We start from the raw sequence: 57,671 nt of genomic DNA, 5'->3' as shown, positions 1-57,671 counted from the left end.
GGCGCCCCGTACGCGCGCATTCTCGGTGTCGGCGGCTACCGCCCGACCCGGGTCGTGCCCAACGAGGTGATCCTCGAGACGATCGACTCGTCCGACGAGTGGATCCGTTCGCGCTCCGGCATCGAGACGCGGCACTGGGCGAACGACGAGGAGACGGTCGCCGCGATGTCGATCGAGGCGTCCGGCAAGGCGATCGCCGACGCCGGGATCTCCGCCGAGCAGATCGGCGGCGTGATCGTCTCGACCGTCTCGCACTTCAAGCAGACGCCGGCCGTCGCCACCGAGATCGCCGACAAGCTCGGCACGAACAAGGCCGCCGCCTTCGACATCTCGGCCGGCTGCGCGGGCTTCGGCTACGGCCTGACCCTCGCCAAGGGCATGATCGTCGAGGGCTCCGCCGAGTACGTCCTCGTCATCGGCGTCGAGCGGCTGAGTGACCTCACCGACCTGGAGGACCGGGCGACGGCCTTCCTGTTCGGCGACGGCGCCGGCGCGGTCGTGGTCGGCCCCGCCCCCGAGCCGGGCATCGGCCCGACCGTCTGGGGCTCGGAGGGCGACAAGTCCGAGACCATCAAGCAGACCGTGCCGTGGACCGACTACCGCGACGGCGAGGTCGACAAGTTCCCTGCGATCACGCAGGAGGGCCAGGCGGTGTTCCGCTGGGCCGTGTTCGAGATGGCGAAGGTCGCCCAGCAGGCGCTGGACGCGGCCGGAATCACCCCGGACGACCTGGATGTCTTCATCCCTCACCAGGCCAACGAGCGGATCATCGACTCGATGGTGAAGACTCTCAAACTGCCGGAGCACGTCACGGTCGCCCGCGACGTGCGCACCACCGGCAACACCTCGGCCGCCTCGATTCCGCTCGCGATGGAGCGGCTCCTGGCGACCGGCGAGGCGAAGAGCGGCGACACCGCGCTCGTCATCGGTTTCGGGGCGGGTCTCGTTTACGCCGCCACGGTCGTTACTCTCCCCTAGGCACTCCGTGCCGGATCATGCGATCAGGCACGGGAACAGCACCACCTGCCGCTGCCGCGGCGGGCGCAAAAACCCTCTGTACAACCTGAACAACAACGAAGGAGCGCCAAGATGGCCGCCACTCAGGAAGAGATCGTCGCCGGTCTCGCCGACATCGTGAACGAGATCGCCGGCATCCCGGTTGAGGACGTCCAGCTGGACAAGTCCTTCACCGACGACCTGGACGTCGACTCGCTGTCCATGGTCGAGGTCGTCGTCGCCGCCGAAGAGCGCTTCGACGTCAAGATCCCGGACGAGGACGTCAAGAACCTCAAGACGGTCGGCGACGCGACCGGCTACATCCTCAAGCACCAGGGCTGATCCACCGATCAGGCCTTGGGCTGACTGCCCCGCCACCCGGCGGTGGCGCCGCTGAATCCCCATTCCGTTGGAGAAAGAATTCCCGTGAGCCCGACCAATCGCACCGTGGTCGTCACCGGTATCGGCGCAACCACACCGCTGGGTGGCGACGCAGCCTCTACCTGGGAGGGCCTGATCGCCGGACGTTCCGGCGTCAAGCCCCTGGAGCAGGACTGGGCCGCCGAGCAGGCGGTCCGTATCGCGGCGCCGGTCGCCGTGGAGCCGACCGAGGTCATCCCGCGGCCGCAGGCCCGCCGACTGGACCGCTCGGCGCAGTTCGCGCTGATCGCCGCCCAGGAGGCCTGGAAGGACGCCGGGTTCGAGGCGAGGGCCGGCGAGGACCCGACCGTCGACCCCGACCGTCTCGGTGCGGTCATCGCCTCCGGCATCGGTGGCGTGACGACGCTGCTCGATCAGTACGACGTGCTCAAGGAGAAGGGCGTTCGCCGCGTCTCCCCGCACACCGTCCCCATGCTGATGCCGAACGGCCCCTCCGCCAACGTGGGTCTGGCCGTGGGTGCCCGCGCGGGCGTGCACACGCCGGTCTCCGCGTGCGCGTCGGGTGCCGAGGCCATCGGCTACGCCATCGAGATGATCCGCACCGGCCGCGCCGACATCGTCGTGGCGGGTGGCACGGAGGCGGCGATCCATCCGCTGCCGATCGCCGCGTTCGGCAACATGATGGCGATGTCCAAGAACAATGACGACCCGCAGGGCGCGTCGCGTCCCTACGACGTCGCCCGTGACGGCTTCGTCCTCGGTGAGGGCGCGGGCGTGATCGTCCTGGAGTCCGCCGAGCACGCCGCGAAGCGCGGTGCCCGCGTGTACGCCGAGGCGGTCGGGCAGGGTATCTCCGCCGACGGCCACGACATCGTGCAGCCGGAGCCGGAGGGGCGGGGCATCTCGCACGCCCTGCAGAACCTGCTGGAGCGGACGGATCTGGATCCGGCGGAGATCGTGCACGTCAACGCGCACGCGACGTCCACGCCGGCCGGTGACATCGCCGAGCTGAAGGCGCTGCGGAAGGTGTTCGGTGACGATGCCGATCACATGGCTGTGTCCGCTACGAAGTCGATGACCGGGCATCTGCTGGGTGGTGCGGGTGGTGTGGAGACCGTGGCCACGGTGCTCGCGCTGTACCACCGGGTGGCTCCGCCGACCATCAATGTCGAGAACCTGGACCCGGAGGCCGAGGCGAATGCCGACGTGGTCCGTGGTGAGGCTCGGAAGCTGCCCGTCGAGGGCCGGATCGCCGCCCTCAACGACTCGTTCGGGTTCGGCGGGCACAACGTGGTGCTGGCGTTCCGGACCATCTGAGAAGCGTCCATACGTACGTGAAGGGCCCCCACCTCGAAAGGTGGGGGCCCTTCACGTGTTCAAGTCACCTGGTCGGGCCTCAGACCACCTGGTGCAACCAGCGCACCGGCGCTCCCTCGCCCGCATACCTGAAGGGCTCCAACTCGTCGTCCCACGGCTTGCCGAGCAGCTTGGCGATCTCTGCCTCCAGGTCCGTCTCTCCCCGCTGAGAGCGCGTCAGCGCCGCGCGCAGGCGGTCCTCGGGGATCAGGATGTCGCCGTGGATGCCGGTGACCGCATGGAAGATGCCCAGGTCGGGGGTGCAGCTGTAGCGCTCGCCCTCGGCGGTGGGGCAGGGCTCGGCCGTGACCTCGAAGCGGAGGAGGTGCCAGCCGCGCAGGGCCGACGCCAGTTTGGAGGCCGTGCCCACCTCGCCCTGCCAGGAGAACTCCGAGCGCCAGGTGCCGGGCGCGGCCGGCTGCCGGATCCAGTCGAGGTTGACGCGCGTGCCGAGCACCCCGGCGACGGCCCACTCGACGTGCGGGCACAGCGCGCGCGGCGCGGAGTGCACGTACAGAACTCCACGTGTCGTCACCGGGACCTCCGGGCAGAGCGGACATCTTGCGTACTGGCGGACGGCAGTGGCCGGGCGGCCACGTTGATGGCGAGGCTACCGTGCGGCGGCGCAAGGAGTGTGACGTACCGTCGGTCCCGGTGCCGCGAAACGCCCGCCATTCACCCGCCAGGACGCTTGTACGGGTGTGAGCCGTTGCATGAGACGGGCGGGAACCCTCGTGCGTTGTCATGGGTTGGAAACCATGACGGGGCCGAGCGAGGGAATGGACCAGGGCATGCGGAAGCGACGGCACGTGGCGCGCGCTGTGTTCGCCGCCGTGACCGCGGCGGTTCTGGGCGTCGCCGGCTGTGATGCCGTCGGCGGCAACTCCCCGGCACCGTCCGCCACCGAGGCGCAGAGCGCACGCCCGTCGCCCAGGCCGACCCCCGCCTGGGACCGCAGCCCCGCCTCGATCGCGGCCGTGGGCGACTCCATCACGACCGGTTTCGACGCCTGTACGGTCCTGTCGGACTGCCCCGAGGTCTCGTGGGCGACCGGCAGCAGTGCGCAGGTCGACAGTCTCGCCGTACGGCTGCTGGGGAAGGCGAAGGCGGACCGGCAGAGCTGGAACTACGCCGTGACCGGGGCGCGGATGGCGGACGTGGCCGGGCAGATGGCCCAGGCGGTGCGGCGTGAGCCGGAGCTGGTGACGGTGATGGCGGGGGCGAACGACGCCTGCCGGGACACGACCGACGCGATGACCTCGTTGGCCGACTTCCGGACGCAGTTCGAGGACGCCATGGCCACGCTGCGGGACGCCTCGCCGAAGGCCCAGGTGTTCGTCGCGAGCGTGCCGAACCTGATGCGGCTGTGGGAGCAGGGCCGTACGAACCCGCTGAGCAAGCAGGTGTGGGGGCTCGGTATCTGTCCGTCGATGCTGAGCGACCCTGACTCCCTGACTACGACGGCGAACCAGCGGCGCGCGACGGTGCAGGAGCGGGTCGAGGCGTACAACAAGGTGCTGGAGGAGGTCTGTGCGAAGGACCGCCGGTGCCGGTTCGACGACGGCGCGGTGTACGAGTTCCGCTTCGGCGCCGAGCAACTGAGCCAGTGGGACTGGTTCCACCCGAGTGTGGACGGTCAGGCGCGACTGGCCGAGATCGCCTACCGGACGGTCACGAACTAGTGTTTCGCTCATGAGCGAACACTTCGGCACACTTTCCGACGGCACCCCGGTCCACCGCTGGACCCTGGAGCGTGCGGGCGTACGGGTACGCGTCCTGTCGTACGGCGGCATCGTGCAGTCGCTGGAGGTGCCGGACCGCGACGGGCGTGCGGCGAACGTGGTGCTGGGGTTCGCCGACCTGGACGGTTATCTGGCCCACCCCGGGCCCTATTTGGGCGCTCTCATCGGGCGGTACGCCAACCGGATCGCGGGCGGCCGCTTCCCGCTGGACGGGCTGACGTACGCGCTCGATCCCAACAACGCGCCCAACTCCCTGCACGGCGGCGAGCGCGGTTTCGACAAGCGCGTGTGGGACGTGACGCCGGTCGAGCACGGTGTGCGGCTCAGCCGGGTCAGCCCGCATGGCGAGGAGGGCTTCCCGGGGCGGCTGAAGGTCTCGGCGACCTACACCCTTCAGGCCGACGGCGCGCTGCGGATCGCGTACGAGGCGGTGACGGACGCGTCGACCGTGGTGAACCTGACCAACCACAGCTACTTCAACCTCGCCGGGTCCGAGTCCGGCAACGCGGGCGGTCATGAACTGCGGCTGGCCGCTTCCCGGTTCACTCCGGTCGACGCGGATCTCATTCCGGCCGGCTCCCTGGACGAGGTCGCGGACACCCGCTTCGACTTCCGCGAGGCGCGGAAGGTGGGGGCGGGGTACGACCACAACTTCGTGCTCGACAAGGGGGTCACGGCGAGCGCGGAGGAGGTCGCCGAGCTCCACGACCCGTCGACCGGGCGGACGCTGACGGTGGCGACCACCGAGCCCGGCCTCCAGCTCTACACCGCCGACCACCTGAGCGAGCCCTTCGCCCCGGGCGACGGCATCGCGCTGGAGACCCAGCACTTCCCCGACTCCCCGAACCGGCCGGAGTTCCCGAGCACCGTGCTGCGGCCGGGCGAGGTGTTCCGCTCGGAGACGGTGTACGGCTTCTCGGCGCGCTGAGCCGCCCCCGGGGGGCAGGCGCTCTGCCCCCCCGTGACAAAACGAGCCCCGGTCCAGGTGTCAGGGTCCTGGACCGGGGCTGTTCCTGGGTACTTCTGGTACTTCTGGTACTTCTCCCGGATCAGACGTTAATGGTCGCCGCCACTCGGCGGTCGGAGATCGAGCGAGATGCCTGGATCTCGTACGAACCCTTCACAGAGGTCCACGAATTGGTCTTCTCGTCCCACGTCTCGAAGGCACGGCGCGGGAGTTCGACCACCGCCTCGACCGTCTCCCCCGGCCCCGCCTCCACACCCGCGAAACCGGCCAGCCGGCGCGCCGGACGGTCGGTGTCGGGCTCGGTCGGCGCGACGTAGACCTGCACGACCTCGCGCCCCGCGCGCTCGCCGGAGTTGCGGACGCGGACCCTGACCGTCGCGTCCTCGACGGTCCCCTCGACCTTGACGGACTCGTACGTCCAGTCGGTGTAGCCGAGGCCGTGCCCGAAGGGGTGCTAACTGCCGCCGAGGAGTGCGCATAACGTCGGTTTAGCTCGATCGTGTGATGGTCCGCTCGCAGGCTTACGTTGCCCTGGCCTGATCGGGTTAACGTGATCGTGCGATCTGGGACACCGGGTACGGCGCCAGCGTGCGGGGCCCCCGCTCCACCAGAGAGATGGTCCGGGGCCTCCCCGTCGCCACTGGTCGTACCCACTGGCCAGGTCGCACAGGGCGGTGTCCATCAGCGGCCTCCGGCCGCGGGGGCCTCCCGGGACCGGACCACGCACAGGATGCGTGTCGCCGACCCGGGGTTGAGTACGCCGGGGACCAGTGCGCCCAAGACCGTTCGGGGCGTGCGGCTGATCAGGCCCGCTTCTGCTCAGTCCAAAGGAACGGTACGACGGGGTCCTGCCAGCCTTCTCCCAGGCGCGGTAGCCGATGAAGACGCCCTCGGTGTACGGCATTCGCCACCCGAGGGGACCCCAATGGGCGAGCGTGAAGGCGATGACCTTCATCGGGATGCCCTCCGGGAACTCGACGACGTATGTCAGGGAGACCTCGACCGGTTCGCCGGCGGTGAGTTCGGGCTGGGCGCGGGAGACGGGGGCGCCGAAGAAGGTGATGAAGGGGTCGTCCTTCTCGGGGCGCTGGACGTCGTCGTAGTACGTCGTGCCGTCGATGGTGAGCTTGAAGGCGCCGACGCCCTTGATGCCGAAGGTGTGCGGGCCGCTGTCGCGCGGGGTGAAGGTGCCGGTCAGCTCGACGGTGTGCAGGGTGATGGGGGTCCCCCCGCTCGAGCGAAGCCGAGAGTGGGGGAGTGTGACACCCTCGGGGAGGTCCGAACCCACCCACTGGATCTGGCCGTTGGGGGCGGAACCGGTGCCGAGGACGTTCCCTTCCGCGTCCCGGCACACGGCGCGCAGCTCGAAGCCCTTGTCGGCGACGGCGAGTTCGGTGTTGGGGTCGGCGCCGACGGCGTAGGTGAGGGTGCTCTCGGGGAGGGCGGCGGTGAGGCCGTCGAGCGGGGAGACGATCCGGGCGGGGAAGACGGTGGCGGAGCCGCCGCCGAGGACGCGGGCGTCGCGGGCGGCGGCGCCGATGAGCGCGACCGTGCCGTTCGGCCTGAGCGGGAGGGCGCCGCCCTGCTTGCGGACCAGGACGAAGGAGCGGCGGGCGATCTCGCGGGCCAGCGCGCTGCCGTCGACGGCCTCGGGGTGCTCGGTGACGACGGGCTCGGCACCCTCCAGGATGCCGACGCGGGCGGCGAGCCGCAGGACCTTGCGGACGGCCTCGTCGACCTTGGCCTCGGCCACGTCCCCGTCCCGTACGGCCTGGGCGAGGGGCTCGCCGTAGACGGTCTGCGGGCCGGGCATGGCGACGTCGAGGCCGCCCTCGATGGCGCCCTTCGTCGACCGGGCGGCCAGCCAGTCGGAGACGTTGTAGCCGTCGAACCCCCATTCGCCGCGCAGGACCTCGTTCACGAGGTGGTGGTGCTCGGTCATCGTCGTGCCGTTGACCGTGTTGTAGGCGGTCATGATGCCCCAGGGGCGGGCCTTCTCGACGATGATCTCGAAGGGCGCCAGGTACAGCTCGCGCAGGGCGCGTTCGCTCATGGTGTTGTTCACCGTGAAGCGGTCGGTCTCGGCGTCGTTGGCGACGAAGTGCTTGACGGTGGTGCCGACGCCGCCGGACTGGACGCCGTCGACATAACCGGCGCCGATCGTGCCCGTGAGGTACGGGTCCTCGCTGTAGGCCTCGAAGTGGCGGCCGCCGAGCGGGGAGCGATGGAGATTGACGGTGGGGGCGAGCAGCACGTGCACGCCCTTGCGGCGGGCCTCCTGCGCGAGCAGCACCCCTGCCCTGCGGGCGAGTTCGGGGTCCCAGGCGGCGGCGAGGGCGGTGGGCGAGGGCAGCGCGACGGACGGGTCGTCGGCGGTCCAGCGCACGCCCCGGACGCCGATCGGGCCGTCCGACATGACGAGGGACTACAGGCCGATCTCGGGCAGCGCGGGCAGCGTCCACATGTCCTGGCCGGAGAGCAGCCGTGCCTTCGCGTCGAGGTCGAGTGCGGCGAGGGCGGCCTCGACGACCGCCTCGCGTGCCTGGTCAGCTGCGCTGGGCTTGGGTGCGACGGTTCCCGCCATCGGGTGCCTCCTCGTTGAAGTCCACGGCCGTCTCCATCCTGCCTCGGCCGCCTGCGAGGCACTCGGGACCGCAACCATCAATTGAGGAACCCCTACGGCGAGCAACCACGTCCGCGAGAGCGGCGGCGGTTCAGCCGCTGACGGCGGCTACGACCTCGACCTCGACGCGGGCCTCCGGCCGGAAGAGCCTCGGCACCTCGAAGGTCATGCTGGTGGGCGGGGTGCCGGTGAGGAACTGTCGCCGTACGGTGCCGTATTCCTCCAGCGTGCCGATGTCGGTGAGGCAGGTGCGGATGTTGATGACGTCCGCCAGGGTCGCGCCGTGGGCCTTGAGCAGGGCCGCGATCGTCTCGAAGATGCCGCGGGTCTGCTCGGCGACCGTGGCGCCCTCCGCTATCTGTCCGGAGAGGAACAACAGGGCGCTGCCGTCGGCGTGTTCGACTCGGGCGACCTGGGAGTAGTACGGGCTGAGGGGCTGGGGTGCGGAAGGCGGGTTGTCGAGGGTGATCTGCATGCCGTCGACGCTAGGTTCGCACTTGAGATGCGACAAGCGAATGTCCAGCATGGCTGCCATGCCAAATCAGCATGAGTTCCCCGAGGTGTCCACCGTGTGGCTGAGGGCGTTCCTGGAAGTCGCCCGGCACGGCTCGTTCACGGTGGCCGCGCGGACGCTGGGGTGGACCCAGTCGGCGGTGTCGCGCCAGATCGCCTCGCTGGAGGGGGCGTTGGGCGGCGCACCGCTCTTCGACCGGCTGCCGCGTGGCGTACGGCTCACCGAGGCCGGGCGGACTCTCGTGCCGTATGCCGAGGCGGTCGCCGAGTCGCTGCACGGGGCCGTGCGTGAGCTGGTCGCGCTGCGCGAAGTCGTCGGCGGGCGGCTGCGGTTCGGGGCCTTCGCCACGGCGGACGCGGCGCTGGTGCCGCTCGCCCTCGGCGCCTTCCGCGCCCGGCACCCGGAGGTCCTGGTCAGCCGCGAGGAGGGTTTCACACCAGGCCTCCTGGACCGGCTCGGTGCGGGCCATCTCGATCTGGCGGTGGTCTCGACGACGGGCCGGGCACCCCTGGAGACGTTCGAGCTCCACCACCTCCTCGACGAGTGCCTGTACGTCGCCGTCCCCTCCGGCGATCCGCTGGCCGGGCGCGGCCCCGTCCGGCTCGGCCAACTCGCCGACGCCGACTGGATCTCCGGCAGCGCCCGCCCCGAGGGCACGCTCCTCGACGCGGCCCTGCGGCAGGGCTTTCGGCCGCGTGTGGCGCACGTCGTCGGTGAGTGGACCGCCAAGCAGGGGTACGTCGCCGCCGGTCTCGGCGTGGCTCTGGTCCCGGCGCTGGCCGCCGCGTCCGTGCGGCCGGACGTGGCACTGGTGCCGGTGCTGGACGAAGGGGCCCCGGCGCGGGCGGTGTACGCGGCGACCGTACGGGGGCAGTCCCTGACTCCGGCTGCGGCGGCGTTCGTGGGGGCGCTGCGGGAGGCGGCGGCGAGGATTCCCCACACCACGACGTAGACACACCATGGCGTAGACCACTCCCGTCACGCGATACTTCCGGCGTCCCGCACGACGCACGCTCTGCCTCACCCCCACCGTGACGGAAGGACCGGAACTCCCTTGAATTCCATACGCGTTCGCATCGGCGTCCTCGGACTGGCCCTGCTGGCCGGCCTCTCGGCTCCCACGACCGGGGCTGCCGCCGCCGAGGCGGCGCCCGCGCCGACCGTCGAGGAACAGCGTCTCGACAAGGCGGTCCCCCAGGAGATCCTGCGCCGCTCCGGATTCGACGCCCTGACCACGCAGTTCGCCGACGACCTTGCCGCCGCCCGCTCCTATGCGCAGGCCCACCGCATCGTCGTACGCGAGGGATCCGCACTGTGGCGCAGGGCCGTCGACCGGGCGCAGGGGCGCGGTCCGGCGGGCGGGGATCTGAGCCGGGACGACGATCGGCCGCTGTACTGGGCGCGGTTGTCGATGACGCGGGACGTGCGCACGTGGGAGCCGGAGTTCGGGTTGAGCACGGGCCAACGGTCCGCGCTGCTCGACGCGTTGGAGCGGGGATCGCGCGGCCAGACGGACATCCGATACCCGCACGGCAGCCACGGCAGCCACGGCATCAGGCAGATCCTGGTCACCGGGTTCGATCCGTTCACCCTCGACCGGGACATCCGTATCTCCAACCCGTCCGGGGCCACCGCGCTCGCCCTGGACGGCACGGTGATCGAGACGGCGGAGGGTCCGGCGCGGGTGGAGACCGCCGTGTTCCCGGTGCGCTGGCAGGACTTCGCCGACGGCACGGTGGAGCGGACGCTGCGGCCGTATCTGAAGCAGGTCGATCTGTTCACGACCGTGAGCCAGGGGCGCGTCGGGCGGTTCGACGTCGAGCGGACCAACGGGGCCTGGCGGGGCGGCTTCGGGGACAACGAGAACGTCTCCCGCACCGAGACCATCCCCGTCGCCGACCCGGCCTCGCAGCCGCAGTGGACGACGACCACCCTGCCGTACAAGGAGATCGTCGCCGCGAACACCGGGCGCTTCCCCGTGTACGACAACACGAGCGTGACCGAGATCCCGGCGGGCGGCACGCAGTCCGTCGTACGGCCGGACGGGCCGACGCCCGGCTCCACCGCGCGGGCCGGGGGCGGCGGGGACTACCTGTCCAACGAGATCGCCTACCGGGCGACGCTGCTCCGGGACCGGCTGGGGCTGCACGACGTGCTGCCGGGCGGGCATGTGCACACGCCGGTGCTGCAGTTCGGGACCGGCAACACCGACCCGGCGACGGGGTCGGTGACCGACCCCGAGTTCGTACGGAACCGGCTGGACATCATCGCCCAGGTGCGGACGATCCTGAAGGTGGCGGCGGGCAGCCCGGTCACCAGCTGACGGTCTCCGTGTCGGGCGCGGGCGCCGCTTCCTCCTGGGTCTCCTCGCCCAGCAGCTCCCGCGTCATGAGGGTGGCGCCCGCGACCGCGCCCGGCATCAGGAACACCGCGACGAACGGCACCAGGAAGGCCGCGGCGAGGGGCGCACCGAAGCCCCACACCAGGGTCTTGCGGGAGCGGAGCATGGTCAGGCGGTCGCGGAGTTCGACCCGGCGGCGCTGGAGGGCGACCGCCGTGAGCTCCTCGGTGAGGAAGAAGCCGGTGACGACGACGCCGATCACCGGTACGACCGTCTGGCCGACGACCGGGATGAAACCGAGGGCGAAGAGCAGCACGCCCCAGACGGCGGCGCGCAGCACGATCCGCAGGCTGTCGCGGCCCGAGATCCACAGCTCGCGCCAGAGCGGCAGGCCGGACTCGGGTGCCGTGCCGTCGGGGGAGACGTCCCGGTCGACCTTCTCGGAGAGGTTCTCGTAGAAGGGCTGGCCGATCAGGAGCGTGACCGCGGTGAAGGTGACCACGGAGAGGAGGAGGCCGAGGGCGAACAGGACGGCGGTGAGGAAGCCGCGGAAGAGGCGCTGCCACGGGCTGGGCCAGTCGTCGGCGAAAGGTGTCGACCAGGACACGAAGCTCTCGCCCCAGATCGCGAGGGCGACGAGCGCCGCCGCGTACAGGACCAGGGTGATCAGGCCCGGGATCAGCCCGAACTCGTACTGCTTGCCGTGTTGGGCCACCCACCGCTGGCCCTTGAGGAGATACCTGAACCCGGTCCCGAGATCGCGCATGCAGCGAACTCTAGTCGGGGCTTGTCACACCCGAGTCACGGTCACTTCGGCGCCGGGTCACCGCGCGCCCGGTCACCGCGGCCCTCACACCGGCGTCACCGCCACCACGACGCCCTGCTCGGCCGCCGGGCTCACCGCCGCCGACACCCGTACCGCCACCGCCCGGGCCACCCGCCCCGCGTGCGACGCCCCGGCCAGCAGCAGGGGCTGCAGCCGTTCCAGCCCGGCCACCACGAGTTCCTCGCCGGCGATCAGGGCCGGGCGGGCCGCCTTGGTGGTCGCCGCCGCTGCCTCCGTGAGGTCGGCGAGGGGCGGGAGGGTCACGCGGACGACGTTCGCGCCGGCGGTGGCCGCACGCTCGGCGAGGGCCACCTGGAGCGGCATCAAGGGCGCGAGTGCGGCCGTCAAGGCGTCTGCGATGCGTCGGAGTTCGGGGGACGACTCGCGCAGGACCTCCGCCGTGGAACGCAGCAGCGGGGTCAGGGCGAGCAGCGCGCCCGCGGCCACGCCCGCCGTCGCCGGCAGCAGGGGCGACGTCGCCTCGACCAGCTCACCGAGCGCCGCCGCGAACTCCTCCACCGCCGGCTCCACTGCGTCCAGCACCGGGAGCAGGCTGTCGCCCAGCGCGGTCAGCAGGGCCTGTGCCGGTTCGCTCACCGGGTGGACCGCGAGGGGCGCCCCGCTGGTGCCGAGGCGGGTGAGGGTCTCGACGATGCGGTAGAAGGCCTCCTGGGCCTGCGGTGAGGCGCTCGCCTCGGCCAGTTCGGCGGTGGTCTGCCGCAGGACGCGCAGGACCTCGGCGCCCGAACCGTCTCTGGGGTCGAAGGTGTTGATCGCGATGCGGGTGATGTTCCCGGCCGTGTCCAGGAGTTGGCCGGTGATGTCCGTCGTGCTGCGTGCCATGCGGAGTACGTCGTCCCTGCTGGGGAGCGAAGGGATCGTTGCCATGGCTCTCCTCACCTCCTGCCGCCGTCGCCGGTCCGCTCTCAGCATGCCCCGTCCGCAGGCCCCGGGAGGGGCCATCCGGGGCATCCGTGACACCAACTCCCTCTTGTTGCGGTTGAGTCGAACAGGTACACCTCGCCGTACCGATCTTAGGAAGTTCCGGAGGAGGTACGCGTGCGCACGACGAGAACCGTTCCTGCGAGCCCCGTTCTGATCACTGCCCTCGCTTTCACCACGGCGGGCTCCCTGCTCCTCACCCCGCACACCGCCGGTGCGGAACCCCGGCCGTCGGCCCCTCCCACGGACCGCCCCCAGGTTCATCGCGAGGCCGCGCTCGACCAACACGCGGCGCGGACGCCCGCGAGCGCCGCCCAGCGGGCCCTCGGCACCGCCGAGGCGGCCTCCGAAGCGGCCTTTGCGGCGATCGCCGACGACAGCCGCGGCTACCCGCGCCGGCAGGTCCTCACCCCCGACCCCGAGAACCCGGCCGACAAGTCCATCAAGCTGGGCCTGACCCCGTACCACGCCATCGCACCGAAGCTGAACAGCCTCCAGGCCCTCGGCGACCGGGTGAGCGTCGAGGTCGCGGGCCGCTCGGCCGGCGGGCACCGGCTCTGTCTCGTCACCGTCACCGCCCCGGAGACCGCCCGTCAGACCCGCGCCCAGGCACGGATGCGCGAGCTCATCGAGGGCGCTCCGGCCGTAGCCGCCAAGTCCCCCGAGATCGAGCGGACGTACAAAACCCCGGTCTTCTTCAACAACAACATCCACGGCAACGAGTGGGAGGGCACCGACGCCTCCCTGAAGCTCATCGAGCGGCTGGCCACCGCCAAGGACGCGGACACGCGCGACCTGCTCTCCCACAGCCGCCTCTACTTCAACATCACCGCCAACCCGGACGGCCGTATCGCGGGCACGCGCACGAACGCGAACGGCTTCGACATGAACCGGGACTTCGTCACCGCCTCGCAGCCCGAGGTGCGGGCGATGCGGCGGATCATGGTCGACAAGGAGTCGCGCCGGTGACGCGGGACTGGTGCGGGTACGTCAACGGCACCGTAAATGTGCCTGCCAGCGTACCCGCACCCCGTGAACAGGAGTACGACCTGTTCGTCAACTGCCCACCGCTTGGGCGCGGTGGGCTTGCGCTACGGTCACCGCTGGCTGCGATGCGACGTACGCGTCCAGCCACCCGTTGGGTGGCAGAGGCAGTCGACTGTGCCCCGCACCTGACGCCCTCAACGTCCGCACACAACCGGGTCCACCGGCGATGCCGGGCTTGTGCCTTCACGGACTCATGCGCCGGGACCCCGACCGTAACACCGGCAGCGATCACATGGAGCCCGAACCCACAAATCACCGGCGCCACCCTCGACTTCGTGCGGTCCGAGCGCGCCTCGCTCGTCGCCGACCAGATCGAGGTCTTCCGGCGGGGGGCCGCAGGCGCCGCGCAGGTGCCGGTGTCGCCGGAGACCGTCCCGGGCGTCCCCGGCATCGGCCCCGAGGACGTCTACACGACCACCTTCCCGCGCGCGTACGTCATTCCGCCCGCCGGAACCGCCGCCGCCCGGCTCGTCGACCACCTCCTCGCCCATGACGTACGGGTCACCCGCGCGACCCACGCCTTCCGGCTGGGCGGACGGACGTACCCCAAGGGCTCGTACGTCGTCGACATGCACCAGCCCAAGCGCGGCCTGGCGAACGTGCTCCTCGCGGACGGGCGGGACATCAGCGACAAGGTCTCGGTGATGTACGACATCTCGGGCTGGAGCCTCGGCCGGCTGTGGGGCGCCGCGGTGGAGACCCTGCCGCGTATGCCGTACGGCGGTGTCCTGCGCCCGGTCCGTGCGGCTGCCTCCGTGGCGTACGTCGCCCCGCGCGGCGACCTGCGGCTGGGGCTCGGCGACCCGAACGAGGTGGCCGCGCTCAACTCCCTGCTGCGGCAGGGCGTCCAGGTGCGCCGTGCCGCCGACGGCAGCGCGATCGTGCCGGGCTCGGCGCGCCGGCAGGCCGCGGAGGCCGCCCGCGCGTACGACGTCGCCTTCCACGCGACGAAGCTCACCGGCACCGCCCCGCTCCACCGCACCCGCGTCGCCGCGGCCGTCACGCCGGGTGAGCTGTTCGCGCTGCGGGAGATGAACTTCGAGGTCACGCCGGTCTCGACGGAGGTGCTGAACGCCGGGTTCGACTGGTCGCAGGTGGACGTGCTGTTCGTGTCGGCGGGGCTCGACCGCGACGACCTGGACGCCGACGCCCGTGCGGCCCTGGACGCCTTCCTCGGCGAGCACGGTCTCGTCGGCCGCGGTGCCACGGGGGCCGCGCTCAACTCGGCGGCCGGGCTGCTGGCCGCGAAGCCGGTCGAGGGCAACGGGGACGCCAACGGTGTCGTACGCGTGGTGAATTCGGGCGGTGTCCTGACGGGCGGCGCTCCGGAGCACGGCTTCGTGTACGCGCCCGTGTGGTTCACCGACCTCGGGCCGCAGGTGCGGGTCGAGCAGGCGTACGCCACCGGGAACCCGCTCGTCTCGGGGCACTGGCGGCCCACGGAGGACGGCTCCGGCGGTCCCGCGGACGCGGCGGGGCAGGCCTCGGTGATCAGCGGCCCGCGGGCGGTGCTCTTCGGCACCGAGCCGCTCTTCCGCGATCATCCGAAGGGTGAATTCGCCCAGGTCGGACGGGCGTTGTTCGCCATGGCACAGGCAAGTGGCTCAGGTGAGGAGAGCGGATGACGCAGGAGATCCACGGCACTGTCGCGGACGGCTTCGAGGAGGTGCGTGAGGAGTTCGCCGGCTTCGTCGCGGGCGAACTCCCGGACTACGAGGGGCAGTTGTGCGCATATGTGCAGGGCCATAGGGTCGTCGACCTGTGGACCGGTGACGGCTGCGAGGCCGACTCCCTCTACGGCGTGTTCTCGTCCACCAAGGGCGCCGCCCACCTCGTGGTCGCGCTCCTCGTGCAGGACGGCACGCTGGAGCCGGACCGCAAAGTGACGTACTACTGGCCGGAGTTCGGGGCGGAGGGCAAGGGCGGACTGACGCTGCGCGATCTGCTCGCGCACCGTGCGGGACTGGTCGGGGTCGACGCCGGGTTCACCGAGGACGAGCTGGCCGACGATGCCGCGATCGCCGAACGGCTCGCGGACCAGCGGCCGTTCTGGCGCCCCGGCACGGCCTTCGGCTATCACGCGCTCGTCATCGGCGCGCTCGCCGGTGAGGTCGTACGACGGGCCACGGGCCGCACCCTCCAGGAGGTGTACGAGGAGCGGGTGCGGGCGCCGTACGGACTGGACTTCCACCTCGGGCTGCCCGCGGAGCTGGAGCCCCGTTACCGCTCCGTGCAGCCGATGGCGCCGACGCCGGAGCAGCAGGCGGTGCTGGACTCGGTGCCGACGGGGCCGCACACGCTGGCCTCGATCGCCTTCAACACGCATGTGCCGAACCCGGGCGAGCCGGTGGACCACGCCAACTCCCGCACGGTGCGTGCCAAGGGGCCGGCGTCGGCGGGCGGGGTCGCGGCCGCGCGCGGGCTCGCCGGGATGTACGCGGCGGCGATCAGCGAGGTCGACGGACGGCCGCCGCTGCTGAAGCCGGACACGATCGCCGAGGTCGGTCAGATCCATTCGACCGGGTACGACCTGGTGGCCCGGACGCACAAGTCCTTCGGGCTCGGCTTCCAGGCGGTCTCCGACACGTGGTACCCGTTCCTGGGTGCGGGGGCCTTCGGCCATAGTGGGGCGGGGGGTTCGCAGGCCTTCGCGGATCCTCGGAGCGGGCTGGCGTACGGCTATACCCGGCGGCGTTGTGCTTTCCCTGGCGGGGCGGCGCCGGAGAACCAACGGCTGGTGAGGGCGGTGCACCGGGCAGCCCTGGCGAGCTGAGGGCACCGGCCACAACAGAGGCCGCACCCCACGTCCAGGGGTGCGGCCTCCGTCGTAGCAACGAACCGTGTCAGACCGGCGTCACGGCTCAGACCAGCGTCACGGTGATGTTGCCGCGGGTTGCCTTCGAGTACGGGCAGACCTGGTGGGCCTTCTCAAGGAGGCCCTTCGCGGTCTCCGCGTCGACGTTCGGGATGTGGGCCGCGATCTCCACAATGATCCCGAACCCGTCTTCGTTCTTGCCGATGCCGACCTTCGCGGTGACGGTCGAGCCGGAGATGTCGGCCTTCTCCTGGCGGGCGACGACGCCCAGGGCGCCCTGGAAGCAGGCGCTGTAGCCGGCCGCGAACAGCTGCTCCGGGTTGGTGCCGGTGCCGCTGCCGCCCATTTCCTTGGGCGGGTTCACGACGACGTCGAGCTTGCCGTCGTCGGTGGCGACCCGGCCGTCGCGGCCGTTCTCGGCGGTGGCGACGGCGGTGTAGAGGACCTCGGACTGCTGGATGGACATGCGGTTGTCTTCCTCCTCGGTCCGCCGCGACTCGCGCCCACGATCGCGACGGATTTCGGAAAGAAGTTACCGCATGCCGAAAATCCAGCACAGGCCTACCGGCAGACGTGCAGGCTGACCTGCAGGCAGACCTACAGCTTGACGATCATCTTGCCGGTGTTGTCGCCGCGCAGGACCCCGAGGAACGCCTCCAGGTTGTTCTCGATGCCCTCGACGACCGTCTCGCGGTACTTGAGCGCGCCCGAGGCGACCCAGGGGCCGACCTCCTGGACGAACTGCGGCTGGAAGTCGTAGTGGTCGCCGACGAGGAGGCCCTCGATGCGGCCGCGGGTCGCGATGAGGCGGGCGAGGTTCTTCGGGCCGGGGGCGGGCTCGGTGTTGTTGTAGACCGAGATCATGCCGCAGATGGCGATCCGGCCGTGGACGTTGAGCTGCCCGATGGCGGCCTCCAGGTGGTCGCCGCCGACGTTGTCGAAGTAGACGTCGATGCCGTCCGGGGCGGCCTCGCGCAGCTGCTCGCTCACCGAGCCGTTCTTGTAGTTGAACGCGGCGTCGAAGCCGTACTCCTCGACGAGGAGCTTGACCTTCTCGTCGGAGCCGGCCGAGCCGATGACCCGGGAGGCACCCTTGAGCTTGGCGATCTGGCCGACCTGGCTGCCGACGGCACCGGCCGCACCGGACACGAAGACGACGTCGCCCTCCTTGAAGGACGCGGTGCGCAGCAGGCCGGCGTAGGCGGTGAGGCCGGTCATGCCGAGCACACCGAGGTACGTCGAGAGGGGCGCGGCGTCCGGGTCGACCTTCACGGCGTTCTTCGCGTCCACCGCCGCGAACTCGCGCCAGCCGAAGAAGTGCAGGACGTGGTCGCCGACGGCGATGCCCTCGGCGTTGGAGGCGACGACCTCGCCGACCGCGCCGCCCTGCATGACCTTGCCCAGCTCGAAGGGGGCGGCATAGGACTTCGCGGCACTCATACGGCCGCGCATGTACGGGTCCACGGAGAGGTACTTGTTCCGGACGAGCACCTGCCCCTCGCCGGGCGTCGGCATCTCGGCCTCGACCAGGGCGAAGTCCTCAGCCTTGGGCCAGCCGACGGGGCGGGAGAGGAGGTGCCATTCGCGGTTGATCATGGGGGCGCGCCTTTCCGGTTTACTTCAGTAGGTGAAACAACCATGCTCCTGAATATTTCAGGATGTCAAGTAACCGGGTTATCCTGAGAGCATGGCCACTCCAGAGAAGACCCGCCGCCCCGATGAACTGACCCTCGAGGTCGTCGACCTCATCGGCGCGGTCGTGGCCCGCTACCACGAGGAGTACGACGAGGCCGCCGCCGAGCACGCGCTGACCGGCGCGCAGGCGCGGCTGCTGAGCCTGCTGTCGCTGGAGCCGCTGCCGATGCGGAAGCTGGCGCAGCGGCTGCGGTGCGAGCCGTCCAACGTGACCGGCATCGTGGACCGCCTGGAGTCCCGTGGCCTGGTGGAGCGCCGCCCGGACCCGGCGGACCGGCGGGTGAAGCTGGCGGCGGCGACGCAGGAGGGCCGGCAGGTGGCCCGCAGCATGCGCGAGTCACTGCGGTTCGCACGGGAGCCGCTTGCGGGGCTCTCCGAGGAGGAGCGGCTGGCGCTGCGGGATCTGCTGCGGCGGATGCTGGGCGTGGACGCCTAGGGTCGGACAGGCCCTGAGCCGTAAGTCGCCAGTTGCGGGTGCCCCGGGGCGGGGTGAGGATCGGAACGTGGTGATGTACCGCTCAAGCATCCGTGAGGTGTGATGAGCGTGAAGGCGCGCTCCGTCGGAGGGGGCCATGGCGATCCCACCTCGAAGGCGGTGACTCCGGACGGTGATCCGGTGCTCGCCGCACGGCTCACGGTGCCGACGGTGCCGGCGACGTTCGTACGCAGGGACCGGCTCGTCGAGCAGTTGAGCGACGGGGCACACAGCCCGCTGACCCTGGTCAACGGTCCCGCGGGGGCCGGCAAGACTCTGCTGGTCGCCGACTGGGTCACGGTCTGCGAGCCGGGGGGCGTCGCCTGGTTGACCGTGGAGCCGCAGGACAGCGCGCCCGGCGTCTTCTGGTCCTACGTCCTGCATGCCTTTCGGCACCACGGGGTCGTCCTGCCCGACGACATCGGCAGCCCGGCCCGGCCCGGCGAGGTGGACCACTCGCTGCTGGCCCGTCTCGCGGCCTGGCTGAACGGCCGGGACAGCCCGGTGACCCTCGTCCTGGACGAGTTCGACCGGGTGGCCGGCGCCGCCGCGGTGGCCGACGAGTTGCAGTTCGTGCTCCGCCACGCCGGCGACGGACTGCGCCTGGTGATCATCAGCCGCACGGAGCCGCTGCTGCCGCTGTACCGCTACCGAGCCGCCGGTGAACTCGTCGACGTCCGCGCCGACGACCTCGCCTTCCGCGCCGAGGAGACGGTGGCCCTGGTCGACCGGCACGGGCTGCCGCTGTCGGCGGAGGCCGCGCGCGTGCTGACCGAACGCACCGAGGGCTGGGCGGCGGGGCTGCGGCTGTGCACCCTGGCTGCGCAGCGGGCCGACGACCCGGAGAGCTTCCTGAAGGACTTCGAGGCCGGGCACAGCACGGTGGCCGACTTCCTGCTCGGCGAGGTGCTCCGCGCCCACCCCGCCGAGACCCAGGACCTCCTGCTGCGCACCAGCATCCTCGAGGAGACGCACCCCGATCTGGCCAATGCCCTCACCGGGCGGGACGACGCGGAGCCGATCCTGGAGGAACTGCAACGGGCGAACGCGTTCGTCGAGCCCATCGGGCACTCCTGGTACCGGCTGCACCCGCTCTTCGCCGAGATCCTGCGGGTGCATCTGCGCGTGCGCCACCCCGGCCTGGAGCCGGAACTGCACCGCAGGGCGGCCGAGTGGCTGAGCCGGGCGGGCCTGCTCGACGAGGCCCTGCCGCATGCGGCGGACGCGGGTGACTGGGAGCTCGCCGCTGCCGAGCTCATCGGCCATCTGGCGATCGGCCGGCTGCTGACCGGGCTGGCCGCCGAGCGGCTGGACGGCCTCTTCGCCAGGATGGCCCCGGAGGCATCCGGGCCCGCCGCCGACCTGGTGCGCGCGGCGCGCGAGCTGGCCCACCACGACGTCGACCAGGGTATGGCGTATCTGCGTCGTGCGGAGGAGAACCTGCCGAACGACGGCGCCGACGGCACCGAAGACGCCGCGGCGGTGCGGTTGAGCTGCGCGGTGCTTCGGGTGCTGGCCGCCCGGGTGGCGGGCTCGGCGGACCTGGCCGAGGCGGCGGCGAGGGACGCCGCGCAGGCGGAGCGGGCTCTGCCGGCCGGCCAGTTGGAACGGCGTCCGGAGCTGACGGCCCTCATGCTCACCGACCTCGGATCGGCCCAGCTGTGGGCGGGCCGCTTCGATGCCGCGCGCTCGACTCTGTCCGCCGCAGTGGACGCCGCCCAGGGGCGCTCGACGGCGTTCGCGCGGCACGAGGCCCTCGGCCGACTGGCACTGATCGACTTCCTGCACGGCCGGCCCGGCCAGGCCGAGGCGCATGCCCGGGAGGCGGTCGCCGAGGCGGAGCAATCGGGGCTGCCGGTGTCCGACCGGACCGGGATGGCCCAGCTCGTGCTGGCCGCCGTGGCCATCGACCGCGACGACCTGACGGCCGCCGAGGGCCATCTCGACCAGGTGGCGGCCACATCCGCCGCTTCCCGTGATCCCATCGTCGCCGTGGAACTGGCGATCCTGCGCTCCCGGATGCTGGTCGCGCGGGGCGACTCCCGGGGAGCCCTGCCGGCTCTCGACGACATGGCGAAGCAGGCCCTGGACTCCGCCGAGCCCTCCCCGTGGGTGAGCGACCGCATCACCATGGCCACGGCCGCGGCGCATCTGGCCGACGGCGATCCAAAGGCGGCGGTGCGGGTCTTCGAGGAACGGGCTTCGCACAGCCCGGAGAGCCTGGTGGCCGAGGCCCGGGCACGGGTGGCCGCGGGCGAGAGCGAACGGGCCCTCGGCATCCTCGACGAACTCCCCGAGCCCGAAAACGAAGGAAAGCCCGGGAACGAGGGAAAGCCCGGGAACGAGGGACCGGTCACCGACGTGTGGGGGCTGCTGACCCGTGCGCAGGCCGTCGACGCGCTGGGCGACACCGCCGCCGCGGAGAGCCTGGTCCTGCGGGCCCTGACGGCCGCCCGTCCGCATCACCTCAGGCGGCCGTTCCTGGAAGCCGGGCCGTGGCTGAGGCGGCTGCTGCTCCAGCGGCCCGCGCTCACCCGCGACCATGCCTGGCTGACCAGCACCCTCTCGCCGCAGCCTGCCGCCCCGCGGCAGCGGGACGAGGCCGTCGGCCCGAGCCCCGAGTCGCTCAGCGCGCGGGAACGGGACGTCCTGGAACGGCTGGCCCAGCTCATGTCCACCGAGGAGATCGCCGCCGATCTGCATCTGTCGGTCAACACGGTGAAGACGCACCTGAAGAGCATCTACCGCAAGCTCGCCGCCACCCGGCGCGGCCAGGCCGTCCGCCGCGCCCGCGAACTCGGGCTGCTGTGATGTGTCACCTCGCCGGGGTGATGCCACCCGGCGCCCGGTCGCCCAGCATGAGTTCATGCGCTACGAGATCCGCGTCGACGGGGAGATGTCGGACGAGCTGACCACGGCGTTCCCCGAGTTGGACACTTTCGTCGTCCCCCACCAGACCGTGATGTACGGCCAGGTCGACGACGAGGCGCATCTCTACGGCCTGTTGATCCGGTTCCAGTCACTGGGACTGCACGTGGCGGAGTTCCGTCGGCTTCCGGAGTGAGGCGCCGACCGCGGGCGCATACGGCAGCGTCCGGCATACGGCACAGTCCGGCATACGGCACAGTCCGTCGTACGGCTCAGCCCGCGAGCACCTTCGCCTTGGCCCGCTCGTACTCGGCGTCGGTGATGTCGCCGTGGTCGTGCAGCCCGGCGAGCTTGGTCAGCTCGTCCACGCGGGTCGGCCGGTTCGCCCCGGTCGCCGGGGCGCCGGTGGCCGCCTCCTGGACGTAGGAGCGGAACGCCTGCTCCTGCCGCTGCATCTGGCGCACGTTGCGCTCGCCCATGCCGCGGCCACGGGCGATCAGGTAGACGAAGACGCCTAGGAACGGCAGCACACAGACGGAGACCGTCCAGCCCGCCTTGGCCCATCCGCTCATGCCGTCGTCCCGGAAGATGTCCCCGATGACCCGGAAGAGCAGGACGAACCACATGACCCACAGGAAGAACCAGAGCATGGTCAAGAACGCGTTGAGCAGCGGGTAGTCCACGGTTGCCTCCACATTCCGGCCGCCGCGATGCCGAGGCGGTACTCGGAGCCTGACGTGCTCCACAGTGCGCCCATCGGCCAGGGGCGGCATCACCCGGAGCGGGTGGAGGGCTGCGGTGAGCCTGTGGCGTGTGGGGTCAGGCGAGGATCAGCACGATGAAGATCACGCAGGCCAGGATGCTGATCAGCCAGCTGTGGGTGTTCAACCAGTCCCGCACCTGCGGCATCGCGGCGGTCACCCGGCGGTGGAACACCAGCAAGGACAGCAACGGAAGCCCGGCGATGAGGACGGTCGCCCCGATGAACGGCAGTGCCTCGGCGAAGTTCGCGTCCGCCTGCGCCAGGTTCGTGCCCACCGTCAGCATGACGACGATGTCCGACGGCATCAGCAGGATGACGAGCAGCCCGACCTTGAGGGCCCGCCGAGGATCCGCCGACATGAGCGTGCCCAGCCATTTCGGCGGCTCGATGGTCTCCCGCCGGATCCAGTTCTTGAGCGCGGCCGCCGCGAGAAGACCGACCAGCACATACTGGATGATTTTGCCGCTCGATCCGGAGTCGCCGGGATCTCCCAGGTCGAAAAGGGAGGCGAGGCCGAGGGCGACGGCTGTGCCGGCGGTGGCGGCGAGGGCGACACCGACGAGGAATCCGACCGACACCCGCACGGGCCGGGGTGTGGTGACGAAGATGATCGCCGACATGATCTGCGGACCGACCATCATGGTCACGGCCAGCGGCAGCACACTCAGACCGTCCACGTCGGCACCCGTCCCCGCGTCAGCTCGTCAGCTCGTCAGCTCGTCAGAACCTTGGACTTGGCCTGCTCGTACTCGGCGTCGCTGATGGCGCCCCGGTCGTGCAACGCGGCCAGCCTGCCCAGCTCGTCCGCCTTGGCGCCCGGCGTCCTGGGCCCCTCCGCGGCGGCCTGCTGGACGTGCGCCCGGAACGCGCGCTCCCGGTCCTGCGCCTGGCGCAGCTCGCGCTCGCCCATGCCGCGGCCACGGGCGATCAGGTAGACGAAGACGCCGAGGAACGGCAGCACACACACCGTCAGCGTCCAGCCGGCCTTGGCCCAGCCGCTGAGTGCGTCGTCCCGGAAGACGTCGACGACCACGCGGAACAGCAGCATCAGCCACATGATCCACAGGAAGAACCAGAGCATGGTCAGGAACACGTTGAGCAGGGGATAGTCCATGATCGCCTCCGCTGGCCGCTGCCGCGACAACCGCGCGGCGCTCGGGGATCCGACGCCTTCACGGTGCGCCGGGCGGTCCACCCAGGCATCACCCCTCACGGGTGGGCTGTGCGAAGACGGCCGCCGCGGCCGCGGCCGACTGCACGGCGGCCGGGAGATGGTCCAGGTAGAAGCGGCGCACGACGACCAGGGCGACGACCTCCACCACCAGGCAGGCGAGGGCGGCGCCCAGCGCGGTACGGGCCGGCGCAGCGAATGCCGTGGCTCGGGCAATGCGCCCGGGCCCGGCGGACTACGGACGGCGAGGTCGTCCTAGTCGGCGAACGTGTCCCGCTTCACCACACACAGCGCCCAGATGATGAACGCGTACAGCGCGATCAGCGTGAGCGACCACACCGGGTAGTACGGGATGGACAGGAAGTTGGCGATGATCAGCAGTGCCGCGACGCCGACGCCGACGACCCTCGCCCACGTCTTCGCCGCGAACAGGCCGAAGCTCACGATCACGGCGAGCGCCCCGAGCGCCAGGTGGATCCAGCCCCAGCTGGTCAGGTCGAACTTGAAGACGTAGTTGGGCGTGGCGACGTAGACATCGTCCTCGGCGATCGCCATGATCCCCCGGAAGACGTCGAGGACCCCGGAGATGAACAGCATCACTCCGGCGAACAGCGTCAGGCCGGTGGCGGCTGCCTGCGCCCCCTCTCGGTACTGGGGACGAGCGGTGGTGCCCATGGCCGACCTCCTTTCCTCACCGGGCTGCGGCGCGCAGCCGTACACCCCCGAGACTGATCCCCGAGGGCCGCGCCCGTCGTCACCCTCGACGGGTGAGGACGCGCCGCCCCGTCCCCTGCTGCCATGGAGCAGGGGACGGGGCGCCAGGCCTGAGGAGGGCGGCGCGATGAGCGATGGTGCCTGGGCGGGGCTGGCGGTGGCGGGTGTCACCGCCGCCTACGCCCTCGGATCGCGCCGGCTGTCGGCCACGCCGGTCACGTCGGCGATCGTGTTCACGGGGAGCGGCGTCCTGATCGGTCCCGCCGTCCTCGACGTCGTCGACATCGAGCACTACGCCGCCCCGATCACGGCTCTGATGGAAGCCGCCCTGACGCTGGTCCTGTTCACCGACGCCATGGCCGTGCGGCGCGGCGACCTGGTCGCGGGCGGCTTCCTGCCTGGCCGGCTGCTCGGCATCGGCCTTCCGCTGTGCATCGGCGCCGGCTGGCTGCTGGCGTGGCCGCTGCTGCCCGGGCTGAGCGTGTGGGAGCTGGCCCTGGTGGGGGCGATCCTCGCACCGACCGACGCCGCCGTGGGCAAGACCGCCGTGACCGAGCCCTCCGTGCCGCCGGTCGTCCGCCACGGCCTCAACATAGAGAGCGGTCTGAACGACGGCCTGGTGCTGCCCTTCTTCATCGTCTTCGCCGCCGGGGTCCCCGGCACGTCCTACGCGCAGGAGGGCGTCGCGGGCGCCTTCTGGCGCTCCCTGCTGCTCAGCACGGCCCTGGGCCTGCTGGCCGGCGACATCGGCGGACGGCTGCTGCGGGCGGCCCGGGCCCGCGGCTGGGTGGCCCGGGCATGGGGACAGGTCTACGTGCTCGCCGTCGCCGTGTCCGCGTACGAACTGGCCGTCCTCACCGGCGGAAGCGGCTTCATCGCGGCCTGGGTCGCCGGGTTCGCCTTCGGGCACACCCTGCCGCACGGCCCGGACCGCACGCCCGAGTTCACCGAGCACCTCGGCGCGCTGCTGGCGTCGATCAGCCTGATGGTCTTCGGGGCGGTGCTGATCGGCCCGGCGCTGCAGCACCTGACCTGGCAGATCGTCCTGTACGCCGTGCTCAGCCTGACGGCCGTGCGGATGCTCGCCGTCGCCGTCGCCCTGCTCGGCAGCGGGCTGCGGTTGCCGACGGTCGCGTACATCGGCTGGTTCGGACCGCGCGGTCTCGCGTCCGTCGTCCTGGCCCTGCTCATCGTCGAGGAACATGTGCCGGGAACACAGACGCTGGGCCGGGTGGTCGCCGTCACCGTCGCCCTCGGCATCCTCCTCCAGGGCCTCTCAGCCGTGACCCTCTCCCAGCGGTACGGCCACTGGTACACGCGCGCCTCCGCCGACGCCGGGGGACGCGGGCTACGTGAGGGTGCGTCCGAGCCGAAGGCGCCTGTGTCCGAGGCGACCCGGGTCACACCGTCGGATCGGCCAGGGCGATGACGCGGCCCTCGGTCACGGCGTCGGTCAGGGCCTGGTGGTCGCGTTCGTTCTGGTCGGCGTAGGCACGGGCGAACTCGACCAGGGCGCGGTCGAAGGTGGTGCCGCGGCCGAGGTAGGCGGCGATGGCGATCGGGTCGCCGGAGCGGGCGTGGGCCCGGGCTAGGGAGGCGCCGCAGATCCGGGCGAACAGGGCGAGGGTCCCGGGGTCCATGGTCTCGGGGCGGGCGATGCCCTTCCAGTCCCGCAACTGCCGTACGTAGAAGTCGCGTTCGCGGCCGTCGATGCCCGTGACGTGCTCCCAGCCGAGGAAGATGTCGGCGGCGGCCTGCATGAGCCGTTGCCCGGCGACCACCCGCTCGCCCTGGTTCTCGTACGGGCTCGCGCCGCAGTGGGGGGCGAGGACCGACTCGCCCGCCTCCTTGGCCTGCAGCAGCAGCGGGTCCTCGTCGTCGCGGCCGAGCAGCAGGATGATCCAGCAACGGGTGCCGACACTGCCGACCCCGACGACCTTGCGCGCCATGTCGACCACGTGGAACCGGCTCAGCAGGTGCCGCCGCTCCGACGACAGGCTGTGGGCGTAGTCGGCGACCAGTTCCCGCAGGGCCTGTGCCAGTTCCTCGCCCTCTGTGCCGGGCAGCAGCTCCGCGAGGGGAGTGATCAAGGGGGGATCCGAGACGATCCGGGGTGCGCCGTCCACCACACGGGTCAGCTTCGCGGCCGCCTGCAGACTCGTCCGGGTACGGGCCTTCGCCGCCGCCCGGGAGGCCCGCCGCTCCTCCTGCTTGCCGGGCGGCTCGGGCAGGAGCGCCGCGATCTGGTCGAAGTCGTCCCGCGCGTACCAGACGTCGAGGGTGCGCAGGCCGGCGAACTCCCGCATGCGCTCGCGGTAGGACTCCACTCCGGCGCGGACCACGCCGTCGGACTCCTTCGCCGGGAACCCGTTGGCCCGGCCGGCGATCACCAGACTCGCGGCGAGCCGCTTGACGTCCCACTCGAACGGGCCCGGCAGGGTCTCGTCGAAGTCGTTGATGTCGAAGACGAGATGGCGTTCCGGGGAGGCGAGGAGCCGGAAGTTCAGCAGGTGCGCGTCGCCGCACAGCTGGGCGAACAGCCCGGTGTGCGCCGCGGCGCCGAGGTCGGACGCCATGATCGCCGCGGCTCCCCGGTAGAAGCGGAACGGCGATTCGAGCATCCGGCCGTACCGGACGGGGACCAGTTCGGGAACGCGGGCGGCGGACTGCCTCTCGATGATGTCGATGGGGTCCGGCCGTTTCTCGTCGGACTCGTGGACGGCGTGGGCGGAGCGCGGCACGCGCGCGCGTGCCTCCTTGCCGAGTGCCGCGCGCTCGGCCGGGGAGAGCGGATCGTCGTGCATCGTGGCCATGACCGGACCTCCTGCCCCGCATCGTCACAGCCCGGCGCACCGGTGGGATCACCCGGAACAGGTGAGGTGGGGCGTCGAGATTCGCGAAGGTGAACGGTTCACGCGCGCCATCGGCTTGCGTGCGTCACCGGCTCACATGCGCCAGCGACTCACGTGCACCACCACAGGAACCGCTCACACGTCTCCGTCGGCTTCGGGTCCGGGGTCGGGACCGACGCGGTCGGTTCCTCCGTCGGCGCCGGGTCCTGCGGCCCGGACGTGGCGGTGGGGGCCGAGGTGGACGTGCCGGAGCCGCCGTTGCCGGTCGTGGCCGACGGGGCGTTCTTGTCGGGGGTCTTGTCCTCGTCCTTCTTCTTGTCGTCCTCGCTCTTCGGCGACTTCGAAGCCGAGGGAGACGTCGAGGGACCCGGGGACGGTGAGTCCGTGCGCGTCGTCCCGTCCGTCGCGCCCGGAGACGCGGACACCTCCTCCGACGCCGCACCCTCCGCCGACTCGTCCCCTGCCGCCGCCGGCTTCGGGCTGGAGCCCGGGGCATCCATGCCGAGTTCCGCGAGGCTCAGACCCCCGGCGGCCAGGACGAATCCCGCGGCGATCAACAGGGCCCGGCGACGGCGGCGCCGGTGCGCGGCAGCCTTGCGATCACGACGGCTCACGCCGCCCGCGGACTCCTCCTCGTCGTCGTCCAGGTCGTCGAGATCGTCCAGCTCGTTGCGGTCGTCGTCATTCTCCGGCTCGTCGTCGTAGCCGTCCCGACCGTCGTCGCTGCCCGCGTATGCGTCGCCGGTGCCGTCGTCGCCGTCCCGGTACGCGCCCTCCTGGGCGGCGTACTCGTCCCGGTACTCGCCACCGCCGTACCCGGCACCACCGTACTGGCCCTGCACGGCCGTCTGGGCGGGTATCTGCTGGACCATGGGAGACATCTGCGGATACGCGTCACCCGCGCTCGCGTACACGCGTAGCTCGTCGATCGCGGCGCCGCACCCGGGGCAGGCGAGGGCGCCATTCAGGTGCCGTCGGCACGGGTGGCAGTAGTCCATGACGCGGGAAGACTAGATTCCGCACAGGGATCGTTCCTAGAGCCTCTCGTGAAGATTATGTGCGGAACTGGTCTTTCCGGATTACTCAGTTGAGGTCAAGCCAGACCATTCGCCGCGATCCCTCCGCCGCCGGGTTCCGTAAAACGCCGAGCGGTCCGTCGCACGGCAGGCGTGTGACGGACCGCTCGGGTGACGGGCCGCGTCGGTGCGGAGCGCCCTTCGGGTCAGGTCTGCTTACGGGCCGTCATCGCCCGCTGGATCAGGATGAACGCGCAGAGCAGCACACCGGTGGCGATCTTCGTCCACCAGGAGCTGAGCGTGCCCTCGAACTGGATGATGCTCTTGATCAGGCCCAGCACGAGGACACCGAACAGGGTGCCCAGGACGTAGCCGGAGCCGCCCGTCAGCAGCGTGCCGCCGATGACGACCGCGGCGATCGCGTCGAGTTCCATGCCGACGGCGTGCAGCGGGTCGCCGGACTGGATGTACAGCATGAACAGCAGGCCGGCCAGCGCCGAGCAGAAGCCGCTCATCGTGTACACGGCGATCTTCGTACCGCCCAGCGGGAGCCCCATCAGCAGCGCGGACTGCTCGTTGCCGCCGACGGCGTACACCCGGCGGCCGAAGCGCGTGTAGTGGAGTATGTAGAAGGCGGCGGCGAGGACGACCAGGGCCACGATGGCGCCGATCGACAGCTCCCCCAGTCCCAGCGAGACCCGTGTCTGGGCCATGCTGCTCACCGTGGAGTCGCTGATGGAGATGGACTCCTTGCTGATGACCAGGCAGAGGCCCCGGAAGAGGAAGAGGCCGGCGAGGGTCACGATGAACGGCTGGATCTCGAAGTTGTGGATCACATAGCCCATGAGGAAGCCGCCGAACGCACCCACCGCCAGAGCGAGCGGGATGACCAGCAGCAGCGGCAGACCCTGACGCTCCACCAGCCATGCCGTGAACATGGTGGTGAAGCCGATCAACGAGCCCACGGACAGGTCGATGCCCCCGGACAGGATGACGAAGGTGGCACCGACGGCGGCGACCAGCAGATAGCCGTTGTCGATGAACAGGTTGAGGAAGACCTGCGGTTCGGCGAACCCGTAGTTCTGGTACCGGCTGAGACCGGTGATGTACATCGCGAGGAACAGGGCGGCCGTGACCAGGACGGGCAGCCGCCGGTCGCCGAGCAGGCGGGTGACCGCGGACGCCTGGGACGCCGTACGGCCTTCCGGCACCGTGGGGGTCTTGGTGGTCGCACTCATCGCGACACCTCCATCTTCGGGGCGGCGTCGGCGGCGGGAGTGGCCGGAGCCGGGGCGGCGGCCCGGCGCAGCCCCTTGGGACCGTTGGCCCCGAAGACCTTGGCCCGGAACTTCGGGGACTGCAGCAGGCAGACGATGATGACGACGACGGCCTTGAAGACCAGGTTGGTCTGGGTGGGCACGCCGATGGTGTAGATCGTGGTGGTCAGGGTCTGGATCACGAGGGCGCCGACCACCGTGCCGCCGATCGAGAACCGGCCGCCGAGCAGCGAGGTGCCGCCGATGACGACCGCGAGGATCGCGTCCAGCTCGATCCACAGGCCGGCGTTGTTGCCGTCCGCGGCCGAGGTGTTGGAGCTGATCATCAGGCCCGCGATGCCCGCGCACAGGGCGCAGAACATGTACACCATGATCTTGATGCGCCGGGACCGGATGCCGACCAGGCGGCTGGCCTCGGCGTTGCCGCCGACCGACTCCACGAGCAGGCCGAGCGCCGTACGGCGGGTCAGGGCCACCGTGACGGCCACGACCGCGGCCACCACGAAGATGGAGAAGGGCAGGGTCAGCCAGTAGCCGCCGCCGATCAGCTTGTACGGCTCGCTGTTGATGGTGATGATCTGGCCGTCGGTGATCAGCTGGGCGACACCGCGTCCGGCGACCATGATGATCAAGGTCGCGATGATCGGCTGGATGCCCATCCGGGCGACCAGGAAGCCGTTCCACAGGCCGCAGACGACCGCCGCCACCAGCCCGATGCCCATGGCCAGGAAGACTCCTGCCAGGGCGTTCTGATCGGCCTGATCACTGATGTACGAGCAGGTCAGGGCGCCGGTGATGGCGACCACGGCGCCCACGGAGAGGTCGATGCCGCCGGTGGCGATGACCAGGGTCATACCGACCGCCACCAGGATCAGCGGCGAGCCGAACAGCACGATCGAGACGAGGCTGCCGTAGAGGTGGCCGTCCGTCATCTTGATCGCGAAGAAGTCGGGTGTGAAGGGGACGTTGACGAGCAGCAGGGCGATCAGGACCGCGACGGGCCAGAACAGGTTGTGGTGCGTCAGCGCTCGCCATCGGGAAGTCGTGGCCACGGATGGGGTGCTCACTGGTGTTCTCCGCTCGCGATGGTCTCCAGGATCTTGCTGGTGGTGATCTCCGGCCCGTTGGTGAGCCGCGCGACCAGCTTGCGGTCGCGCAGTACGCCGATGGTGTGGCTGAGGCGGAGGACCTCCTCCAGCTCGGCCGCGATGTAGAGCACGGCCATGCCGTCCTCGGAGAGGGACACCACGAGCTTCTGGATCTCGGCCTTGGCGCCGATGTCGATGCCGCGCGTGGGCTCGTCGAGGATCAGCAGTTGCGGCTGCGTGATCAGCCAGCGGGCGAGCAGCACCTTCTGCTGGTTGCCGCCGCTCAACTGGCCGACTCTGGCCTCGGGGTTGGCGGGGCGGATGTCCAGCGCCTTGATGTACTTGGCGACGAGTTCGTCGCGCTGGGCGGCCGGGATGGGCCGGGTCCAGCCGCGCGCCGCCTGGAGGGCGAGGATGATGTTCTCCCGCACCGTCAGATCGGGGACGAGGCCCTCGGTCTTGCGGTTCTCCGAGCAGAACGCGACTCCGGCACCGATGGCGTCGTTCGGGGCGCTCATCGAGACCTGCTTGCCGCCGATGGTCACCTTGCCGCTGTCGGGCTGGTCGGCGCCGAAGAGCAGCCGGGCCAGTTCGGTGCGGCCCGAGCCGAGCAGCCCGGCGAGGCCGATCACCTCGCCCTTCTTGATCTCCAGGTCGAAGGGGGCGATGCCGCCGGCGCGGCCCAGCCCCTCGGCCTCGAGCAGGGTCTCGCCGACGTCGGAGCGCAGCTGGTGCTCGTGCAGCTCCTCCAGCTGGTCCAGGGCCTTGCCGATCATCAGCTCGATCAGCCCGACCTGGTCGAGGTCGCGGACCATGTGCTCGCCGACCAGGGTGCCGTTGCGCAGCACGGTCATGCGGTCGCAGATCTCGTAGATCTGGTCGAGGAAGTGCGACACGAAGAGGATCGCGACGCCCTCGTCCCTGAGGCGCCGCATCAGGCGGAACAGTTCGAGGACCTCGTCGCGGTCCAGGCTGGAGGTGGGTTCGTCCAGGACCAGCACCTTGGTGCCGGAGCCCTCTCCGTCGCTGTCGCCGGTGCCCACCGACCGTACGATCGCGACCAGTTGCTGCACGGCCAGCGGGTACGAGGACAGGGGCGCGGTCACGTCGATGTCGAGGCCGAGCCGGTCGACCAGCTCCGCGGCCTCCTTGCGCATCCGCTTCCACTGGATGCGGCCCCCGCGCGTGGGTTCACGTCCGATGAAGATGTTCTCCGCCACCGACAGGTTGGGGCAGAGGTTGACCTCCTGGTAGACCGTGCTGATGCCGGCCTGCTGCGCCTGCAGCGGGCTGCCGATGTGCACCGACTTGCCGTCGAGGGTGACGGTGCCGCCGTCCAGGGAGTAAACCCCGGTCAGCACCTTGATCAGCGTGGACTTCCCCGCGCCGTTCTCGCCCATGAGGGCGTGAATCTCTCCGGGGAAGAGCCGGAAGTCGACGCCCGACAGAGCCCGTACCCCCGGAAACTCCTTGACTATGCCCGTCATCTCCAGAACGGGCCTCGGCTCTGCCATACCTCTCCTAGTGAGGGGGACCCACCGGCTTTACCCGGTGGGGGAACTCAGTCCGTGTTGGGTGGTTACGCCCCGTATCGAGCTGCTGCAGGCCCACAGGGCCTGGCCGACCGGGCTTCGGCCGGCCAGAGGCTCCTAGCGGTGGGTGCGGTGGTCAGTACTTGCGGGTGGGGAGCGCGTCCTTGGCCTGGTCCTGCATGAAGTCGCTCTCCTCGGTCTTGATCCAGCGCTCGACCGTTTCGCCGGCGTGGACCTTCTTCACGACCTCCATCAGCTGGGGGCCGAGCAGCGGGTTGCACTCGACAATCGCGTTGATCTTGCCTTCGGACATCGCGATGAAGCCGTCCTTCACGCCGTCGACCGTGACGATCAGGATGTCCTTGCCGGGCTTCTTGCCGGCCGCCTCGATGGCCTGGATGGCGCCGATACCCATGTCGTCGTTGTGCGCGAACAGCACGTCGATGTCCGGGTTGGACTGCAGGAAGGCCGCCATGACCTGCTTGCCGCCGGCGCGGGTGAAGTCACCGGTCTGGCTGACGACGATCTTCCAGTCGTCGGCGTGGTCGGCGTCCATGACCTCCTTGAAGCCCTTGGCACGCTCGATCGCCGGGGCGGCACCGGTGGTGCCCTCCAGCTGGGCGATCTTCACGGGGCCCTTGTGACCGGCCTTCTCCAGGACCTTCTCCAGCATCTTGGCGGCGCGCCGGCCCTCGTCGGTGAAGTCGGAGCCGACCAGGGTGACGAACAGGGACTCGTCGCTTTCGACGGACCGGTCGGTCAGGACGACCGGGATCTTCGCGGCCTTGGCCTCGTTGAGGATGGCGTCCCAGCCGGTGACGACGACCGGGGAGAAGGCGATGACGTCGACCTTCTGCGCGATGTAGCTGCGGATCGCGGAGATCTGGTTCTCCTGCTTCTGCTGCGCGTCGGAGAACTTGAGGTTGTAGCCCGCCTCCTTGGCGGCCGACTTCACCGAGTCGGTGTTGGCGCTGCGCCAGCCGCTCTCGGAGCCGACCTGGGAGAAGCCGAGGGTGATCGTCTTGCTGCCGCCGGAGGAGCCGGAGGTGCCGCCGTCCTCCTTGGCGCAGGCCGCCAGGGTGCCCGCAGCCGCCACGCCGATTGCCGCGGTGAGGAAGTTCCGTCTGTTGAGCATGTGTCTTCTCCTTTGAAGAGCCGGTCCGGGGATGGGCCCCTGGGACTCGGTTGTCACTCGATGAGACCGGCCGGCCGCGGCGCGTCCAGCCTGTCGATCATTGTTCGAAATATCGGTCATATGAAGGCGGATGGAGCGCCGGCGAGGCGCCGGTCGAGCGTCAGCCGGGCGCCGCCCCCGACTGCGGGATGTACGGGAACGTACTGGCACGGACGACGAGTTGGGGTTCGACCGTGGACGTCCCGGACGGGGTCCGGCCCTCGATGAGGTCCAGCAGCAGGGCGATGCTCCGCTGGCCCACGGTCGAGAAGTCCTGCCGGACGGTGGTGAGGGGCGGGGCGAAGAACTCCGACTCCGGGATGTCGTCGAAGCCGACCACCGCGACGTCCTGGGGAGTGCGCACCCCCGCCTCACGCAGGGCCCGCAACACCCCCAGTGCCATCTGGTCGTTGGCGACAAAGACGGCGGTCAGCCCCCTGCCCACCCAGCCCGCCAGTTCCTGGCCGGCCCGGTAGCCCGACAGCGGACTCCAGTCCCCGCGCAGCGGCATCGGCGGTTCGACGCCGGCCGCCTCGAGGGTCTCCCGCCAGCCGACGGTGCGATCCAGCGCCTCCTGCCAGGACTCGGGTCCGGCGAGGTGCCAGACCGTGCGGTGGCCGGCGGCCAGCAGATGGCCGGTGGCCAGCCGCGCGCCCAGATACTGATCGACGTTGACGCTGGGGATCTCGGCGCCGGACCCGGTGCCCACGGCCACCACCGGGAAGGGGTGGCGGAGTTCGGCGAGGGCCTGGACGGCCGAGCGCTGCGGGGCGAGGGCGATCACCCCCTCCACCCCGCCCTCGCTGAGCCGGTTCAGCGCCTCGGCGAGGGTCTCGACCGTCAGCTCGCGCAGGCTGACCGTGGAGACGAGATACCCCTGGGCTCGCGCCGCCTCCTCCAACGCGAACAGTGTGCTGGCCGGCCCGTAGAGCGTGGTGCTGGAGGCGACCACTCCGAGGGTCCGGGTGCGCCGGGTGGCGAGTGCCCGTGCGGAGAAGTTGCGGCGGTAGCCCATCTCCTCGATCGCACGCAGCACCTTGGCCCGGGTCGCGTCCCGCACATTGGGGTGATCGCCCAGTACGCGGGAGACAGTCTGGTGGGACACACCGGCCAGGCGTGCCACGTCGGCCATGGTGGGCGGCCGCAACTGCGAGTGGGTCACGGCCGCACCTCCTTGGCGGTCGTCTGCCGATAAGACCTGTTCCGCGGGCGGACGGATCCGCTCGGCCGGCTTCACGCCGGGGTTCCGCAACGCCCCAGGACACGAGGCGGTAAGGCGAGTTGGCGCACTTCGGGCACGACGCTCGCACCTCCTTGGATTCCGCGGGACGACGACTGGTGAACGCGGACGTCATTGTGAGCGCTAACAATTCATGGCGGTCAAGAGGGCTGCGCCAGGTCGGTCATCACGGTTGCATAACGCGCCGGTCGCCGAGTGTCACCGAGGCGGCCCGTTCCGACGCGCGTCCCGGCCGGCAACACCCCTTGGCCCGAACACGTTGACGCGGGCCGCCCGCCACCCTGAGCCGGGGCGGCGCGAGGGCCGATTCGCCCGCCATGACCATGTTTCGACAGCTCCGGCCGCGCGGACCGGCCACCGCCCGCCCCACCCCCCACGGCCGGAATCGATCGGTCGACGCCCGTCCCACGTGGACCGCCGCCCCGCCGGAACAGCCCACAATCCGCCTTGGACGGGCGAACATCCGGGTCATCACGCGCACAATGAGTGCCACTTTTCAGGCCTCAAGTGCCGGACATTTCCCCCCATTTACCCCCACCCCGACCGCCGAACCGAAACCGTTACCCGTTCGACCCATTGACACTCCAACTGGGTCGTCCCTACTGTCGCGACAGAATTTCGAACGCCTTACGAAATCTCGAACAGCCAGACTCGAAGCAGTCAGACTCGAAGAGGACAAGGAGTACCGTGCGCATCACGGGAATCAGCACACACGTGGTGGGAACGCCGTGGCGGAACCTGACCTACGTGCAGGTGCACACCGACGAGGGACTCACCGGAGTCGGCGAGACCCGCATGCTGGGCCACACCGACGCACTGCTCGGCTACCTGCACGAGGCGAAGACCAATCACATTCTCGGGTCCGACCCGTTCGCCGTCGAGGACCTGACACGCCGCATGAAGTACGGCGACTACGGCCGGGCCGGCGAGATCGTGATGTCCGGCATCGCCGTGATCGAGATGGCGTGCTGGGACATCAAGGGCAAGGCCCTCGGCGTCCCCGTCTGGCAGCTGCTCGGCGGCAAGGTCACCGACAAGGTCAAGGCGTACGCCAACGGCTGGTACACCACGGAGCGCACCCCCGAGGCCTACCACAAGGCGGCACAGGGCGTCATGGAGCGCGGGTACCGGGCGCTCAAGATCGACCCCTTCGGCACCGGCCACTTCGAGCTGGACCACCAGCAGAGCCTGTACGCCGTCTCGCTGATCGAGGCCGTGCGCGACGCGATCGGGCCGGACGCCGAGCTGATGCTGGAGATGCACGGCCGGTTCTCGCCCTCCACCGCCGTCCGCCTCGCCAAGGAGCTGGCGCCCTTCAAGCCCGCGTGGCTGGAGGAGCCGTGCCCGCCGGAGAACCTGAAGGCGCTGGAGAAGGTCGCCGCCAAGGTCGACATCCCGGTGGCCACGGGTGAGCGCATCCACGACCGGATCGAGTTCCGGGAGCTCTTCGAGAGCCAGGCCGTCGACATCATCCAGCCGGACGTCGGCCACATCGGCGGCATCTGGGAGACCCGCAAGCTCGCCGCCACCGCCGAGACCCACTACACGCTGGTCGCCCCGCACAACGTGGGCGGGCCGGTGCTGACCGCCGCCTCGCTCCAGGTCGGCTTCACCTCACCCAACTTCAAGATCCTTGAGCACTTCAATGACTTCGCGGACGCGGAGATCAAGAAGGTCGTCAAGGGCGCCCCCCAGGTGAACCCCGAGGACGGCTGCTTCCACCTGTCCCACGAGCCCGGTCTCGGTGTCGAGCTGGACGTGGACGCGGCGGCGGAGTTCCCGCAGCAGCAGGCTCGCTTCGACCTGTGGGCCGAGGGCTGGGAGCAGCGCAAGCCCAAGGGGGACCAGTGAGCACCCGCCGGTCCGGTTCCAGGGGGCTCCAGTGAGCGCCGCCGTGGTGATCGAGGCTCCGGGCCGGCACCTGCTGGTGCCGCACGAGCCTCGGCAGCCGGAGGCCGGCGAGGCCCTGGTCCGGGTGCACGCCTCCGGGATCTGTGGCAGCGACCGTGAGGTCTTCCAGGGCAACCGGCCCGAGGGGTACGTCCGTTACCCCCTCACCCCGGGCCACGAGTGGTCCGGGACGGTGGCCGCGGTCGGGGACGGCGTTCCCTCAAGTCTCGTAGGCCGCAAGGTGGTTGGCGAAGGCTTCCGCAACTGCCAGGTGTGCGACCGCTGTCACGCGGGCGAGACCACGCTGTGCACCGCGGGGTACGAGGAGACCGGCTTCACCCAGCCGGGCGCCATGGCCACCACGCTGACACTCCCCGCCCGTCTGCTGCACGTTCTCCCGGACGACGCGGATCTGACGGCGGCGGCGCTGCTGGAACCGGCCGCGTGCATCGCGGCCGCCGCGCTCAAGGCGAGGGCCGTTCCCGGTGAGCGGGTCGCGGTCGTGGGCACCGGGACGCTCGGCATGTTCGCCGTTCAGTTCCTGAAGGCGGCCTCACCGGCCGAACTGCTCGTCGTGGGCACCCGTCCCGACCGGGCCGAGCTGTCCAAGCAGTTCGGCGCCACGGACTTCCGGACCAAGGACCAGCACCTCCCCGACGACTTCGACGTAGTCATCGAGACCGCCGGGTCCGCGGACGCGGCGCGCACCGCCGCCGCACTGCTGCGGCGTGGCGGGCGGCTGGTCCTGACGGGGATCCCGGCGCCGGGCGCGGACGGGCTCGACCCGACGGATCTCGTCGTACGCCAGCTGGAGGTGCACACCGTGTTCGGCGCGGCGCCGGACGCCTGGGCGCACACGGTGCGGGTCTTCGGGGCCGGGCTCCTCGATCCGCTGCCGCTCGTCACCCACGAGCTGCCGCTGGAGCAGTTCCCCCAGGCCATCGAGCTGGTGGGGTCCGGCGACCCGACGGTCGGAAAGGTCCTGCTGCGGCCATGACCGCCCCCTGAGCCGTACGCCGGTACGGGGTACCTGACGACTCCGTACCGGCGTACACCCACAATCTTGCTGTACCCAGAGCTGCGAACCCAGTCCGAAATATCGAACGCGAAGGACATTCAGTGACCGACACCACTGCCCCGGCATCGCGCCGACCCGGCGAGCAGGCCCTCGCCGCGCTCGGCCTGGGCGCGCCCGCCCTCGACCCCTCCGACGCCTCCCCGCACACCTTCCCCGGCGGTGGCCGCTGGCGCACCGAGGTGCCCTCCGTCGAGGGGCCCGAGGCGCTCGCCGTGGTCCTCAAGGAGTCCTCGCGCCTCGATGTGCCGATCCACCGGATCAGCCAGGGCAGCGGCATCTGGATGCTCACCGACGCCGAGATCACCGAGATGGTGGAAGCCACCGCCGAGCGTGACATCGAGCTCTGCCTCTTCACCGGCCCGCGCGGCACGTGGGACATCGGCGGCTCCACCCGTACCGACTCCAAGGGCGGCGGGCTGCGCGCGCGGGGCCATGACGCGGTCGCCGGGTGCGTCGAGGACGCCGTACGCGCCACCGAGCTGGGTGTGAAGTGCCTCCTCGTCGCCGACGAGGGTGTGCTGTGGACGCTGCACCGGGCGCGGGTCGCGGGGATCCTTCCGGCCGACACGACGCTCAAGGTGTCGGCTCTGATCGGTCCGGTCAACCCGGCGGCGTACGCCGTGTACGAGAACCTCGGCGGCGACTCGATCAACGTGCCGAGCGACCTGACGCTCGATCACCTCACCGAGATCCGCCGGGTCTCCGCCGCCCCCATGGACATGTACATCGAGGCCCCGGACGACCTCGGCGGCTACATCCGGATGTACGAGGTCGCCGAGCTGATCCGGCGCGGCGCACCGCTCTACCTGAAGTTCGGCCTGTCGAAGGCTCCCGGGATCTACCCCTACGGGAACCACATGCGGGACCTCACGCTGTCCACGGCCAAGGAACGCGTACGGCGCGGCCGACTGGCCCTGGACCTGCTCGCACGGCACGGAGCGGACGGCGACATGGCGCCGCTCGGCTCGCGGCTTCCGGGCGCGCTGAAGCGGTTCGGAAATCCCTCATAACGAACCGGCCAACTGTCTTCACAGAAGACGACGCAGTCACACAGAATCCACCACATCTCTCTGGCGTCCTTTCGGCTCATGAAGTGCCGTCCCCGCCAGAACGTTCCAGGCCTTCAAGACATCAAGGATGATGATCATGCGCACTCGCCGAGCCGCACTCGCCGCCATAGCCGGAGCCGCCTCCCTCGCCCTCACCCTGTCCGCCTGTGGCCAGAGCGGTGAGGGCGGCAGCAAGGACGACGGCGGGGACACCAAGGGTGGGACGATCGGCATCTCGATGCCGACCAAGTCCTCCGAGCGCTGGATCGCCGACGGCAAGAACGTCGTCGCGGACCTGGAGTCCAAGGGCTACAAGACCACGCTGGTCTTCGGCGAGGACGACCCCGCCAAGCAGGTCTCGCAGATCGAGAACATGATCACGCAGGGCGTGAAGGCCCTGATCGTCGCGGCCATCGACAACAAGTCGATGAACAACGTGCTCCAGCAGGCCAAGGACGCCGACATCCCGGTCATCTCCTACGACCGTCTGATCCTCGGCACGGAGAACGTCGACTACTACGCCTCCTTCGACAACGAGAAGGTCGGCGAGCTCCAGGGCAACTACATCGTCGAGAAGCTCGGCCTCAAGGACGGCAGCAAGAAGGGCCCGTTCAACATCGAGCTCTTCGCCGGCTCGAACGACGACAACAACACGCGCTACTTCTTCGGCGGCGCGATGAAGGTCCTGCAGCCGTACATCGACAAGAAGCAGCTCGTCGTCAAGTCCGGCGAGACCGACATCACCAAGGTCACCACCCTGCGGTGGGACGGCGCCACCGCCCAGCGGCGCATGGACGACATCCTCACCAAGGACTACAAGAGCGGCAAGGTCGACGCCGTCCTCTCGCCGTACGACGGCATCTCCATCGGCATCCTCTCCGCGCTGAAGTCCGACGGCTACGGCTCCAAGGACAAGCCGCTGCCGATCGTCTCCGGGCAGGACGCCGAGGTCGCCTCGGTGAAGTCGATCATCGCCGACGAGCAGTCGATGACCGTCTACAAGGACACCCGCGAGCTGGCCAAGGTCGCCTCGAGCATGGTCGACGCGCTGCTGAACGACAAGAAGCCCGAGACCAACGACACCGAGACCTACGACAACGGCTCCAAGGTCGTCCCGGCGTACCTCCTCGAGCCGGTCGCCGTCGACAAGACCAACTACCAGAAGGTCGTCGTCGACTCCGGCTACATCAAGGAAGGCGACCTGAAGTAACGACGGAATCCCCGACCCGACCCTGATTGGAAGGCACGACCATGGCGGGACCCGTCCTGGAAATGCGCTCGATCGTCAAGACCTTTCCCGGTGTGAAAGCGCTGTCGGACGTCACACTGACCGTCCGTCAGGGCGAGGTCCATGCCATCTGCGGTGAGAACGGCGCCGGGAAGTCCACCTTGATGAAGGTGCTCTCCGGCGTCCATCCGCACGGCAGCTACGAAGGCGAGATCCTCTTCGAGGGAGAGGAGTGCCACTTCAAGGACATCCGCGCGAGCGAGCAGCGCGGCATCGTCATCATCCACCAGGAGCTGGCGCTGTCGCCGTACCTCTCCCTCGCGGAGAACATCTTCCTCGGCAACGAACACGCCAAGGGCGGGTTCATCGACTGGCGGGAGACCCTGCGGCACGCCACCGAGCTGCTGCGCCGGGTCGGTCTCGACGACCACCCGGAGACCCGCGTCACCGACATCGGTGTGGGCAAGCAGCAGCTCGTGGAGATCGCCAAGGCGCTGTCGAAGAAGGTGAAGCTGCTCATCCTGGATGAGCCGACCGCCGCCCTGAACGACGAGGACAGCGGCAAACTCCTCGATCTGATCCTGGAGTTGAAGAAGCAGGGCATCACCTCGATCATCATCTCTCACAAGCTGAACGAGATCCGCAAGGTCGCCGACTCGGTGACGATCATCCGCGACGGCAGGTCCATCGAGACCCTCGATGTGAAGGCGCCGGAGACCACGGAGGACCGGATCATCAGCGGCATGGTGGGCCGCGACCTCGACCATCGCTTCCCCGAGCGCACCCCGCACGAGGCGGAGGTGGGCGCGGCGCCGGCCCTGGAGATCCGCGACTGGACCGTGCTCCACCCGATCGACCATCAGCGCAAGGTGGTCGACGGTGTGTCGATCAACGTGCGGCGCGGGGAGATCGTCGGTATCGCGGGCCTCATGGGTGCCGGCCGCACCGAGCTGGCGATGAGCGTCTTCGGCCGCTCCTACGGCCGTTACGCGGGCGGCACGGTCCTCAAGGACGGCACCGAGATCCGTACGAAGTCGGTGGCCGAGGCGGTCAAGAACGGCATCGCGTACGTCACCGAGGACCGCAAGCACTACGGCCTGAACCTGATCGACACGATCAACCGGAACATCTCGCTGACCGCCCTGGCCAAGGTCGCGAAGCGGGGCGTCGTCGACGAGCACGAGGAACGGCAGGTCGCCGAGCGCTACCGAAAGACCATGAACATCAAGGCACCGACGGTGTTCGAGCCGGTGGGCAAGCTGTCCGGCGGCAACCAGCAGAAGGTCGTCCTCAGCAAGTGGATCTTCGCGGGTCCGGATGTGCTGATCCTGGACGAGCCGACGCGCGGTATCGACGTCGGCGCCAAGTACGAGATCTACACGGTCATCGACAAGCTGGCCGCTGAGGGCAAGGCGGTCGTCTTCATCTCCTCCGAGCTTCCCGAACTGCTCGGAATGTGCGACCGCATCTACACGATGGCCGCAGGGCGGTTGACGGGTGAGTTCCCGCGTGCCGAGGCCACGCAGGAATCGCTGATGCGTCAGATGACGAAGGACAAAGAGGTAACCCGATGAGCACGGATGTGACCGCCAAGAGCCCGGCCCCGGCGCCGCCGGGCGGGACCGGATCGGCCTCGGGCGGCGGCCTGCTGCAGCTGATGCTGGACGGAATGCGCCGCAACATGCGTCAGTACGGCATGCTGATCGCCCTCGGCCTGATCGTCGCCTTCTTCGCGATCCTGACCGACGGCGACCTGCTGCTGCCGCGCAACGTCTCCAACCTGGTCCTGCAGAACAGCTACATCCTGATCCTCGCGATCGGCATGATGCTGGTGATCGTCGCGGGCCACATCGACCTGTCGGTCGGTTCACTCACGGCCTTCGTGGGCGCGTTCGCGGCCGTGCTGACGGTGCAGCACGATGTGTCGTGGCCGGTCGCCCTGGTCCTCTGTCTGGTGGCGGGCGCGGTCGCGGGCGCGGCGCAAGGGTTCTTCATCGCCTATCTCGGCATACCGTCGTTCATCGTCACCCTCGCGGGCATGCTGGTCTTCCGCGGAGTGACGGAGATCCTCCTGGAGGGCCAGACCCTCGGCCCGTTCCCCGACGGCCTGCAGAAGATGGGCAACGGCTTCCTGCCCGAGACCGGCCCGGAGACGAACTACCACAACATCACGCTGCTGCTGGGCTTCGCCATGATCGCCTTCGTGGTCATCCAGGAGATGCGTGACCGGGGGCGTCAGAAGGAGTTCGCGCTGGACGTGGCGCCGCGCAACATCTTCCTGCTGAAGCTGGTCGCCATCTCGGCCGCGCTGCTCACGGTCACCATGCTGCTCGCCAGCTACAAGGGCGCGCCGATCATCCTGCTGGTCCTGGGTGCGCTGGTGGTCGGCTACGGCTACCTGATGCGCAACTCCGTCTTCGGCCGGCACATCTACGCGATCGGCGGCAACCTGCCGGCGGCGAAGCTGTCCGGTGTGAAGGACAAGAAGGTCACCTTCCTGGTCTTCGTGAACATGGGCGTGCTCGCGGCCCTCGCGGGTCTGGCGATCGCCGCCCGTCTCAACGCCGCCTCGCCGAAGGCGGGTCTGAGCTACGAGCTGGAGGCCATCGCCTCGGCGTTCATCGGTGGCGCGTCCATGAGCGGCGGTGTCGGCACCGTCCTCGGCGCGATCATCGGCGGTCTCGTCCTCGGCGTGCTGAACAACGGCATGAACCTCCTCAGCGTCGGCACCGACTGGCAGCAGGTCATCAAGGGCCTCGCCCTGCTGGCCGCGGTCGGGTTCGACGTGTGGAACAAGCGCAAGGTCGGTTCGTAAGTGCACCGGAGGGCCCCGCCGGAAGGCGGGGCCCTGTTCTTTTCAGCGACGGAGGCAACACGCCGGTGAAGTCCCTCTTCGGCACCCTCGCCGACGGCACGAAGGTCCACAGCTGGTCGCTGGCCAACGGCGGCACACGGATGAAGGTCCTCTCCTACGGCGGCATCGTGCGGTCCCTGGAGGTCCCGGACCGCGACGGCCGGTACGCCAACATCTCCCTGGGCTTCGACAGCATCGAGGAGTACGTCGCCAAGAGCCCGTACTTCGGCGCTCTGATCGGCCGGTACGGCAACCGCATCGGCAAGGGCCAGTTCACCTTGGACGGCCAGAGCTACCAGCTGTCCGTCGACGACGGCGAGAACAGCCTGCACGGCGGCGCCAAGGGCTTCGACAAGCACGTGTGGGACGTCGAGCCGTTCACCAAGGGCTCGGACGTCGGCCTGTACCTCCACCACACCTCCGCCGACGGCGAGATGGGCTACCCGGGCACGCTCAAGGTGAAGGTGACGTACACCCTCACCAAGCACGGCGACTGGCGCATCGACTACGAGGCCACCACCGACAAAGCCACCGTCGTCAACCTCACCAGCCACGTGTACTGGAACCTCGCCGGCGAGGGCAGCGGCACGATCGAGAACCACGAGCTGAAGATCGCCGCCTCCCGCTACACCCCCGTCGACTCGGGCCTCATCCCCACCGGTGAGCCGGCCCCGGTCACGGGCACCCCCTTCGACTTCCGCAGCACCAGGGCGATCGGCGAGGCCCTGCGCGAGGCCCACCAGCAGTTGCTGTACGCCAAGGGCATCGACCACAACTGGGTGCTCGACAAGGGCATCTCGCCGCGCCCCGAGTGGTGCGCGACGCTGAAGGACCCCTCCTCCGGCCGCACCCTGCGGATGGCGACCACCGAGCCCGGCCTGCAGTTCTACTCGGGCAACTTCCTCGACGGCACCCTCGTCGGCCCGAGCGGGCACATCTACCGGCAGGGCGACGCGCTGTGCCTGGAGACGCAGCACTTCCCGGACTCGCCGAACAAGCCGTCGTTCCCGTCGACGGTGCTGCGGCCGGGACAGACGTACCGGTCGACGACGGTGCACTCGTTCAGCCGCTGACGTCTCATCCGAGGTCCGTTCTGACGTCCGTTCCGACGTCCGTTCTGACGGACCTTCACAGGTGGCACACAAGTTCTCACCGATTTCTCAGTGGTTGAACAGCGCCACCGCAGCCTCCGTATGTAAGGGCGGCCCGTGCTCCCCCGCGCGGGCCACCCAAGAAACGACGGGCCCGGTCGTCCCCGCCGGGCCCGCCCCATACGGAGGTTCCATGGCCGACAACGTCACCTCGCTGTTCCGCAGCACCGCGGCACACAGCCCGTCGATGGCGGCGCTGACGCGGGAGGGCGGCGACGGGGCCGGTCCGGTCGACTTCTGCATTCCCTGCAACCCCTACTTCCCGACGCCGGAGATGTTCCAGGACATGGGGGCCCGGCTGCGGGACATCATCACCTACTACCCGAGCAGCGCCGACACGATCACGGCCGAGCTGTGCAGTCTGCTCCAACTCCCGCCGCAGTGCGTGGCGATGGGCAACGGCTCCACGGAGCTGATCACCTGGATCGACCACCTGATGGTCCGTGAGTCCCTCGCCATCCCCGTCCCCACTTTCGGCCGCTGGACCGACCAGCCGATGGAGACCGGCAAGCGGGTCGACATGTTCCCGCTGCAGGAGTCCAGCGGATTCGCCCTGGACCTCGCGCAGTACGCCGAGTTCATCCGGGCCAGGGGCACGCGGGTGGCGGTGATCTGCAACCCGAACAACCCCGACGGCGGCTACCTCCACAAGCACGCGCTCGTGCAGTTCATGGACGCTATGGCCGACCTGGACCTCGTCATCGTCGACGAGTCGTTCCTGGAGTTCGCCGACGCCGAGCAGGAGCCGTCGGTCGTCCAGGAGGCGATGCTGCGCCCGAACGTCATCGTCCTGCGCAGCCTCGGCAAGAACTTCGGTCTGCACGGCATCCGCTTCGGCTACCTGGTCGCCAACCCGGCGCTCGCGGGCATGGTCCGCTCGATGCTGCCGAAGTGGAACCTCAACGCCTTCGCCGAGCACGTGGTGTTCATGCTCAAGAACCACGGCGCCGAGTACGCGCAGAGCCTCCATCAGGTGCGCCGGGACCGCCTCGACATGGCCAGCCAGCTCTCCGCGCTGCCCGGCCTGACGGTCTATCCGTCCCAGGGCAACTTCCTCTTCGTGCGCCTCCCCGTCGGCGCGGAAGGCACCGTGGTCCGGGACCGGCTGCTCACCGAGCACCGGATCCTGGTCCGCGAGTGCGGCAACAAGATCGGTTCGTCCAGCCGCTTCCTGCGACTCGTGGTGCGCCCCCAGGTGGACGTGCGTCGCCTGGTGTCCGGCCTGGAGCAGGTGCTCTACGGGACCAGGAGGGGAGCCGCCGTACCCGAGCTCGGTACAGGGACCAACTACAGCTCGGGTACGGCGGCCGTGGACCGGTTGGTCAGCTCCACCAACGGGGCGGGGATACCTGCGGTGGCTCAGCAGGCGGCGGCGATGCAGGGGACCGGCATGCCGATGCCGGCGCCGGCTCCTGCGGCCCCGATGCCCGCCCCGGCCCCTGTGGCTCCCATGCCGGCCCCGGCTCCCCCCGCGCCCGCGCCGATGCCGTTCCCGTCGCCTGTGGCGCCGGCTGCGGCTGCTGCGGCTGCCATGCCTGGGCCTACGCCGCCGGGGGTGCCGGCGCGTGGGGGGCTTACGGCCGCGCAGGTTCGGGGTACGACTGGGCCGGGGCTGACTCCGGCGCCGGCGACGGGGTGGCCGAACAGTCAGAGTTGGCCGAATGCGGCGGGGATGGGGCAGGCCGGGTAGCGCCTTATCGCCGTAGGGGGTGCGGGTACTTTGCGCGCCTGCCGGTCCGTTGTGGCTTGTCGCGCCCACGCGGCGGAGCCGCATATCGATACAGCCCCGCACCCCTGGGTGGGCTGCAGCTACGCCGGGTTTAGGCGCCACTGTTGGCAGTTGTTGCCCAGCCAGCTCCACTGGCGTACGTCCGCTCCGTCCGCCGTTCCGCAGTTCGCCACGTCGGCCACCTTGCCCGTGGCCTGGTTGGCGATCTGGACGTAGCCGTTGTCCGTGGCGATGAAGCGGAAGCGTTGGCAGGTGTTGTTCAGCCAGGACCACTGGCGGAGGTCGGCGCCGTCGGCACTGGAACAGTTCTCGGTGTCCAGGACCTTGCCGGTGGCGACATTCACCAGGCGGTGGGTGTCGTCACCCAGGTCCTCCAGGCGCCACTTCTGGTTGTTGCCGCCGCTGCATGTCCACTGCTGGACATTAGCGCCGTCGGCGGTCGAACCCCCGTCGATGTCAAGGCACTTGCCGCTGTTGCGGTTGACGACCGTGTACGTCGTGGAGGCGCCGGCCGGCTCCCCCGAGGGGCCGGTGAGAGAGGTGCCGAGGCGGACCGGGGTGCCGAAGTTCGGGGTGCCGTCGGAGTTCCAGGTGAACTTCTGGGCCCGGGCCGTACGGCCGTTGTCGCAGCCGTCGCTCGCGCTGTCGTTGGCGTGGTAGACGATCCAGTTCTCGGTGCCGTCGGGGGAGGTGAAGAAGCCGTTGTGGCCGGGCCCGTACACGCCGTTGGAGTCGCTGCGCTGGAAGACCGGCGTGGACTTCTTGGTCCAGGAGGAGGCCGAGAGCGGGTCGGATCCGGTCAGGGTCAGCTGGCCGAGTTTGTAGTCGGGCGTCCAGCAGCCGCTGCCCGAGTAGATGAGGAACGTCTTGCCGCCGCGCTGGAGGATCTCCGGCCCCTCGTTGACCGCGCCGTTGCGCTCCCAGTCGTACGTCGGCGTGGAGACGGTGGAGAAGCCGGTGGCGAGGGTGTACGGGTTCGACATCCGGGCCGCGACGATGTTCTGCGTGCCGCCGCCGGTCGCGCTGCCGAAGAGGTACAGCTGCCCGTTGATGGTCGCCACCGTCGCGTCCAGCATCCAGGCCGAGTTGAGCTGGTTCTTGTAGGTGTACGGCCCCATGGGGTCGGAGCCCGCGCTCTCCAGGACGTGGGTGCGCTGGGTCGGGTTGTAGTCGGAGATGTTCTGGCCGGCGACGTAGTACAGGTACCAGCGGCCGTTGATGAGGTGGATCTCGGGCGCCCAGATGTTGCAGCAGCGGCTGGCCGCGTCGCCCTTCCACACCTGCACGCTGGGCGCGGTGGCGAGGCCGGCCAGGGTGGTGGACTTGCGCATGGTGATGACGTCGGTCCAACTCGTCGTCACCATGTAGTAGTTGCCGTTGTGGTACGAGATCCAGGGGTCGGCGCCCTTCTGGGTCTTGACCGGGTTGGCGAAGGAGGCCGCACTCGCGGACGGCTGCCCGATCGAGAGGGCCAGCAGCAACGCTGCCAGCAGGGTCAGTATGCGACGGGCCATCCGGTGCTCCAGTTCAGTAGGTTGATGCCCAGCTTGGGCGTGCCGTTGTCGTTGCCGTCGTAGTAGTGGTAGACGATCAGGTCGCCGTCGGAGTCGTTCATGATCGACTGTCCGCCGGGGCCGATGATGCTGCCGTGCGACTCCAGGACCGGCGTCCCGCCGTTGTTCATCATCGAGACGCCGTTCTTGTCGACGTACGGCCCGGTGACGCTGGTGGCGCGGCCGACCTTGACCTTGTATGTGGAGCTGGTGCCGGCGCAGCAGGTGTCGTAGGACGCGAAGAGGTAGTAGTAGCTGCCCCGCTTGACGATGTACGGCGCCTCGACGGCCTTCGTCCCGGTCGGGCGGGAGGCGAGCGAGTACCGGGTGGTGTTGCTCGACAGCTGCTTCCCGGTGGACGGGTTGATCTGGATCATCTTGATGCCGGTCCACCAACTGCCGAAGGACAGCCACCACTTGCCGTCGCCGTCGACGAAGAGGTTGGGGTCGATGGCGTTGTAGTCGCTGGAGGAGCCGGACGTGTAGACCGTGCCCTGGTCGGTCCAGCTGCCGGGCCGGCCGGTGCTGGAGGTGGCGAGACCGATGGCCGAGGTGTTCGAGCCGAACTTCGAGACGGAGTAGTACATCAGGTACTTGCCGCCCTGGTACGCGATGTCCGGCGCCCAGGCCTCCGGGACGGAGGAGTAGGTCGACCACCAACTCGGGCGGCTGCCGAAGGCGTCGGCGCCCGCACTGAAGGCGGTGCGGTCGGACGACGTCTTGCTGGCGATGCCGCCGCCGGTGGCGTACAGCAGGTATTCGCCCGACGAGGCGCGGATCATCGACGGGTCGTGCGTGACGACGGAGCCGGTGACCCGGCCGGGGTTGGGGTAGGCCGACGCCGAGGACGGGACGAGGGCGAGGAGGGCGGCGACGGGAATGGCGAGGAGGGTCGTGCGCTTGCGGCTCATGCGGGACACACTCCTGTTCTGTATTGTTCAGAATTTCGAACAACGATCGTCACTTCGGACGGGAACGTAGAATCGAATCACTTGCGCGTCAATGGCCCGCGCAGCACCGGACGCCACGGGAAGTGCCGTGGGACAGGCGGGTGACGTGCCCGAATGGAGCCGCTGGCGTCGCCCTCAGACAGCAGTCATGCCTTAAATCACACTGGACGCCCCGCTGTCGCTGTGTGCCGGGGTGCCTCGCAGATCGCGGCCATCGGTGAGGAAGGGCGGCACGTAGGTGGAGATCTCGTTGACTCGCGCAGGCAGGGTGCGAAGGGCGCCGATGGGCCGGTTGCGGCCGGTGGCAGATGCTCCGGTCTCGTCCGGGCGTGCTTGGTGCCGTCGGCTGCTCGTCGCGTTCCTGGCACCGCTGCTCGCCCTGACGCCCACGCTCGCGCATGCCCAGGCCGTCTGGCTGACGCTGCCCGGCATGCCCACCGCCCGCCTCAGCCATGCGGCGGCGACCGCGCCCTGCCCCCAGGGTGTCCCAGGGCTGAGGGGGACCTGCGTCTACACCTTCGGTGGTCGAAACGCCTTCGGGAACGGTCCGCTCAACACGGTGGAGGCCTACAGCCCGGACACCAACACATGGCGGACCCTGCCCGAGCTGCCCACCGCCCGCTTCGCGCTCGGAGGTGTGGCGGCGCCGTGCCCCCAGGGCGTCCCAGAGCTGAGGGGAACCTGCGTCTACGCCATCGGCGGCTTCACGGGGAGTGACTGGCCCAACCCGAGCTTCAACGCACGCACGGTGGAGGCTTACAGCCCGGTCACCAACACATGGCGGACCCTCCCCGAGCTGCCGACCGCCCGCAGCTTCTTGGCCGGCGCGACGGCGCCGTGCCCCGTGGGTGTCCCAGGGCTGCGAGGAACCTGCGTCTATGCCATCGGCGGCGACTTCGGTAACGCGGTGGAGGCTTACAGCCCGGTCACCAACGCCTGGCGGACCCTGCCTTCGCTCGGCACCTCACGCGACGCCCCAGCCGGTGCGTCGGCGCCCTGCCCCCAGGGTGTCCCCGGACTGAGCGGGACCTGCGTATACGCCATCGGCGGGTTCAACTTCGACGACGAGATCCTGAACACCGTGGAGGCTTACAGCCCCACCACGAACACATGGCGGCCCCTGCCCTCGATGGGCGCCCCCAATGTCGCTCTCGCGGGTGCGTCGGCATCCTGCCCTCCGGGGGTCCCCGGGCTGGCCGGGACCTGCGTCTACGCCTTCGGCGGGTTCAACTTCAGCGAAGAGGTCCTGGACAGGGTGGAGGCTTACAGCCCGGCCACCAACACATGGCGGACCCTCCCCGATCTGCCCACCGCCCGCTTCGAGCTAGCGGGGACGACGGCGCCCTGCCCCACTGCCCAGGCGCCCGGGATCACCTGCGTGTATGCCCTTGGCGGCGCCGACAGTTCCTTCAATGCCCGCAGCACGGTGGAGGCGTTCGCCCTCTGACAACGCCCCGCGCGGTCACGGCACATGCGACACCCCACACGCCCCGGCCGCGCATTCCTCCACCGTTTATTCACTCCGTAGTCAGTCCGTCACTCCGTATGCTGAAGTGTTGGCCCGCCAACTCACTTACAGCACAAGGCTGAACGCCTCGGGGGACGAGACAGTGACGCAGCAGACCTTGGTGCCGCAGCAGCCGGAGCCGCCGGACGGGCGGTCCGCGCCGCCCCGGACCGCCCCGCACGCCAGCGAGGCGACACGCCTGCTGTGTGCCGGCACCTATCTCGACGAGACATACCGGCACACGGTCATCGAGGAGCTCTACGTCCACGACGAGCGCCTCGTCGCCCCCTCGTTCGGCTTCGACGCGGCCCGCGTACTGGCCCACGCCCTGCGCGCGCAGCGCCTGGACGTGAGCTGGGCCGCGGCCATCCTGGCGCTGTGGATCGTCAGCCTGCCGCTCACGCACCGGCTGAGTCTGCTGTATCTGATGCCCGTTGTGGTGACGTTCCTGGCCGCCAAGGTGCGCGGGTCCTCGTCGCGGCCGTACCGCCGCTACGTGGCCTGGACCATGCGCCTGTACGCCCGGTTTTCCGCGGTCTTCGCCGTGCTCACGCCGTACGCGATCGGCACCAGGGACGACGAGCTGCTGGCGAACACCGAGGCGTTCTGGGACGTCCTGGTGATCCCCCGGCTCATCTTTGCCGACGGCCTCTACGAGATCACCCGCCTCCAGGCGTGGATCGCACTGGCCCTCCCGCTGGTGGTGGCGCTGACCGTCGGCCTCCAGCGCCACCAGGTCTCCCGCGCGCTGGCGGGCGAGCTGTCCCGGACCAGGTTCCCCGACGCCGCGGCCGACCCCGCCGAGCGGACCACCGAGGGCAGCCGCTTCCACCACCTGCGGGACCGCATCCGAATCGAGCAGCGGGCGGGGTTGGTGATGTACCGGGCGGACCGGCCGTTCTGCGGCGCAGGCACCCCGTACGACACGTGGTCCCTGTCCGTCGAACTACGGCCGCGCACAGATCTCGGGATACCTCCGCTGCCGCTGGACAACCAGACCGTCCTCGACCGGATCCAGCCCCTGCTGGAGGCTTTGCGCGAGCCCGCCACCGCCCGCACCCCGCAGGGCGCGGCGGCCGTACGGGACCGGCTGCGACACCTGCAGATCGACGAGTGCGTCTTCCTCCCGGTGGACGGACTGCCCGGCAGACAGTACGCCCCCTACGGCTCCGGGCAGTTCGAGCAGCACCGGGCCCGCGCCGTCGAGGAGGGCGGCGAGACCCGGCGCCACTTCCTGCGGGTGCAGGTCGGCGGCTGGGAGGAGGAGCTGGTCACCACCGTCTTCGTCCGAGTGCACACCCAGGGCGGCATGCTGATGCTGGAGGTCGCACCGCACGTCCTGCGCCCGGTACGGCCGCAGTTCCGGGAGGCCGACCGACTGGCCCACGACTACCTCCACGCCAACTCGCTCGGCAAGGCGGTCCGGGCGCTGTCCCGCGTCCCGCACACCGCCGGCCGGTCCGTCGTCACCGTGTGGCGGACCCTCACCCTGCTCGGCCGGCTGGCCTCCCACGGCTCCGGCCGGGCCATGCCGGACGGGCCGGCCGTCTCGGTGCGCGAACTGGGCTCGGACGACGAGGCGTCGCTCTTCCAGGAGATGGACCACCAGCGCTACCTGAAGACGATTCAGGACCGGGTCGCCAACGGTGTGCGCCGTGCCCTGAGCGAGGCGGGCTACCGCACCGAGGAGTTCGAGCAGAAGATCATCAACGTCAGCAACGGCGGAGTGCTGATCGAGCAGGCCAGCGGCGCGTTCGCCTTCGGCGAGCACAGCGTGGCCAACAACCAGGAAGCCGGAAGCTCGGAAGGGACGGACAGTGGCAGCGGATGAGGCGGCGCCGGGCGGCGAGGGCCCTGGTGGCACTCAGAACATCCACATCGGCACGGCAAAGGGGGCCTTCGCCTTCGGCGCCCACAGCGTGGCGAACAACTACGAGGCGCCGCGCCAGGCGCTCGCCGCCGAACAGGAGGAACTGCTCCAGGTCGTGGGGCAGTTGCGCGAGGAGCTGAGGGCCTTCGCCCGGAGCCCCGAGACCGACGAGCTGACGCGGCAGCTCGACGAGACGCGGGGCGAGATCCAGAACACCGGTGAGGCGAGCCCGGGCCGGCTGACCCGCCTGCGCCAGGCCCTCCAGGACGCCGCCGCGGCGGTCGGCCTGGCGGCCTCGGGCGCGGCGGTCACGCAGGCCGTGGTGGCACTGTTGGGAGGGTGACGGTGGGATGAGCGGCACATCGGGGGACGGCGGCATCCGCTGGAACGACGAGACGCAGCGCTGGGAGACGGCGGGCGAGTCCGGGGCGGTCGTGCCGCCGACTTCGCCGCCACCGCCGGTACCTGCGTACGACCCGTCGGGACCGGGCGATGACGTGACCTACGCGGTGACGGCGCCGCCCGACCCGCTTCCGAGGTCGAGGCACACGACGGCACTGATCGCGGGTGCGACGGTCGCCGTGGTCGCGGGCGGCATCGCTTTCGGGGTGCTGGCGCTGCAGGACGACGGGACAGGTGTCGAGGCCGGGACCGACGCGGCGTCCGTGGTCAGCGCGTCGCAGACGGCGACGTCGGACACCGGCCTGGGCGGCGGCCCTGCGGACAGCGGCCCGCCCACGGACACACCGTCACCGACCGAGCTGCCGTCGGACTTCGTGATCCGGAAGGACCCCGCCGGCTTCACCATCGCCGTGCCGAAGGGCTGGGTGCGGGAGGAGAGGGAGAACGGCGTCTTCTACACCGCGCTCGACGACCCTTGCTGCCTCGTGCAGATCTATGTCGGGGAGGCGGACATCACCCCGTACGAGGCGCTGCGCCGGACCTCCGAGGACCGGGCGCGAAGCACCAAGAACTACGAGGAGATCAGCCTCCGGACGACAACGGAGGTGCCGGGGCAGGACGGTGCTGAGCTGGTGTACGCCTACGACCTCCCGGACGGGACCCGACGCCAGGTCGTCGACCGCGCCTTCGTGGCCGAGAACGGCGAGCAGTACGCGGTGCTGATGGCGGCGACGGACAACGATTGGCCGGGGCAGCGGCAAATTCTCCAGGTCGCATTGGATCACTTCGCGCCGTGACCTCGCCATAGATCGACCTCGGCACGGACGGTCTTGCCGGGCGCCGGGTCGCGATCGACCACCTCCCACCGGTCGGCCATAGCATCGACGAGGACGAGTCCGCGGCCGTGTTCGTCGAGGGGGCGCGGCGGCCGTACGTCGCCGGGTTTCGGGGGGCGGGGTTCGGTACGGGTGTCGCTGATCTCGATACGCACGCTGCCGGTGGGGAGCGACAGGCGCAGCTCGAAGTCCCGGCCTGGAACTCGGCCGTGGATCACGGCGTTGGCGGCCAGCTCGGCGACGATCACGGCGACGGCTTCGGAGGTGCGGCTGCCGTGCGGGATGCCCCAGGCCTGGAGTTGGGTCACGGCCAGGTGCCGGGCCAGGCGGGCGCCTCGGGGGGTGGCGCTCAGGCGCTGGGCGAACATACGTACGGTGACCGGGGGTTGGGGGGTGTGGGGTGCGAGCATGCGCCCAATTTGGCGGGCGACGGGGGCAGTTCACCAGGCGAGGAGCGCGTACGGTGCGGGAGCGTACGCGGTTACAGGCTGGACAGTACGCGTGACGGACCGTAACCATGTGCGCGGGAGGTGACCGATGGTGGTCGATGGTGCGGGTGCGGGCACGGGTGGCGAGCCGGAGTCGTCGGACAGTCTGCGGACGTTCGGGGCGGTTGTACAGGCCCTGCGGGAGCATGCGGGGTTGAGCCGGGAGGAGTTCGGGGACCGGGTGGGGCTCTCCAAACACTCGGTGGCTTCCATCGAGTTGGGGCGGCGGATGCCGGATCCGACGTTCCCGGAGCGGTCAGAGGGGGTGCTGGGGAATACGGGGGCCTTGAAGAAGGCGGCGCTGCATCTGGCTCGGCAGCCGGGGCTGGCGGCGTGGTTTCGGAAGTGGGCGCGGCTGGAGTCGACGGCGATCACGCTGTACACGTACGAATGCCGACTGATCCCGGGGCTGTTGCAGACCGAGGCGTACGCGCGGACCTTGTTCACCACCCAGCTCCCGCCCCTGGACGACGAGCAGATCGAGGCGCAGTGGGCAGCACGGGCTGAACGGCAGCGACTGCTGCGGGAACGGCCGAACACGGCGTTCGCCTTCGTCCTGGAGGAGCACTTGTTCCGGCGGCGAACCGGCGGTTTGGCGGTTACGCGAGAGCTCATCGACCACGTACTGGGCATCGCCGAGCTGCGGAACATCGAGATCCAGATCATGCCGACGGAACGGGAGACGCACTCGGGGCTCGACGGCCCGATGCAGCTCCTGGAGACGCCGGAGAACAAGTGGTTCGCCTACTGCGAGGGCCAGCGAGGCGGACTGCTCATCTCCGACGCGAAAGAGGTCAGCGTCCTCCAGAGGCGGTATGCCAGTATGCGTTCGCAGGCTCTCACCCCTGAAGACTCCGTGGGCCTGTTGCAGCGGATGCGAGGAGAGCTATGAGCACCAGCGAACTGGCCTGGTTCAAGAGCAGCTACAGCAGCGGCGGCGACGGCGACTGCGTAGAGGTCGCCACCTGCCCCCACACCATCCACGTTCGCGACTCGAAGGCCCCGGAGGAGCGTCAGCTGGCGCTTTCGGCGGAATCCTGGGGGGCGTTCGTCTCTTATTGCAGGAAAGGTTAAGCATTCGGGCCCCGGAATCAAATGATCCAGGGCCCGTTGCACATGTTTCGTCAGTGAGCGGCAGCGTGCCCGTGCGCGTGGACGCCCAGCGCGACGCCCTCGGGCGAAATCGCGGCAACGACGTCGGCGCAGCCAACGGCGGTCAGGGTGTCGGCGAGACCACCGGCGATGCCACCGGAGAGGGTGCCCGCGAGACCGGCGGAGGCGCCGCCCGCCATGCCACCGGAGATGTTGTCCAGGACGGCGTCGGCGATCTCAGCCGTTTCAACCTGAGAGGTGAAGCTCATAACCTGCGGTTCCCTTCGAGTGAACACATTGCAAAACACGGCGGTGGCCACCCGATTCCCGGGCCGGGACCCATTCCCGACGCCTCACGCCGTGCGCAGGATCAAAGCACGCCGATGAGGAGACGGCCAGCCGCCTCATGACGGTGCACGATGCATTCCTGCGACCGGCTTCACGGCTATGACCGTCGGGTCACCGAATACGCCAACTTCTTCACGGGACCTGCCGCCTTACTGCGTACGTGACTGTTGCGACCCGGTTTCCAAGGCGGACACTTCGGCGTCAAGGCGGCGCGCGGCGACAGGGATGTGGTGGATGGCCAGGCCCGGCATGAACTCCTGGTGCGCTGGTGTGGACGTTTGCCGGAGGTTCCGGCCGAACGCCGTTGGCGCGGGGCCGTACGGCCGTCCAGCAGTGCCATCCCGAGCGGCGTCACGGAATGCAGTACCGCCTTCCCCGCCCTGCACGTGCTGAGCAGCCCCGCCTTCCGCAGGACGCCGGCATGATGGCTTGCCGTGGCCGGGGCGATGTCCGCGTCGTGGGCGAGTTCGGTGGTCGTCACGCCGTGGTCCGCGACCGTTTCCAGGATTCCGGCGCGGGTGCGTCCGAGGAGGGCGTTCAGGGAACGGAGCCCCGGTGCGCCACCGCTCAGAACCGTCTCGTGGGTCATCGGGTAGACCACGACGCACGGCAGCGCCGGATCCTTCAGCAGGGTCGGCTTGCGCCAGCAGAAGTACGACGGGAGGGGGAGGACCAACAATCCGCGCCCGTCGAGGCGTACGTCACGCTCCGCGCCCAGCCCCCTCACCTCCAGAACCGGACGGCGCCAGACGAGCCCGGGGTGGAGGGCACTCAGCAGTCCCCCGAGGCCGCCGTCCGCCAAGTACTGGCCGTGGCCAGCGCGTTCGGCGTCGAAGCGGGTACGGACGTACCCCCACCAAGGCGCCGGCGCGGTCGCGAAGTACTCCCGGAACGTTCGCGCGAGGTGGGCGACGGCCTCCTTGTCACCGTCGGCCAGCGACCTCGCCCACGGCGGCAGGCTTCGACCTGCACGGGACAGTTCCACCAGGTCGCGCCGGAGCCGCTGCCGTGGCGTGGACAGCAGCGCGCCGACCCCGGCGTCCAGGCCGCCGGTGCCGGCCGCCGGGGTGAGAAAGTCCGCCGAGTACCCGACCGGCGGGGCCAGGCGGAGCAACGGCCGTACAGCCGCTGGCAGTTCGCGACGCACCCGCTGACGCCAGCCGCCGAACGCGGCGGAGCCGTCGCCCGTCTGCAGCATGTGCATGCTGAGCAGCGCCTCCCACATGGGATCGGGAGCCGGTGCCAGCCGGATGTGTGCGAGGTCATCGTCGGTGAAGTGAATCCGTACTGCCATGTGAGCCATCCCCGTTCGGCACATCGTGCATCCACATGCTCCGACGATCCCCGGCTCTTGCCATCCTCAGAAGTCATGGGGCGCCCCCCCCACATGGCGACGCCCCGCCGCACGGCCATGCGCGACGGGGCGTTCGATCGTGTGGCGCGGTGATCAGGCGGTGGGTGCCATCGCGATCAGAACCGACTGGAGGTCGTAGTTGCTGCCGCCCGGGGCCTGCAGATAGGCACCGCCGTACTGCGTGACCGCCGTCGGCGACCTCAGCTTGCCGTCGTACAGCGACATGTCCGAACCGTTCGTGGTGCTCGGGTCCTTGCTGAACGAAGGCATCGAGGTCGCACTCGGCGTGCGGATGTCCGCGCCGGTCGCCGCGTCCATCAGCACCGGCTGGACCTCGGACTGGGCGTAGACGACGCCGTGGAACGCCGCGGTGACCGCCGGGACGAGCCGGCTCGCCGACTTGCCGGTGTACCCCCAGGTCTTCTTGCCGGTGGTGTCGTCGAAGCCGATGATCTCCTTGCCGCCGGACGCGCCGGACGTGCCGGACGTGCAGACCACAGCCTTGGCCTGATCACCCCAGCAGGTGGCGGTGCTCACTTGATCGTCCACAACCTGCAATTTGGTCTGCACGACGGCGCCGCTGGCGTAGTCGACCGAGTAAAGGACGTTGTTGTACTTGTCGTTGCCCTCGTACGAGTTGGAGGCTAGGTAGGCGCGCTTGGAGCCGCTGCCTGCCGGGTTCAGGTAGTCCTGCTTGGTCGAGGTCTGCTTGGTGATCTTGCCGGTCGTGCCATCGGCGATCACGATCGTGCCGTCGCCCGCACCCTCCAGGTTTCTGCCCTTTGCGCCGGCGACGACACCGTTCAGCACGCCCGCGGGGGTGACGAACGGGATGACGGTCGACTTCTGGGTCTTCGGGTCGGCATAGACCGTGAACACCTCGCCGCCCTTGTTCGCGGCCTCCTCGCCGGCGGCTCCGACACCGACGACGATCTGCCCGGTGGCGGCGTCGTACGCCTGGCTCACCACGTTGTCGCCGCCTTGGCCGGCGCCGAGGGCCGGGGTGAGGTCCGCGGTGACCTCGGCGACCTTCTTACCGTCGGTCGCATTGAGCCACTGGAACACCACCTGGCCCTTGGCCTTCTGGGTGCCGTTGCCCTTGTCGTTCTGAACGTAAGCGATCGCCACGACGTCCTTGCCGTCCAGTTGGACGCCCATCGGTGCGGTCGCGTCCACCGTCTCGGTGGTGGGCGCCGCAACGGACGGGACGGTCCACGGCTGGCCGTGCGCGGCGATGTTGCGGCCGGTGACACCGGTGAGTCCTGAGATCAGGGAGGTCTGGCCCACCATGCCGGCCTGGAGCGTGTACTGACTGTCCTTCTCCGTGCGCTCGACCCCGAACGCCGACATCGCGACGAATGCCTTGGGCGGGTCGAAGGAGGCGACAGCCGGCGCCGACGCTTTGGTGCTGCCGCCGCTCTCGGATGTCGAGTCGGACTTGTCGTCGTTGCTGCCGCTGCAACCTGCCAGCAGAACGACGGCGGTGGCGATGGTGGCAACGGCCATCGGGCGCTGCATCGTCGGTTACTCCCCCAGTCGACCCGGTAATGATCGGCCCGAACGCTAGCAGTTGCGATCCTCCGGCTCAGGCAGTCGTCCACAGCCGCCCGAAGGCTTCACCTGATTCTTGCGAGGATGCCCCGGCGTTCACGCCGGGGAGGAATCGCTTCCCGTGACGGCGACGCGGAGCGTCGCCGTGTCCGGTCTCCTGGGCCGCGGAGCGCCCGCAAAGCCGCCGACGGAGCCGAAAAGCGAACGGCTGTGCCCGTGTTCGCCGGTGAGGGTGACTTTGCCGTAGTGGGGTACGGGTGTGCGCATGCCGCACGTACGGTCTCATCGTGGAAGCTGGGCGATCGGGCGGGGCGTGGGAGGGGGGA

General features: G+C 69.9%; 48 protein-coding genes and 3 pseudogenes (1 of these 51 running past the window's edge). 27 read left to right on the top strand and 24 right to left on the bottom strand.

Translation table 11 applies throughout. From position 1 onward, the window contains the following. The 3 genes from ADL12_RS27890 to fabF form a co-directional block, all read left to right on the top strand. Window positions 1-978, top strand: partial view of a ketoacyl-ACP synthase III gene (locus tag ADL12_RS27890; protein WP_062706532.1) — the 3' portion only. The gene continues 24 nt to the left of window position 1, outside the view; only the last 978 of its 1,002 coding nucleotides appear in the window; its start codon lies beyond the left edge, outside the window; its stop codon occupies window positions 976-978. Window positions 979-1,089: 111 nt separating this feature from the next. Next, the gene (locus ADL12_RS27885) at window positions 1,090-1,338 is read left to right on the top strand and encodes an acyl carrier protein (protein WP_062706531.1); all 249 of its coding nucleotides are present in this window, start codon (window positions 1,090-1,092) and stop codon (window positions 1,336-1,338) included. Window positions 1,339-1,422: 84 nt separating this feature from the next. Beyond that, complete coding sequence (gene fabF, locus ADL12_RS27880; protein WP_062706528.1) at window positions 1,423-2,694, top strand: beta-ketoacyl-ACP synthase II; 1,272 nt, start codon at window positions 1,423-1,425, stop codon at window positions 2,692-2,694. Window positions 2,695-2,773: 79 nt separating this feature from the next. Here fabF and ADL12_RS27875 read toward each other — a convergent pair whose 3' ends face one another. Next, window positions 2,774-3,268 (bottom strand): DUF3145 domain-containing protein, encoded by a 495-nt coding sequence (locus ADL12_RS27875; protein WP_062706526.1) that lies wholly within the window; start codon window positions 3,266-3,268, stop codon window positions 2,774-2,776. A 256-nt stretch (window positions 3,269-3,524) separates the two neighbouring features. Here ADL12_RS27875 and ADL12_RS27870 point away from each other — a divergent pair, with 256 nt between their 5' ends. Next, on the top strand, window positions 3,525-4,415 hold the full coding sequence (locus ADL12_RS27870; RefSeq protein ID WP_062706569.1) for an SGNH/GDSL hydrolase family protein: 891 nt from the start codon (window positions 3,525-3,527) through the stop codon (window positions 4,413-4,415). A 10-nt stretch (window positions 4,416-4,425) separates the two neighbouring features. Then, complete coding sequence (locus ADL12_RS27865; RefSeq protein WP_062706524.1) at window positions 4,426-5,403, top strand: aldose epimerase family protein; 978 nt, start codon at window positions 4,426-4,428, stop codon at window positions 5,401-5,403. A 121-nt stretch (window positions 5,404-5,524) separates the two neighbouring features. On the opposite strand, the pseudogene ADL12_RS27860 reads toward ADL12_RS27865, so the two are convergent. Together ADL12_RS27860 and ADL12_RS27855 are read right to left on the bottom strand one after the other, a co-directional pair. Further along, window positions 5,525-8,026 (bottom strand): annotated as a pseudogene (locus ADL12_RS27860) (glycoside hydrolase family 3 N-terminal domain-containing protein). A gap of 130 nt (window positions 8,027-8,156) precedes the next feature. Continuing rightward, window positions 8,157-8,540 (bottom strand): RidA family protein, encoded by a 384-nt coding sequence (locus tag ADL12_RS27855; protein WP_062706566.1) that lies wholly within the window; start codon window positions 8,538-8,540, stop codon window positions 8,157-8,159. Between the two features lie 49 nt (window positions 8,541-8,589). Here ADL12_RS27855 and ADL12_RS27850 point away from each other — a divergent pair, with 49 nt between their 5' ends. Beyond that, window positions 8,590-9,531, top strand: coding sequence for a LysR family transcriptional regulator (locus ADL12_RS27850; protein WP_079052318.1), 942 nt, complete (start codon window positions 8,590-8,592; stop codon window positions 9,529-9,531). Between the two features lie 102 nt (window positions 9,532-9,633). Next, a complete protein-coding gene (locus ADL12_RS27845) occupies window positions 9,634-10,902 on the top strand; it encodes a pyroglutamyl-peptidase I (protein ID WP_062706519.1) in 1,269 nt (422 codons plus the stop codon). On the opposite strand, the gene ADL12_RS27840 is transcribed toward ADL12_RS27845, so the two are convergent. Both ADL12_RS27840 and ADL12_RS27835 read right to left on the bottom strand, forming a co-directional pair. Beyond that, the gene (locus ADL12_RS27840; RefSeq protein WP_062706518.1) at window positions 10,892-11,686 is read right to left on the bottom strand and encodes an EI24 domain-containing protein; all 795 of its coding nucleotides are present in this window, start codon (window positions 11,684-11,686) and stop codon (window positions 10,892-10,894) included. The two genes, ADL12_RS27845 and ADL12_RS27840, sit on opposite strands and share 11 nt — an antisense overlap. 84 nt (window positions 11,687-11,770) lie before the next feature. After that, window positions 11,771-12,634, bottom strand: coding sequence for a hypothetical protein (locus ADL12_RS27835; protein ID WP_062706517.1), 864 nt, complete (start codon window positions 12,632-12,634; stop codon window positions 11,771-11,773). Between the two features lie 171 nt (window positions 12,635-12,805). Here ADL12_RS27835 and ADL12_RS27830 point away from each other — a divergent pair. After that, window positions 12,806-15,360 (top strand): annotated as a pseudogene (locus ADL12_RS27830) (M14 family zinc carboxypeptidase). After that, window positions 15,357-16,508, top strand: a complete 1,152-nt coding sequence (locus ADL12_RS27825) for a serine hydrolase domain-containing protein (RefSeq protein ID WP_062706516.1) — start codon at window positions 15,357-15,359, stop codon at window positions 16,506-16,508. Before ADL12_RS27830 ends, ADL12_RS27825 begins: the two are co-directional and overlap by 4 nt. Before the next feature lie 88 nt (window positions 16,509-16,596). On the opposite strand, the gene ADL12_RS27820 is transcribed toward ADL12_RS27825, so the two are convergent. Then, window positions 16,597-17,016 carry an organic hydroperoxide resistance protein gene (locus ADL12_RS27820; RefSeq protein ID WP_062706515.1) on the bottom strand — a complete coding sequence of 140 codons (420 nt, stop codon included), beginning with the start codon at window positions 17,014-17,016 and terminating at the stop codon, window positions 16,597-16,599. A gap of 131 nt (window positions 17,017-17,147) precedes the next feature. After that, window positions 17,148-18,146 (bottom strand): NADP-dependent oxidoreductase, encoded by a 999-nt coding sequence (locus ADL12_RS27815; protein WP_062706514.1) that lies wholly within the window; start codon window positions 18,144-18,146, stop codon window positions 17,148-17,150. A 91-nt stretch (window positions 18,147-18,237) separates the two neighbouring features. Here ADL12_RS27815 and ADL12_RS27810 point away from each other — a divergent pair, with 91 nt between their 5' ends. The 3 genes from ADL12_RS27810 to ADL12_RS27800 all read left to right on the top strand — a co-directional run bounded on the left by ADL12_RS27810 (window position 18,238) and on the right by ADL12_RS27800 (window position 21,784). Then, entirely contained in the window at window positions 18,238-18,681 is a 444-nt protein-coding gene (locus ADL12_RS27810) for a MarR family winged helix-turn-helix transcriptional regulator (RefSeq protein WP_062706512.1), read from the top strand. A gap of 102 nt (window positions 18,682-18,783) precedes the next feature. After that, complete coding sequence (locus tag ADL12_RS27805) at window positions 18,784-21,531, top strand: winged helix-turn-helix domain-containing protein (protein ID WP_062706510.1); 2,748 nt, start codon at window positions 18,784-18,786, stop codon at window positions 21,529-21,531. A gap of 55 nt (window positions 21,532-21,586) precedes the next feature. Beyond that, a complete protein-coding gene (locus ADL12_RS27800) occupies window positions 21,587-21,784 on the top strand; it encodes a hypothetical protein (protein ID WP_062706508.1) in 198 nt (65 codons plus the stop codon). A gap of 76 nt (window positions 21,785-21,860) precedes the next feature. Here the strand turns inward: ADL12_RS27800 and ADL12_RS27795 are convergent, their stop codons facing one another. The 4 genes from ADL12_RS27795 to ADL12_RS27780 form a co-directional block, all read right to left on the bottom strand. After that, complete coding sequence (locus ADL12_RS27795; RefSeq protein ID WP_062706565.1) at window positions 21,861-22,238, bottom strand: SHOCT domain-containing protein; 378 nt, start codon at window positions 22,236-22,238, stop codon at window positions 21,861-21,863. Window positions 22,239-22,407: 169 nt separating this feature from the next. Continuing rightward, window positions 22,408-23,028, bottom strand: coding sequence for a GAP family protein (locus ADL12_RS27790; RefSeq protein ID WP_079052316.1), 621 nt, complete (start codon window positions 23,026-23,028; stop codon window positions 22,408-22,410). Window positions 23,029-23,063: 35 nt separating this feature from the next. Then, window positions 23,064-23,465 carry an SHOCT domain-containing protein gene (locus ADL12_RS27785; protein WP_208614631.1) on the bottom strand — a complete coding sequence of 134 codons (402 nt, stop codon included), beginning with the start codon at window positions 23,463-23,465 and terminating at the stop codon, window positions 23,064-23,066. A gap of 312 nt (window positions 23,466-23,777) precedes the next feature. Beyond that, window positions 23,778-24,197: a DUF7144 family membrane protein gene (locus tag ADL12_RS27780; RefSeq protein WP_062706506.1), complete on the bottom strand. Its 420-nt coding sequence runs from the start codon at window positions 24,195-24,197 to the stop codon at window positions 23,778-23,780. Between the two features lie 166 nt (window positions 24,198-24,363). Here ADL12_RS27780 and ADL12_RS27775 point away from each other — a divergent pair, with 166 nt between their 5' ends. Continuing rightward, on the top strand, window positions 24,364-25,665 hold the full coding sequence (locus ADL12_RS27775; protein WP_063806744.1) for a cation:proton antiporter: 1,302 nt from the start codon (window positions 24,364-24,366) through the stop codon (window positions 25,663-25,665). On the opposite strand, the gene ADL12_RS27770 is transcribed toward ADL12_RS27775, so the two are convergent. The 7 genes from ADL12_RS27770 to ADL12_RS27740 form a co-directional block, all read right to left on the bottom strand. Beyond that, window positions 25,637-27,049: a DUF2252 domain-containing protein gene (locus ADL12_RS27770; RefSeq protein ID WP_062706504.1), complete on the bottom strand. Its 1,413-nt coding sequence runs from the start codon at window positions 27,047-27,049 to the stop codon at window positions 25,637-25,639. The two genes, ADL12_RS27775 and ADL12_RS27770, sit on opposite strands and share 29 nt — an antisense overlap. Window positions 27,050-27,198: 149 nt before the next feature. Further along, entirely contained in the window at window positions 27,199-28,086 is an 888-nt protein-coding gene (locus ADL12_RS27765; RefSeq protein ID WP_062706502.1) for an SCO2400 family protein, read from the bottom strand. 224 nt (window positions 28,087-28,310) lie between these two features. Further along, window positions 28,311-29,342 (bottom strand): galactofuranose ABC transporter, permease protein YjfF, encoded by a 1,032-nt coding sequence (gene yjfF / locus ADL12_RS27760; RefSeq protein WP_062706501.1) that lies wholly within the window; start codon window positions 29,340-29,342, stop codon window positions 28,311-28,313. Next, complete coding sequence (locus tag ADL12_RS27755) at window positions 29,339-30,433, bottom strand: ABC transporter permease (RefSeq protein ID WP_062706557.1); 1,095 nt, start codon at window positions 30,431-30,433, stop codon at window positions 29,339-29,341. Before ADL12_RS27755 ends, yjfF begins: the two co-directional genes overlap by 4 nt. Before the next feature lie 11 nt (window positions 30,434-30,444). Beyond that, window positions 30,445-31,983 (bottom strand): sugar ABC transporter ATP-binding protein, encoded by a 1,539-nt coding sequence (locus ADL12_RS57810; RefSeq protein WP_062706499.1) that lies wholly within the window; start codon window positions 31,981-31,983, stop codon window positions 30,445-30,447. A 154-nt stretch (window positions 31,984-32,137) separates the two neighbouring features. After that, window positions 32,138-33,136 (bottom strand): ABC transporter substrate-binding protein, encoded by a 999-nt coding sequence (locus tag ADL12_RS27745; protein WP_062706497.1) that lies wholly within the window; start codon window positions 33,134-33,136, stop codon window positions 32,138-32,140. Window positions 33,137-33,296: 160 nt separating this feature from the next. Beyond that, the gene (locus ADL12_RS27740) at window positions 33,297-34,337 is read right to left on the bottom strand and encodes a LacI family DNA-binding transcriptional regulator (protein WP_062706495.1); all 1,041 of its coding nucleotides are present in this window, start codon (window positions 34,335-34,337) and stop codon (window positions 33,297-33,299) included. A gap of 765 nt (window positions 34,338-35,102) precedes the next feature. Here ADL12_RS27740 and ADL12_RS27735 point away from each other — a divergent pair. The 8 genes and pseudogenes from ADL12_RS27735 to ADL12_RS27700 all read left to right on the top strand — a co-directional run bounded on the left by ADL12_RS27735 (window position 35,103) and on the right by ADL12_RS27700 (window position 45,355). After that, complete coding sequence (locus ADL12_RS27735; RefSeq protein WP_062706493.1) at window positions 35,103-36,266, top strand: mandelate racemase/muconate lactonizing enzyme family protein; 1,164 nt, start codon at window positions 35,103-35,105, stop codon at window positions 36,264-36,266. A 31-nt stretch (window positions 36,267-36,297) separates the two neighbouring features. Further along, window positions 36,298-37,302, top strand: a complete 1,005-nt coding sequence (locus ADL12_RS27730) for a zinc-dependent alcohol dehydrogenase (protein ID WP_062706491.1) — start codon at window positions 36,298-36,300, stop codon at window positions 37,300-37,302. A 122-nt stretch (window positions 37,303-37,424) separates the two neighbouring features. After that, entirely contained in the window at window positions 37,425-38,393 is a 969-nt protein-coding gene (locus ADL12_RS27725) for a hypothetical protein (RefSeq protein ID WP_062706489.1), read from the top strand. Between the two features lie 136 nt (window positions 38,394-38,529). Further along, a complete protein-coding gene (gene chvE, locus ADL12_RS27720; RefSeq protein ID WP_208614630.1) occupies window positions 38,530-39,642 on the top strand; it encodes a multiple monosaccharide ABC transporter substrate-binding protein in 1,113 nt (370 codons plus the stop codon). Between the two features lie 41 nt (window positions 39,643-39,683). Further along, window positions 39,684-41,234 (top strand): multiple monosaccharide ABC transporter ATP-binding protein, encoded by a 1,551-nt coding sequence (mmsA, locus tag ADL12_RS27715; protein ID WP_062706485.1) that lies wholly within the window; start codon window positions 39,684-39,686, stop codon window positions 41,232-41,234. Beyond that, window positions 41,231-42,475 (top strand): multiple monosaccharide ABC transporter permease, encoded by a 1,245-nt coding sequence (gene mmsB, locus ADL12_RS27710; RefSeq protein WP_062706483.1) that lies wholly within the window; start codon window positions 41,231-41,233, stop codon window positions 42,473-42,475. Before mmsA ends, mmsB begins: the two co-directional genes overlap by 4 nt. 50 nt (window positions 42,476-42,525) lie before the next feature. After that, window positions 42,526-43,587, top strand: a pseudogene (locus tag ADL12_RS27705) (aldose epimerase family protein); the annotation flags it as partial. Window positions 43,588-43,798: 211 nt separating this feature from the next. After that, a complete protein-coding gene (locus ADL12_RS27700; protein WP_062706479.1) occupies window positions 43,799-45,355 on the top strand; it encodes a pyridoxal phosphate-dependent aminotransferase in 1,557 nt (518 codons plus the stop codon). Window positions 45,356-45,474: 119 nt separating this feature from the next. On the opposite strand, the gene ADL12_RS27695 is transcribed toward ADL12_RS27700, so the two are convergent. Then, on the bottom strand, window positions 45,475-46,908 hold the full coding sequence (locus ADL12_RS27695; RefSeq protein ID WP_062706477.1) for a family 43 glycosylhydrolase: 1,434 nt from the start codon (window positions 46,906-46,908) through the stop codon (window positions 45,475-45,477). Beyond that, on the bottom strand, window positions 46,890-47,858 hold the full coding sequence (locus ADL12_RS27690; protein ID WP_062706475.1) for an arabinan endo-1,5-alpha-L-arabinosidase: 969 nt from the start codon (window positions 47,856-47,858) through the stop codon (window positions 46,890-46,892). Before ADL12_RS27690 ends, ADL12_RS27695 begins: the two co-directional genes overlap by 19 nt. Window positions 47,859-48,198: 340 nt before the next feature. Between ADL12_RS27690 and ADL12_RS27685 the strand changes: the two genes are divergently transcribed. The 4 genes from ADL12_RS27685 to ADL12_RS27670 all read left to right on the top strand — a co-directional run bounded on the left by ADL12_RS27685 (window position 48,199) and on the right by ADL12_RS27670 (window position 52,473). After that, window positions 48,199-49,344, top strand: coding sequence for a Kelch repeat-containing protein (locus ADL12_RS27685; RefSeq protein ID WP_159053318.1), 1,146 nt, complete (start codon window positions 48,199-48,201; stop codon window positions 49,342-49,344). Window positions 49,345-49,507: 163 nt separating this feature from the next. Then, window positions 49,508-51,235, top strand: coding sequence for a hypothetical protein (locus tag ADL12_RS27680; RefSeq protein WP_079052315.1), 1,728 nt, complete (start codon window positions 49,508-49,510; stop codon window positions 51,233-51,235). Then, window positions 51,222-51,617 (top strand): hypothetical protein, encoded by a 396-nt coding sequence (locus ADL12_RS27675; protein WP_063806743.1) that lies wholly within the window; start codon window positions 51,222-51,224, stop codon window positions 51,615-51,617. The genes ADL12_RS27680 and ADL12_RS27675 overlap by 14 nt, the downstream gene beginning before the upstream one ends. A gap of 7 nt (window positions 51,618-51,624) precedes the next feature. After that, entirely contained in the window at window positions 51,625-52,473 is an 849-nt protein-coding gene (locus ADL12_RS27670; RefSeq protein ID WP_062706471.1) for a hypothetical protein, read from the top strand. Here the strand turns inward: ADL12_RS27670 and ADL12_RS27665 are convergent. Beyond that, window positions 52,458-52,922, bottom strand: coding sequence for an ATP-binding protein (locus ADL12_RS27665; protein WP_062706469.1), 465 nt, complete (start codon window positions 52,920-52,922; stop codon window positions 52,458-52,460). The genes ADL12_RS27670 and ADL12_RS27665 overlap by 16 nt on opposite strands. Before the next feature lie 127 nt (window positions 52,923-53,049). Here ADL12_RS27665 and ADL12_RS27660 point away from each other — a divergent pair, with 127 nt between their 5' ends. Both ADL12_RS27660 and ADL12_RS27655 read left to right on the top strand, forming a co-directional pair. Then, window positions 53,050-53,892: a helix-turn-helix domain-containing protein gene (locus ADL12_RS27660; protein ID WP_062706467.1), complete on the top strand. Its 843-nt coding sequence runs from the start codon at window positions 53,050-53,052 to the stop codon at window positions 53,890-53,892. Continuing rightward, window positions 53,889-54,074 (top strand): DUF397 domain-containing protein, encoded by a 186-nt coding sequence (locus ADL12_RS27655; RefSeq protein WP_062706465.1) that lies wholly within the window; start codon window positions 53,889-53,891, stop codon window positions 54,072-54,074. Before ADL12_RS27660 ends, ADL12_RS27655 begins: the two co-directional genes overlap by 4 nt. A 50-nt stretch (window positions 54,075-54,124) precedes the next feature. On the opposite strand, the gene ADL12_RS27650 is transcribed toward ADL12_RS27655, so the two are convergent. The 3 genes from ADL12_RS27650 to ADL12_RS27640 form a co-directional block, all read right to left on the bottom strand. Then, window positions 54,125-54,361 (bottom strand): hypothetical protein, encoded by a 237-nt coding sequence (locus tag ADL12_RS27650; RefSeq protein ID WP_062706463.1) that lies wholly within the window; start codon window positions 54,359-54,361, stop codon window positions 54,125-54,127. A 176-nt stretch (window positions 54,362-54,537) separates the two neighbouring features. After that, on the bottom strand, window positions 54,538-55,734 hold the full coding sequence (locus ADL12_RS27645) for a winged helix-turn-helix domain-containing protein (protein ID WP_063806742.1): 1,197 nt from the start codon (window positions 55,732-55,734) through the stop codon (window positions 54,538-54,540). 153 nt (window positions 55,735-55,887) lie between these two features. Then, window positions 55,888-57,300 (bottom strand): hypothetical protein, encoded by a 1,413-nt coding sequence (locus ADL12_RS27640; protein WP_208614629.1) that lies wholly within the window; start codon window positions 57,298-57,300, stop codon window positions 55,888-55,890. Between the last annotated feature and the right edge of the window lie 371 nt (window positions 57,301-57,671).

The organism is Streptomyces regalis (genome assembly GCF_001509475.1).
Taxonomy (GTDB): Bacteria; Actinomycetota; Actinomycetes; order Streptomycetales; family Streptomycetaceae; genus Streptomyces; species Streptomyces regalis.
This window is presented reverse-complemented; position numbering and strand designations above follow the sequence as displayed.

Bases quoted from the DNA above. Each gene is read 5' to 3' on its own strand.
- ADL12_RS27885 (WP_062706531.1), top strand. From the start codon at position 1,090: ATGGCCGCCACTCAGGAAGAGATCGTCGCCGGTCTCGCCGACATCGTG.
- ADL12_RS27870 (WP_062706569.1), top strand. From the start codon at position 3,525: ATGCGGAAGCGACGGCACGTGGCGCGCGCTGTGTTCGCCGCCGTGACC.
- ADL12_RS27865 (WP_062706524.1), top strand. From the start codon at position 4,426: ATGAGCGAACACTTCGGCACACTTTCCGACGGCACCCCGGTCCACCGC.
- ADL12_RS27855 (WP_062706566.1), bottom strand. From the start codon at position 8,540: ATGCAGATCACCCTCGACAACCCGCCTTCCGCACCCCAGCCCCTCAGC.
- ADL12_RS27850 (WP_079052318.1), top strand. From the start codon at position 8,590: ATGGCTGCCATGCCAAATCAGCATGAGTTCCCCGAGGTGTCCACCGTG.
- ADL12_RS27840 (WP_062706518.1), bottom strand. From the start codon at position 11,686: ATGCGCGATCTCGGGACCGGGTTCAGGTATCTCCTCAAGGGCCAGCGG.
- ADL12_RS27835 (WP_062706517.1), bottom strand. From the start codon at position 12,634: ATGGCAACGATCCCTTCGCTCCCCAGCAGGGACGACGTACTCCGCATG.
- ADL12_RS27825 (WP_062706516.1), top strand. From the start codon at position 15,357: ATGACGCAGGAGATCCACGGCACTGTCGCGGACGGCTTCGAGGAGGTG.
- ADL12_RS27820 (WP_062706515.1), bottom strand. From the start codon at position 17,016: ATGTCCATCCAGCAGTCCGAGGTCCTCTACACCGCCGTCGCCACCGCC.
- ADL12_RS27815 (WP_062706514.1), bottom strand. From the start codon at position 18,146: ATGATCAACCGCGAATGGCACCTCCTCTCCCGCCCCGTCGGCTGGCCC.
- ADL12_RS27810 (WP_062706512.1), top strand. From the start codon at position 18,238: ATGGCCACTCCAGAGAAGACCCGCCGCCCCGATGAACTGACCCTCGAG.
- ADL12_RS27805 (WP_062706510.1), top strand. From the start codon at position 18,784: ATGAGCGTGAAGGCGCGCTCCGTCGGAGGGGGCCATGGCGATCCCACC.
- ADL12_RS27800 (WP_062706508.1), top strand. From the start codon at position 21,587: ATGCGCTACGAGATCCGCGTCGACGGGGAGATGTCGGACGAGCTGACC.
- ADL12_RS27795 (WP_062706565.1), bottom strand. From the start codon at position 22,238: ATGCTCTGGTTCTTCCTGTGGGTCATGTGGTTCGTCCTGCTCTTCCGG.
- ADL12_RS27785 (WP_208614631.1), bottom strand. From the start codon at position 23,465: ATGGACTATCCCCTGCTCAACGTGTTCCTGACCATGCTCTGGTTCTTC.
- ADL12_RS27780 (WP_062706506.1), bottom strand. From the start codon at position 24,197: ATGGGCACCACCGCTCGTCCCCAGTACCGAGAGGGGGCGCAGGCAGCC.
- ADL12_RS27775 (WP_063806744.1), top strand. From the start codon at position 24,364: ATGAGCGATGGTGCCTGGGCGGGGCTGGCGGTGGCGGGTGTCACCGCC.
- ADL12_RS27770 (WP_062706504.1), bottom strand. From the start codon at position 27,049: ATGGCCACGATGCACGACGATCCGCTCTCCCCGGCCGAGCGCGCGGCA.
- ADL12_RS27765 (WP_062706502.1), bottom strand. From the start codon at position 28,086: ATGGACTACTGCCACCCGTGCCGACGGCACCTGAATGGCGCCCTCGCC.
- yjfF (WP_062706501.1), bottom strand. From the start codon at position 29,342: ATGAGTGCGACCACCAAGACCCCCACGGTGCCGGAAGGCCGTACGGCG.
- ADL12_RS57810 (WP_062706499.1), bottom strand. From the start codon at position 31,983: ATGGCAGAGCCGAGGCCCGTTCTGGAGATGACGGGCATAGTCAAGGAG.
- ADL12_RS27745 (WP_062706497.1), bottom strand. From the start codon at position 33,136: ATGCTCAACAGACGGAACTTCCTCACCGCGGCAATCGGCGTGGCGGCT.
- chvE (WP_208614630.1), top strand. From the start codon at position 38,530: ATGCGCACTCGCCGAGCCGCACTCGCCGCCATAGCCGGAGCCGCCTCC.
- mmsA (WP_062706485.1), top strand. From the start codon at position 39,684: ATGGCGGGACCCGTCCTGGAAATGCGCTCGATCGTCAAGACCTTTCCC.
- mmsB (WP_062706483.1), top strand. From the start codon at position 41,231: ATGAGCACGGATGTGACCGCCAAGAGCCCGGCCCCGGCGCCGCCGGGC.
- ADL12_RS27700 (WP_062706479.1), top strand. From the start codon at position 43,799: ATGGCCGACAACGTCACCTCGCTGTTCCGCAGCACCGCGGCACACAGC.
- ADL12_RS27695 (WP_062706477.1), bottom strand. From the start codon at position 46,908: ATGGCCCGTCGCATACTGACCCTGCTGGCAGCGTTGCTGCTGGCCCTC.
- ADL12_RS27690 (WP_062706475.1), bottom strand. From the start codon at position 47,858: ATGAGCCGCAAGCGCACGACCCTCCTCGCCATTCCCGTCGCCGCCCTC.
- ADL12_RS27670 (WP_062706471.1), top strand. From the start codon at position 51,625: ATGAGCGGCACATCGGGGGACGGCGGCATCCGCTGGAACGACGAGACG.
- ADL12_RS27665 (WP_062706469.1), bottom strand. From the start codon at position 52,922: ATGCTCGCACCCCACACCCCCCAACCCCCGGTCACCGTACGTATGTTC.
- ADL12_RS27660 (WP_062706467.1), top strand. From the start codon at position 53,050: ATGGTGGTCGATGGTGCGGGTGCGGGCACGGGTGGCGAGCCGGAGTCG.
- ADL12_RS27655 (WP_062706465.1), top strand. From the start codon at position 53,889: ATGAGCACCAGCGAACTGGCCTGGTTCAAGAGCAGCTACAGCAGCGGC.
- ADL12_RS27650 (WP_062706463.1), bottom strand. From the start codon at position 54,361: ATGAGCTTCACCTCTCAGGTTGAAACGGCTGAGATCGCCGACGCCGTC.
- ADL12_RS27645 (WP_063806742.1), bottom strand. From the start codon at position 55,734: ATGGCAGTACGGATTCACTTCACCGACGATGACCTCGCACACATCCGG.
- ADL12_RS27640 (WP_208614629.1), bottom strand. From the start codon at position 57,300: ATGGCCGTTGCCACCATCGCCACCGCCGTCGTTCTGCTGGCAGGTTGC.